We start from the raw sequence: 57,671 nt of genomic DNA, 5'->3' as shown, positions 1-57,671 counted from the left end.
TTGCCGCTGGCTTACAATCTTTGGGGATTCCTGCCAGTGCTCCATCGGATGAACCCTCTAGCGTGCCGCCTCGGGTGGCGCTGATTTCAGACAACTGTCCTCGGTGGCTCGTGGCAGATCAAGGGGTCATGCTGGCGGGTGCAGTCAATGTAGTCCGGAGTTCGCAGGCAGAAGGGGAGGAACTGCGGTTTATTTTGAATAACAGCGGGGCGATCGCGCTCATTGTTGAAAACCTTGCCACCTTTAAAAGACTTCGTCCCAGTCTCACCGATTTACCGCTCCAGTTCGTGATCTTTTTGACTGACGAAACTTTCTCCGAAGAATCCTTCAAGATCCTGAAGTTCTCGGAAGTCCTGGCATTGGGAGAAACCACGGCTCTTCAACCCGTCACCCAGACCCGCAATACCCTGGCAACCCTGATGTACACCTCTGGCACATCGGGAACCCCCAAAGGCGTGATGTTAAGCCATGGAAACTTGGTGACGCAAGTAACTTCTGCTGCCACTGTTGTTTTGCCTCAACCCGGCGATCGCGTCCTCAGCATTCTCCCCATTTGGCATTGCTACGAGCGGACGTTTGAATACTTTATCTTTGCCCACGGCTGCACTCAGATTTACACCAACATTCGCCACGTTAAGAAAGATATCAAAGAATTCAAACCTCACTACATGGTGGGTGTGCCGCGTCTGTGGGAGTCAATTTACGAAGGCATTCAAAAACAGTTCCGCGATCAGCCCGCCAAAAAGCAAAAGTTGGTGGAGTTTTTCCTCAAAAACAGTTTGCAGTACATCAAAGCCCGACGGTTGCTGCAAGGACTTGACCTTGAAAACATGAATCCCTCGTTGGCAGACAGACTAACGGCAATGGCGAAACTACCTGCTCTGTGGGCAATTCATCAGGGGGGCGATCGCCTTGTTTACCAGAAAATTCGGGCTGGCACAGGCGGAGAGGTGAAATTTCTGGTCAGCGGCGGCGGCTCGATCGCTGAATTTCTTGAAGACTTCTTTGAAATCGTTGGCATTAACATTTTGGGAGGCTACGGACTCACCGAAACCTCGCCCATTACTAATGTCCGCCGCCCCTCGGCAAACCTGCGAGGTGCCGATGGTCAGCCCTTCCCCGATACCGAAATTCGGATTGTTGATCTGGAGAGCCGCAAAACGCTTTCTCCAGGCAAGCAAGGCTTAGTGCTAATTCGGGGCCCGCAGGTGATGCAGGGCTACTACAACAACCCAGAGGCAACGGCAAAAGCGATCGACCCTGAAGGCTGGTTTAACACTGGAGACTTAGGCATGGTGCTGGGTGCGGGGCATTTGGTCATTACCGGACGGGCAAAAGACACGATCGTGCTGACCAATGGCGAAAACATTGAGCCGCAGCCGATTGAAGATGCTTGCCTGCGGAGTGCCTACGTCGATCAACTCATGCTGGTGGGACAAGATCAGCGATCGCTCGGCGCACTGATCGTTCCTAACCTAGAAGCCTTGCAAAAATGGGCAGAAGCCAATCATCCTAGTGCTCTTACTGCCGATGGCTCGGTGGATATTAAGAACAAGGCGATCGAAGATTTGTTTCGTCAAGAATTAACCCGCGAAATCAAAGATCGCCCTGGCTATCGTCCTGACGATCGGGTAGGGCCTTTCCGGCTGCTGACAGAAGCCTTTTCCATTGACAATGGACTGCTGACCCAAACCCTCAAAATCCGCCGCCCCGTTGTGGCGGAACGCTATCGCGGTATGATTGACGAGATGTTTGCTTAAGCGACTTGCCCAGACTATTGCCCAAATTATTTACCTAGGTTGTTTGTTCAAAATTGGGTGCATTCCATTAGCGCTTTATTTAAGTAAGCAATGACTTTTGCCCTCCTCTGACCCCTTGTTCACTTTTTTAGCCGAGTATTCATGGAAGTTTCTCAGTCTCACCTCCTCCTCAAAAGAGCCGTCAACATTAAGGTTATTGTCACTCCTCGCTGGAAAGAGGAAGTGCAAGAACAATTGCAAACCCAGATTAATCAGCTTGACGGTCAACTTCAGCAACTCGATGGTCAGGGTCAGCGCATGGTTGCTGAAATGCAAAAACAAGGCGGTCAATCTTCTGACCCTATGGTGATGCAGCAGGTTTCTAACATTCAGGTGCAAGTTAACCAAAAGAAAAGCGAAATCCTGGAAAAGAAAAATCAGATTCTTCAGCAGCTTCAGCAAGTACAGCTTCTTGAGATGGATCAAGAAGTCGGACAAGGACAAATTGAAGGGCTTTTCCGAGTAGAAACTGGCGATAACCTGATCAGCAAAATGCAGGTTGAAGTCTTGTTGCGGGATGGGGTTGTCCAAGAAATTCGTGGAGATCTATAGTCATGATTAGTGAAGTGTTCATGCCTGCCCTTAGTTCTACGATGACTGAAGGCAAAATTGTTTCGTGGGTCAAGGCACCTGGAGACAAAATTGAGAAGGGCGAAACGGTGGTGGTGGTTGAGTCTGACAAGGCAGATATGGATGTGGAGTCCTTTTACGAAGGCTACTTAGCGACCATTATGATTCCTGCCGGAGAGTCGGCAGCCGTTGGAGCGGCGATCGCCCTAATTGCTGAAACTGAAGCCGAAATTGACACTGCTATTCAACAAGCTAGCCAAGCCTCAGCACCCGCCGCCGCTTCTGCTCCGATCGCTGCTCCAGTTGCCGTTGCTGCCGTAGCCGACGCCCCCGTCGTTCAAAACGGTAGAACGGTTGCTTCTCCCCGTGCCCGTAAGTTGGCAAAAGATCTCCGAGTTGACTTGAACACGTTAAAGGGAAGTGGCCCACACGGACGAGTTGTGGCAGAAGATGTGGAAGCTGCTGTCGGAAAGACGGCTCCTCCTGTAGCTGTTCCGACTGTTGCTCCAACGAGCGCTCCAACGATCGCTCCTGCTCCAGTTGCGGCGGCGATCGCCTCTTCTGCTAGATCTGTGGCTCCTGCTTCTACCCAACCGGGACAAATCATCCCCTTCAACACTCTGCAAAATGCAGTTGTGCGGAACATGATGGCAAGCTTGCAGGTTCCCACTTACCGCGTGGGCTACACCATTAGCACCGATGGCTTAGACAAGCTCTACAAGCAAATTAAGTCTAAGGGCGTTACTATGACTGCCCTCTTGGCAAAAGCAGTGGCTATGACGCTGCAAAAGCATCCTCTGCTTCACGCCTACTACACCGAGCAAGGCGCGGCTCATCGCACAGCAATCAATGTTGCAGTGGCGGTGGCAATGGACGATGGTGGATTGATTACGCCAGTCTTGCAAAACGCCGACCAAGTCGATATTTATACCCTGTCGCGCACTTGGCGAGATTTGGTCGAACGATCGCGCTCTAAGCAACTTCAGCCGGATGAATATAGCTCTGGAGGCTTCACACTCTCTAATTTAGGAATGTTTGGGGTCGATCGCTTTGATGCTATTCTGCCTCCTGGTCAAGGTTCTATTCTGGCGATCGGGGCATCGCGTCCTCAAGTGGTGGCAATGCCCGATGGCATGATGGGCATCAAGCAGCAAATGCAGGTCAACATTACCTGCGATCATCGCATTATCTACGGTGCCGATGCTGCTGCATTCCTCCAAGATCTCGCTAAATTGATTGAAACGAATGCCCAATCATTAACCCTGTAGACTGCTGGCTTAAAAGCTTTGTGGAATGAGTCAGATGCTTGTTCCACGAGACTTTAAACTTTTTCTTTTGGTGATGGCGAGATTCTCCATCGCGTCAGTCCTCGATCTATTTCTTGTAACAACTCAAAGTCTTCAGGCAAAAGGGGATGGGTCGGATTAGATCGCCTCTCTAAAAAAGTGAACGCTTGCCGAAATTCTTGAGGACTTGCCATGATAGGCGAGTCAAAATGGCAGGGAATAATTCGCTGAAAGTTCCACTGGCTAACCCGATCAGCCCACTCTAAGGTTTCTTTGGGCGATCGGTTCAAAATCAAGGTCTGCAAAATTGGGGCAACCAATAAGCGCCCCTTGCCTCGCAATGCCTCAAACGATCGCTGCCAATCTTCTCGCCACCGAAAGGGAAATATCCCAAAATAAGCTTTCCTAGAGCGATCGTACGCCTTACTGGCATCTTTGAACGCCTGACTTAGGGCGATCGGTTCCAACACACTGGGGCGGAAGTAAAAAGCGAAGAGTGAAATGCGCTGCCATCCCTTACGGAAAGTTGCTTCATTCGCTTCAACCCGGTCGAATGCCTGATCCTTAGCATGAAACATCAGGGCATCTGGGTTAAGCCGGACGATCGCGGGGGGAACTTCAGGCACCACTAAAACGGTGTCGGTGACGAGCAGGGTTTGCGATCGGCGATCAAAAAAAGCGACCTCTCCAAACGTCCCTAGCCCTAAGTCGATCGTCAAAATGGCATAGTCAAACTGCGTCCCAAAGGGTGCTTCATGGCTCTGCTCAGGCAAAACATGAGTTCGTCCGATTGGAAAACCCAACCAACTCAGCGGCAAACTAATGGGAAAACTCCACTGATTTGGAGCAACATACACCTGAGCCTGGGGAAATTTCCTGGCAAACGGCCCTACAAAGACTTTGTGTTCCAACCCCGAAACTGTAGGCAAAATGATATATTTTACTCCTCCATGCTGCACCACCAACTCTTGTAGTAGGCGAATGCATTCAGGTGTCGGGGCAACTGGGGCATAGATTAATAGACCGCCCTCATCAAGCCGCACTGCGGTCATGCGAATGGGTACCGCTACATACAAAATGCCCTGAAGCTGGTCAAACGTCCAAATTCTATCTTTGACAACTTCGGTGCAGAGGGTACGCCGTTGACTATAAGGATACAGGGGAACCGTGAACCAAAATCGCCATGACCAATCTCGGTGGTTGTTCACCCGATCGCTTAGTTCTGTCATGGGCGTTGCTCCTCAGTCCTGTCCTGTCATCCTAGCAAAGTTGCTCGTAGGCATCCTTCTAGTGTCTCATGGCAATCGCCCTTATTCTTCTGTGCCCAATGTTGAAGCCGGAGCGGAGGTAGGAGCTAGTGCAAACTCATTTTCAGAATAAACAGCCTGCGTCACAAATGGCAAACTTGCGCCCCGTAGCCCCCGCTTGATTCGCTCTGGCGTTTCTGGAAAAATGACAAACAAAGGATAGGTTTCCTCTGCCGCCTCGCTAAGAATATGTTGGTACTGCTCGGGCATCTGCCATTCATAGCCTTTGTTCAGATAAATTTGGGTTTGCCGCCAACGTCCTAAAAAATCTGAAAAGTCTTCTGATGGGCGATGAATGAATACTAAAATATCGCCCCCAGTTTTAATTTTCCATTCTGGGTCGCACATTAAAATCGCCACATCACAAGGAAGACGAAACATTTCGCCGGTTTCCCCTGTCGTTGCCGACTTAGCCCTGCGAATCCGCACGAGCGGTAAGGGCACCGTAATCACGCTCTCCTCAGGACGGCGCATACTAGGAATCATTTCTAGGTAAGGACGAAACTCTTTAAGGAGAGCGATCGCCCCTAAATAATCGCTGTATTCAGCTAGTAACTCTTCGTAATCCGCTTGTTTAACAGTCATATTTTAGAGTCAGCCAGGCTTTAGCCTTTAATCGCATCCATAATTCCAAAAATGGGCAAATACATTGCCACCAGAATCGAACCTACCATTCCCCCCAACACCACGATCATGATCGGTTCAATCAGGCTGGTAATGCCTTTAACGGCTTGCTCCACTTCGTCTTCATAGAAGTCAGCCACCTTCATCAGCATGGTATCAATTTCTCCCGTTTCTTCCCCAATGCTAATCATTTGAATCGCCATGATTGGGAAAACGTGCTCTCGTTGTAACGCCAGACTAATCATGCCCCCGGTTTGCACTTCCTTTCGGGCTTCGTCAACGGCATTAGAAATCACCTGATTCCCCGCTGTATCTCGCACAATTTCTAGTGCCGTCAAAATTGGTACGCCCGATCGGGACAAGGCACCAAACGTACGACAGAAACGAGCCGTAGCAGTTTTCTGAATTAGGTCACCAAATAAAGGCATTTTGAGGAAGAAGCCATCCATTGTGACCCGCCCGATATCTGTGCTGTAGTAGCGCTGGTAAGCAAAGACGAGAAAAACGATCGCGGCAATTAGAATCGCCATGTAAAGCGGCGTTCTCAAAAAGTCGCTAATCCCAATCATGAACGCTGTAAAAGGCGGCAACTTTGCATCCAACTCCTTAAAGATATTGGCGAAAATCGGCAATAAGAAAATACACATTCCTAAAAAGATGGTGACCGCAATGAAACCCACAGCAACCGGATATGTGAGTGCCGACTTAATTTGATTTTGCAGGCGGGCAACATCTTCTAACAATTTTGCTAGACGATTCATCACTTCATCTAGAACCCCCCCCACTTCTCCAGCTTCCACCATGCTGACGTATAGATTGTCAAAGCACTGGGGATGCTTACGCATAGAATCAGATAAGTTAACCCCCTGCTGCACATCAGCACTAATACCCTGAAGGGCTTTTTTAAGCTTGGGATTAGGGCACTGGTCAGACAAAATTCCTAACCCTCTCACCATTGCCACACCAGCGTTAATTAACACTGCAAACTGGCGGGAGAAAACGGCTTTATCCTTAACCGTCACACTGACCATTGAGTTCTGGATCTCTTGAAAGTCCAGAGAGCTTAGTTTTTTTACCAGCCCTTGATCTTCCTTAAGCTCTTGAACAAACAAGCCCCTTTCTCGCAGAGCAGTCCGAGCTTCACCCGGTGACTCTGCACTAATTTTCTCTTTTCTAGGGTTTCCTTTCGTATCTCTGGCTGTAACAACATAGGTAGGCATGACTTAAAACCGCTGAAGAGATTGATTACTTAGCTGCAACTCCGGGCTTAGACCCAACCGGGGGGCCAATCAGACGCTGTAATTCATCAGGTCTAGAAGTCCTTGACATTGCCGATTCAAAGGAGATAGTGCCTGCCTTGTATTGGTCAGCCAGGACTTTTTCAAGCGTGACCATGCCCAATTTACCCCCAGTTTGAATGGCTGAGTAAATCTGCGAAGTCTTTCCTTCTCGAATTAGGTTAGAGATGGCGGGGGTAATGATCATGATTTCTTGAGCCATGACCCGACCAAACTCACCAGGTTTAGGATTTTTCTTAGGAACGAGTGTTTGGCTGAAGACAGCAACCAGGGAGTTGGAAAGCTGCACCCTAACCTGAGTTTGCCGCTCGGAGGGAAATACATCGATCATCCGGTCTACAGTCTGCGATGCGGAACTGGTGTGCAGTGTGCCAAAAACTAGGTGTCCCGTTTCTGCGGCAGAAATTGCCAGGGAGATAGTTTCTAAGTCTCGCATTTCACCCACCAGAATGATGTCTGGATCTTCCCGAAGGGCAGCTTTGAGCGCGTTCGCAAAACTTTTGGTATCTTCGCCCAGTTGCCGTTGGTGAATCAGGCTCTTGATCGGTTCGTAGACAAACTCGATCGGGTCTTCAACCGTTAGAATATGCTCGGCTCTGGTGCGGTTGATCAGGTCAATCATTGCTGCGAGGGTAGTGGTTTTGCCGGAACCTGTTGGCCCTGTGACTAGAATCAGCCCTCTCGGTTTTTCAGACATTTCTCGGACAATATCGGGGAGTCCTAACTTGTCGAAGTTGGGAATTTTGGAACTGAGTGCCCGCAGACAGGCGGCATAGGTGCCTCGGTCTTTGTAAACGTTAACTCGGAAGCGGGCGAGACCTTTAACTCCATAGGAGCAGTCTAGTTCCCAGTTTTGCTCTAGGGCTTTGCGCTGGTTGTTGTTGAGCATACTGAAGATTAGGCGCTGGCACTCTTCGGAGGTCATGGGTTCGTCGCCAATGGGTTTTAGGTGCCCGCTGACCCGGAAGTAGGGAGGCAGTCCTGCTGAGAGGTGCAAGTCGGAGCCACCCATTTCAACCAGTTGCTCCATCAAGTCTTCGATCATTAATTCCATGTCAGTTTCTCCTGCAAAATAAGGCGGCTAAAATCAGGTCGCTATTGAGTGGTGTACGTTCTAGAAGTCTTGATAGATTTAGTCTTGGAACCGGGACGTAGTGCAGTAAGGGCATTCCAGCCACTCTTGTTTGAGTTCGGCGGTGCAACAGCGACAGGTGAGGGAGCTTTTGCGCTTAGCTTTGAGTTCGGCTTGTAATCCGGTGTCGGTGAAAGTGACGCGATCGACTTCTTCTAAGGTCGTAGAGCCTTGGCGAACCAGATCGAGGCTATAGGCGAGAAGAGTTTTCATGCCTTCTTCAACGGCTGCTTCTTTGATATGTTCGGTGGGTGCGCCTTGAGTAATCAGGGCTTGTACTCTCTCGGTGACTCGCATCACTTCGTAAACGCCGCAGCGTCCTTTATAGCCCACGCCTTTGCAGGTGGTGCAAAGAGTGTTGCTGGCGATCGCCTGCTGTGTCGCTTCAGGCGTTAGAGAATTGGCTTTATAAAGCATCATTCCAGCATCAGAAGAACTGGAAAGCCCGTATCGCCCTAGCTCTTCGGCGGTTGGAGTGTAGGGAACGCGGCATTCTGAACACACCTTTCGCACTAGCCGCTGTGCCAGTACGCCAATGAGTGAGCTAGAAACCATGAAGGACTCTACGCCCATTTCATCTAAACGAGCGACAGCACTGGCTGCGTCGTTGGTGTGTAGAGTGGTTAAGACCAGGTGCCCTGTCAGTGCAGCTTCGATCGCCGTTTTGGCAGTTTCTTTATCTCGCGTTTCACCCACTAGAATCACGTCTGGATCTTGCCGCAAGAACGCCCGCAGAATGGAAGCAAAATCCATGCCTTTTTCTCGAATGACCTGGACTTGGGTTAAACCGGGCAAGGAATACTCGATCGGATCTTCGGCAGTGCTGATGTTAACACCAGGGTCGTTGCGTTCTGCAAGCGCCGAGTAAAGCGTGGTGGTTTTGCCCGATCCGGTAGGTCCTGTGACCAGAATAAGACCAAACGGACGAGACACCATTTCTTGAACGATGTGGAGCGTGTCCATATCGGTAATGAGCTTGTCGAGTCCAAGTTGGGTGGTAGAGTTGTCGAGAATTCGGAGTACAACTTTTTCGCCGTAGCGACTGGGTAGTGTGTTGACTCGGAAGTCCACCTTTCGTCCGTCAAAGATCCGCCGAATCCGACCGTCTTGGGGCATCCGACGTTCGGCAATATCCAGATTAGAAATGATTTTGAAGCGGGCAGTCACTGCCTGGATGATTTTCTTAGGCAGTGGGTCGAATGCCTCGCGGAGAACGCCATCTTTGCGGAAGCGGATGCGCAGGTATTCTTCTTGAGGTTCAATGTGAATATCTGAAACGCCTTCTTGGAGAGCTTTGACTAGAATCTTGTTGGCAAGGGCAATGACAGGGGCAGCATCGGCATCAGCAAGAGCGGCATCGAGGTTGGATTCTGCATCGTCAGCAGGTTCTTCCAGATCCATGTAGTCGAGGCTTTCGAGATCTGACTTGACATCGACCTTGGCATGAAACTCGATTTCTCTTTGTTTCTCGTCTCGTTCATCTAAAAACTGAGAAATTAGGCGCTGATAGTCTTCTGCAGTGATGACCATGCGCTGTAAGCTCAACCCTTGAGGGCGAAGGATGCGGTTGAGGTCGTCTTGGGCTGCAAGGTCGTCGGGGTTAACCATTGCCACCAGCACAGAGGGCGGCTCGTCGTCGTTGCGGGAGAGAGGAATGAGGCGGTAGCGACGACATACATCTACGGGGATGAGCCCATCGATCAACTGGGTCAGTTGATTGGAGCTAATCTGGCTAATTTCGGGGTCGAGGGATTCAACGCCGTAGAGAATTTTGAGTTCAAAGAGCTGTTGCTTTTTGTATTGGCGCAGCAGATCGGGGGGCAGTTGTTGCCCTGTAATCATTGCTAGTACGTCAGTCAGGGGTCTTCCTGTTTTGCGGCTATCGACCAAGGCTTGTTGCATCTGTTCCTTGCTGGCATAGCCAGATTGGATCAGCTTGTTATTGAACGGCGAAAAGTTGTGTTGTACGACCAGGGCACGCCGCTGAGACGAGGAATTAGTCATAGCTGAGGCAAGTGTTTGATTACAGTTAGGTTGATTGTTCCCAGAATGCTTTGCCAAACTCACCTGGGAAAATCAGCAATCTATTCTGGTAGCACAATTGCCAGAATCCAGGCTTTCGCTATCCTAATGTGTAGATTGAACTTACTCTTACACCCCCACGATGCCTCTATGTTGTCGCAACTTGTGAGTCCAATGGTTCGTACTCAAATTCGTCTACTTGCTAACAGTCAGGCGACTCGTTCAACGCTGATGACGACGATCGCCCAGTGGCTTGGCTTCTTGGGCGTTCAGGCGCATGTGACGCATTTGGACACGGCAACGAATCAGATTCAGGTTTGTTTGACGGTGGGGAAGCCGATCGCTTGTGAGGCACAGGACTGGCAGAAGATTTTGACAAATTTAGATCAGGGAAAGGCGATCGCTTCGAGTGATCCGCAAGGGGTCGCCCCATCTTCAGCTTCGATGATGACTGAACAGCAAGAGCGCAAGCTTCAACGACTGTTAGCGTACATGATTCAGGCGGGAGAACCGGATGCGAATTGGGAGGGGCTGGCTCCGCAGTTGCAAAGGCTAGGATTTGAGGAAGGAATGCTGCTGGGAATTAGGGCAGCATTAAAAGTACCGCAGTCGTTGGAGATTTTGATAGAGGGATTAGACCCAGATGTGGCGGCGATCGCTCTTTCCAAAGCGGTTGGCATTGCGCTGTTAGATCGGCAGGTGAATTCCCACGAAGATAAAGCATTAACAGCATTATTAGAAGCAATGAAAGGATAATCTCTTGTAACTTGCTTACCTCTTTATTACGGGTTACTGGGCGCGCAATCCTTCAAGGATGCCGCTGTAAAGAGTCAGGAAACTGGTTTCGTCTAGAACTGCATCTGGGTTATTCCAAGTTGCAGAAACGCAGTAAGTTTTTCCACTGAGAGAAACTAACGAGGTGGTGAGATTGATCACCCCAGGTTCAGAGCCGCCTTTAAAGGAAACGCGCTGCCAGTGAGCAGGATTCACTAAGCCACCTCCTGGATTGACGCTCATGAGTGGCAAGTCTGCAACCTTTTGCATTAACTCACAGAGTTCGCGGGGAGAGAAAAACCACTCTACGTCTAGGAGAATGGGCTGACCTTCAAATACGCTGGCATCTGGGAGGGGCGCGGACGCAAGTTCAGTTAAAACTTGGTTTTTTTGCTGAATGTTGCCCGTTTGATAGCGCTTGAGCAACGCCTCATTATCAGGATTTTTAAGGGCGAAGAATTCTCGTGTGGTTAGGAAGGGACGGTTACGGGCAGCGAAAGGAGCGACCCCTTGCGGGTAACTCGAAGAGATCGCCTCTCTTCCCAGTGAATGAATTAAGGTATCAGTGGCAGTATTATCGCTTTGAGAAATCATGAGCGTTGCTAAAGTTTGCACCGTCAGAAGCGCACCATCGAACCAGGTTTGTAGAATGCCGCTCGGTAGGCTTTTGTCTTCAGGTCGGAGTTCTACAACGTCACGCCAAGAGCGATCGCCTCTCTCGATCTGTTCCCGTAAGGCAGCGAGGACGGCAAGTTTGAAGGCGGAACCTACGGCAAGGGGTTGATCGGCATTATGGGCGGCGAGTTCGGTATCGCCTTCGACGATCAGCAGATTGGTTTGACCGGGGAGGGCTTGGAGTTGTTTAATGGCTTCAGTTGGGGCGATCGCATCTGAACGAGGCTGCAATAACAGTCCAGTAATTTGCCCTGCCTCGTTAAGCGAGACTTGAGCTAATAACTTTCCCTTATCAAACTGAACTAAATACCCCTCATTGTCAGGTTGAACCGACTTATAAGCCCCCAGCAAGGTCTGAAACTCTGTAACAATCTGCTCGACTTGAGTCAACGGCACCTGACTGAGGAAGGAGTCTGCGAACCATTCAGCTTTTGGTGACGGAGAGGTAAAGAGACGTTCTAAAGCCGCGACTGGAGTAATCTTCATAGAATTGACTAAAGCAGGCTGGGTTTGAGCAAACAGAATGGGGATGAACACCATGTGAACCTTCTCTACTCTCTAAACTGCAAATTCTCTAAAATCACCGCCGATCGCGGCTCAAAGCCATCTGCATATTCTGCCGGATAGTGGGTTAGAACGTAGAACGCCTTGCCTTTATCTTCCCCAATATAGATTGCGCCGATCGCCATTTCTGCGGCAGTGCCTTGAGATGGCTGCTGATAAGTGAGCTTCTCTTTTGCCCACGAGTAGCTGATGACATCCGTGCGATCGACTAGCTCCCACTGGTTGTTTGCCATGATACCTTTATCTCCCAGAATTAACTGTCGAATGTCTTCAACGCTATTCAGTGAACTCGGTAGAAACATTTGGACGTAAGCATTCTCATCCTTCCTGCCCGTAGGACTGTAGTAAAACTGAATGCCCTGTCCTTCAACTGAGCCACCCTTCAATTCACCCTCCAATTTACTAACATTGCTCTGAAAGTCTTTTTCTGGCACATAGGTTGTAAATGGTAGAGCGGCTAGGTCAAATAGCTTGAGTTGAACTTCTACTGGCTGTCCTTCAATGCTCAAAGGAATGACTCGACTTTCAGGCTGGAATGGTTCTGAACCTGGGTTCGCGGCACTGGCTGCACCAGATGGCAGCAGAGATGCACTGGGGCTTTGAGTCGGGGAGCTAGGTGGATTAAGGCTCTCGAAAAAGGGCAAGGTACAAGCGGTCAGGGCTGAAGCGATCGCAGTTGATAACACAGCCTTAACCCATAAATAATTGGTATTTCGCGGTTTCATGCCAATGTTTCCTGGTGTTATCCGAGCACAAAGTTCACCAGTTTTCCAGGTACAACAATCACTTTTTTAATCTCTTTTTCAGCAAGATGACGCTGAGCGAGTTCAGAGTCGCGGGCATATTGTTCTAAGGCTTCTTTGTCGGCTTGGGCAGGTACCTGGATGGTTCCCCGTGTTTTGCCCATAACCTGGATCACTAGCGAAATCTCATCTACGACTAATGCAGCGGGATCAAAGATGCACCAAGGTTGATGATGGACTGAATCAGCATATCCTAAACTCTGCCAAAGTTCTTCTGCCATATGAGGAGCAAAGGGGGCAAGGAGTTTGAGTAAGGTTTGAATGCCTTCGGTGTAAACAGGAGAGTCTTTGCAAGGAGCATCGGTCAGGGCATTGCTGAGTTTCATTAACTCGGAAACAGCGGTGTTGAACTGATAGTCATTTGCTAAGTCTTCGGTGATTTGTTGAATCGCGTTATGGATGGCGTAACGCAGTTCTTTCTCAGGCTTGGTGAGGTCTGCGATCGCCTTCTTCGTACTTGCTCCTCGTTCAGAAAAATCTGCGACCAACCGCCAAACTCGGTTAAGGAACCGCGATTGCCCTTCTACATCGGCTTCATCCCACTCTAGATCTTTTTCGGGCGGCGCTTTGAAGAGAATAAACATCCGGGCGGTGTCTGCGCCATATTTGTTGATCACATCATCGGGTGAAACGCCGTTGTATTTGGATTTAGACATGGTTTTGAAAGACCCGACTAATGGCTCCCCCGTTTCAGGATCTTTAGGGTCTTTAGGGTCAACCAAGGCGGAAGGAATCCATTGGGCGTTGCCGCTTTTGTTGGGATTCATATAAGTCCAGCCTTGAACCATGCCTTGAGTTAGCAGACGCTGGAAGGGTTCATCGAAATTGAGGAAGCCGCGATCGCGCAGGAACTTGGTAAAAAACCGCGAATACAGCAAGTGTAAAATGGCGTGTTCAATGCCACCAACATATTGATCCACAGGCATCCAATCATTCACCACTGCCGGATTGCCCAACTGTTGCGCGTTCCTAGCATCGGGGTAGCGTAGGAAATACCAGGACGAGTCAATAAAGGTATCCATCGTATCGGTTTCCCGCTTTGCCGGAGTGCCACAGGTAGGGCAAGACACGTTAACCCAAGACTCTAGCTGAGCCAAGGGGGAAGCCCCTTTCCCAGAAAAATCAACTTCTTCGGGTAAAACAATCGGCAACTCTGCTTCAGGAACTGCCACAATGCCGCAATTGGGACAATGGACGACTGGAATTGGCACGCCCCAATAGCGCTGCCGAGAAATCAGCCAGTCCCGCAACCGATAAGTTGAGGTGCCTTTGCCTTTGCCTTGGGCTTCTAGCCAAGCGATCGCCACTTCAACACTTTGACCCGCTGCCTTACCGGCTGCAACGCCATCCAGTGCCGCTGAATTAACCATCATACCGTCACCTGGATAGGCTTCAGTCATAGTTGCGCCGTCTAGCGCTTGGTCAGCGGGCTGCACCACTGCTCGAATGGGGAGGTTAAACTTTCTGGCGAACTCAAAATCGCGCTGGTCATGAGCGGGGACTGCCATAATGGCTCCGGTGCCATAGCCCATCAACACGTAGTCGGCAATCCAAATAGGAATCCTCTCGTTGTTAACCGGATTGATCGCATAACTGCCCGTCCAAACCCCTGTTTTTTCGCGGTTCTCAGCCGTGCGTTCAATGTCGGTTTCTGCCGCAGTTGCGGTTTTGTAAGCTTGGATGGCAGTAGCCTGTTCATCCGTAGTTAGCTTTTCCACCAAGGGATGCTCAGGCGACAGCACCATAAACGTTGCCCCCCAAAGCGTATCGGGGCGAGTGGTGAAAATGGGCAACTCATCCCCCGCCTCGGTTGTAAAGACGACCTGTGCCCCAGTAGATTTGCCAATCCAATTTTCTTGCATGACCTTCACCCGATCGGGCCATCCATCCAATTGATCCAAGTCTTTGAGCAACTGCTCGGCGTAATCAGTGATTTTGAGAAACCACTGGCGAAGTAAACGCTTTTCGACCAAAGCGCCCGATCGCCAGGCTCGTCCTGCGCTATCGACCTGTTCATTAGCCAGCACAGTTTGATCAACCGGATCCCAATTAACCGCTGCCTCTTTTTGGTACGCCAAACCCGATTTGAAGAATTCCAAGAAAATCCACTGTGTCCAGCGATAGTAATCAGGAGAGCAAGTCGCCACCTCCCGATCCCAGTCGTAGGACAAACCCAGCCGCTTTAGCTCGGTTTTCATCTGAGCAATGTTTTGGTAAGTCCACTGTGCTGGATGACTGTTTTGCTTAATGGCAGCATTTTCGGCGGGTAAGCCAAAGGCATCCCAGCCCATTGGGTGCAATACCCGATAGCCCTGCATTCGGCGGGTGCGGGCAATTACGTCTGTAATAGTATAGTTCCGGACATGTCCCATGTGCAGATTGCCGGACGGGTAGGGAAACATGGACAGCGCGTAGAACTTAGGCTTGTCGATCGCTTCGGGAGTTTTGTCCATCCCTTGCTCTGCCCAAAATTGTTGCCACTTTTCCTCAATTTCTGCCGGATTGTAACGGGACTCCACGGAAAACGCTCCTCATTAACTTGCTGACGAGATTGGTCATAAACCATTCTAAGCGTTTAGCTTCAACAGTTCTCAGAAGGTTTTCGGTTGGGGGTAAGAAGTAAGCTCAATGATTGCTAGGGCAAATAGGCTGCGACAGTTGTTTCATAATGAATATTTTTGATGAATCCCTCACCCGATAAACTGGAAAGGCACTATTGCGATCGCCCATGCTCTTCCCCCGTTTGCGTCAACTTTTCACCACTTCTAGTAACAAAGCACTGGAACGATTTTGGCTAGGCTTAAGTCTTACCTTCGCTGCTTATTACGCCATTTTAGGAATGCGGCAAGCCTTTCAATCGGACTATGTGGTGCAGGATGACGCGCGTGAGTACGTGTTTTGGATGCAGCAGTTTGTTGATCCAGCTTTGTTTCCCAATGATTTAATCGCAGACTATTTCAAATCTATTACGCCATTGGGATATGCGACTGTCTATCAACTGATGGCGCAATTGGGAATAGAGCCACTGACCTTCAGCAAACTTTTGCCGATCGCCTTAGCCTTAGCGCTAACAGTTTATGGATTCAAAGTCAGTCTCCAGCTTTTCCCAATTCCGGCGGCTGGGTTTGTGGCGATGCAGTTGCTCAATCAAGGGCTATGGCTGCGGGAAGATTTGGCGGCGGCGGCTCCTCGCTCTTTTGCTACGCCTCTATTACTGGCGTTTTTGCATTACTTGCTGCGCGGCTCTTGGCGATCGCTCACTCTCGTCATTATCCTGCAAGCCCTCTTCTACCCACCCCTCCTGTTCATTTCCTTGGGCATTCTCTTCGTTCGCCTCGCCCGCTGGAAAGGTTGGCTGCCCAGCTTGACGCGGCGACCCTTGCGGTATCTGCGAAGCAGCGCGCTTTTCACATTTGCCATCATCACTGGGCTAGGATTTCTTGCCATGCTGCCCTACATGATTACCTCTTCGGAATTTACCCCCACTGTCACTGCTGCCCAAGCCCGTACCATGCCTGAACTCTATCCAGGCGGTAGGCATCCATTTTATGATCCTAATCCTTGGAAGTTTTGGCTAATTGGTTCCAATAGCGGCATTCTGCCTCGGTTTGTGCCGCCCTTGGTGTGGACAGGTTTTCTATTGCCGCTGCTGCTGAAAAAGCCGACTCGATTTCCGCTAGCGGCGCGGGTAAGTCCGGATATTAAAATTCTGCCCCAAATGGCTGCGGTGGCTTTTGGTTTGTATATTGCCGCCCATGCCGTTATTCTCAAATTATTTTTTCCGACGCGCTACACCGGACATACCTGGAGAATTGCGATCGCCCTTGCCGCTGGTATCACCCTCATCCTCGTTCTCGATATGACGTTACGTGCCTGTGAACAAATGGGCGATCGTCCTTTCAAAAGATTTGCAGTCCTCTCATTAGTGGCTGGAATATCTATTGCAGTAGTGTTCTATCCTGCGTTCTTTCGGCACTTTCCTAGAGCGGGCTACATTGTGTCTGGCGAAACTGCACTGTATGAGTTTTTTCAGCAGCAACCTAAAGATATTTTGATTGCAACCCTAGCAGATGAGGCGAGTAATATTCCAACGTTTGCAGGGCGATCGATCCTTGTCGGCAGAGAATATGCCCTGCCCTTCCATCTGGGCTACTACAACCCAATTCGCCAGCGCACCATTGATTTAATCGAGGCACAATACAGCGACGATTTGGGCAAAATCCAGCAGTTTATTCAAAAATATGGCCTCGATTTTTGGGTACTCCACCGAAACACATTTAAGCCCGAGTATCTGACTGCCGAGCCAAAAAGCTGGCTCAGGAGCTTTCAACCTGCCTTCACAGAAGCGCTGGCTGGATTAGAAAATGGAAAAGTCTCAGCCCTATCAAAACTAACTCGGAAGTGCCGTGTGCTAAAAACACCGCAATTAATTGTTCTTGAAGCAAATTGCTTGCTCAAAAATGGCGACTTGCGCGATCGGAAATAAAGCTCTTCTACACCCCTGAGCTAGGATTACTCTTACTCAAGCCTGGGCTAGTAGAAGGAGAGAAGATATGGCAGGTAATGAAATAGAAGTTTGCAAATTTCTATTCTCGAATATTGGCAAAATTTATTTGAGTCACATTGGTCATGTTGTGGAAGTCGCGGCTCCTATTTCGAGTAGCGATCGCTATGTGCCGATTCAGTGTCTAGAAGATTTCTCTCAGATCTCCACTTCCCACTCAGACAAGAAAGCAGATATTTATCTCAATGGTCAGGGTGTTTCCATTAAGCAAATGGGAGGAAGTTTTTCATTTAACCGTTTGCAAAGAAAGAATTTATTTACTTTATATACAAATTTGAGCCTGTCTTATCCCGAAACAATCATTACCACTATGGATGAAGAAGTCCACAAGTTTCATCAAGGGTTACTTCTCAGGAGAAATCAACCCTGGCAAAAATTTTTTGTAGAGCAAGATTTCAAAACGCTAATGCAGTTTTTAATGTTGGAGGCTAGCCCTAATCTCGGCTCGTCAAAGCATCCAGCAGAGTTTATCTTAGAGGCATCCCAACCAATTAAACATCAAGACGATCTAACACTCTACTCATTTGATGAATATTTTGAGCGATATAAACAAAAGCTTGAAATATCTATTAGAAGGCAATGGATCGGTCAAGAAAGCAATTCTGAACACAGCAGAGCCTTAGGGATATCTAGAAATCTGGATAATGCACCCTGGGTTTTTGACAATGTAGCTGGAGTGCCCCTCCCTCATAAGATCACTCAAAAAATATGGAGAGACGATTTTCCTGAATCTGATCGAAAAACAGTATATTTCTTAATGATCGAAAAGAAAAAATAATATTTAATTAAGTGATCTGAAGACTCAGTTGCTTTTGGATTAAATGATCTGAAGACTCAGTTGCTTTTGGGTTTTTGTAGGTTTGCGATCGCCTTGATGCTCTACGAACAAATCCTGATAAATCGCATCAGCTAGCGCATAGCCTAAATTCACAGGGACAGCATTTCCAATCATCTTATAAGCTGCACTAAGATCTTTATAGTGAAAAATAAAATCGTCAGGAAAAGTTTGTATCCTTGCACATTCTCTAACAGAGAGCCTTCTATAGGGAAAAGGTGAATTTTCATCAAAAACAAACTTATCTTTCTCAGTAAATAGCATCTTGTTTGCTTGAGGGTGTAGTGGTGCGTGTCTGCCTCCTGCCTGAATAGTGAACGAAGGTTCATCCCACGATCGCACTCGATTTCGTGACATATAAATGCTCGAAAAGCCTCCAATCATGTATTCATGATTAGGCAATAGACAGGCTTTGGCGTTGGTCTTATTGGTTGCGAGGGCGGGTATCGCCGTATTCCGCAAATCCCAGATAGCATCTTCAAGCGTGAGAATTGATGTGGAGACATCAACCCAGTCAAAATTAAATTGTTTCTTGAGATCAACATGGTAGCCAATGAAGATCACCCGTTTTCGTTCTTGTGGGACGTTGTGGTTCATGGCATTGAGCAATTTAAAGGAAACTGTGTAACCCGCTTCCTCAAACGCCGAGACAATATTTTGAATAGCTCGACTATGTTTTTCATGCAGCATTCCAGACACATTTTCAGCCAGGAAAAAGCGAGGCTGTTTATCTTTCAAAATCCGAACATACTCTAAAAATAATCTGCCCCGATCATCCTCGATCCCTCGCTGAGAACCTGCTTCGCTCCAGCTTTGGCAAGGAGGTCCGCCAATAATGCCAACACAATCAGGAATTTCCCCTGACTTGATTTTCCGAATGTCTCTTCTGTCTAAAAAGGTGTCGAGATGATTGGCTTCATAGGTCGCCCAAATATCTTTGTCATATTCATTAGCCCAGGTGAGATGAAAATCTGCTTTCAGGAACCCTAAATCGAGTCCACCGCAACCTGAAAATAGGGAAACAATATTTCGGTTCATAGAAGAAAATCGGTAGCAGGATGAAAGAAGCGATTATCGAGACAGATTGTCTTAGGAGCAATGCTCATTTTAGAAGCGTGAGAGAAATTTTACTCCAGCCCTTAAATTACTGACTCTGACAGTACTTTTATTTTAGTATCCTAAAAGCTTAATTGGCTAATTAGCTAATTGTCAATAGAGCTAATTAGATCTTTGAATTATGATGAGAAGCAAACTAGATATACAACGTATATGGCACAAACTCAAAGGAAGCCTGTTTATATTCAACCTGAACATCATGAAATGTTGAGGCAGCTTGCGTACGAACAGCACTGTAACCTGTCTGATGTTCTTGATGCGGTGTTGGAACAGGCAGAGTGGGAAAAGGTTGCAGCGATCGCCAGCACAAAACCTCGGCACAGAGCCGCAGAGAGAGCAGGTCAATACAAAGATAAAGCCTAGAATCTCACGAAGGTAAGCTTTGATAAATATATTTGTCTATGGAACTCTAAAGCCTGGAGAAGCAAACTTCGATCGCTACTGTCAGAAAGCTCTAGAACAAAAAGCCCTAGAAATCCAGGAAGCGATCGCCCACGGAACCCTTTACGCCTTGCCCATGGGCTATCCCGCTATGACTTCCGGCAATTCACTCGTTTATGGGTTCCTGCTCTCCTTCCATGAGCCACAAATCTTGGCAGCACTCGACGAACTAGAAGACTATTGCCCCGATCGCTCCTTTGAGGAAAATGAATACTACCGCCAAAAAATTCAGACGTTTAGCCTGGCTCATCAGCCCCTCGGCAATGCGTGGGTGTATCTGATGGAGCCTGAGAGGGCTAAACGTCTGGGTTTCTTGCTGCCAGAGGGTCGTTGGACGGGGCACGAATGAGCGGAGACGTGTCCCAATCGAGAACAGCTAACTCGTCTACTGAGTTACTCGAAAGGTCGAGGTGAATTGGGAGTTGAAATGGTGGCTTTGGGAATATCAATAATAGGACGATCGAGGGCAATCATTAAGCCGTCGCTAGGGATCACCTGCTGACTGTAAGGGGAAGTTGCAAGCTGCGGGGCAAATTCGCCACGGGGAAGGTTGCTAACAACGGCTCCCACAAATATAGCCGCGATCGCGATACCACCGCTCAAAAAAGCTACTCGCTTGGGCTTGCGCTCAATCCGAGAAACCACTTGTTGAACCGTTTGCTCAACCGTTTGGGCAGGTACTGGAGTGGGTAGCCGACGGACACCTTGCTGCATTTTCAACATGCGGGCGTAAAGCCCCTGCATTTTGGAGTCAGTTTTGAGCCACTCCTCCACTTGACGGCGTTCAGGGGCGGTAACTTCGCCATCTAAGTAGGCACTCAACATTTCAAAGCGATCCCTAGCGGGTAGCCCTTCGGGAGTGCACTTCAAAGAATTGGGTATCTCTGAGAAGGTTTCATTACCGTCTTGCCCACCATGGGAAGAATGCTGTTTAGGTTCGTACTGGTCAAAGTTGGAGGTCATTTTTCAGATTCTCTGTGTTCTGAATCGGGGATGGCTACTTTATGTGAGGTAACACCAATTGATGCGAAGCCTGGTTCAAATCTATATGGATCTGAATCATAGCAAATTGAATTGTCTATCACGGTCTATGACAACACAGTTGGCTAAGAATTAATCCTCTAGATAGCCTTGGAGTTGCTGCTGTAGGCGCAGACGGGCGCGAGCAATGCGAGACTTAACGGTTCCTAAGGAAACGCCAGTAATTTCGGCAATTTCTTCGTAAGCCAGCCCTTCAATTTCGCGCAATACAATGGTAGTGCGGAAGGCTTCGGGGAGGTCAGCGATCGCAGATCTCAACTGCTCGTAGAATTCCTGAGTCGCCAGTTCTTCTGCGGGACCTGCATCATCAGAAGCAATATCCCAACCCATTTCGCCGTCTTCTAAGGTCAGGGGTGCATCTAAGGAAAGAGGAGGCGCGACTCGCTTACGTTTGCGTAACTCGTCGTAAAACAAGTTAGTGGCAATGCGGCTCAGCCATCCGCGAAACTTTTCGGGTTCCTGCAAACGGGTGATATTACGATAGACGCGAATCCAAACTTCTTGTGCTAAGTCTGCGCGATCAGTCCAATCGGGGGCAAGGTGATAAAGCACCTTCTCGATATGGGGATGGTAGCGCCGGATTAGCTCGGCAAAGATGTTTTTGTTAGGACGTAACCCAACCTGACATTGCAAAATCAAATCGTAGTTAGAGAGTTGGTTGACGGGTATCGCAGCCGGGGGGGCGGCGATCGCTTCAACGGCTGACCAAGATGTTGGAAGAGATTGACTACTCATGGACAAAACTGGACTATGAGGGACTCCATTGCTGGTATTGAATGACGCTGGCATGGCTAGGTTGTTCCCTGAGTTGTTACAAAGGTTTGTAGGGGGATTAGAGAATGACTGCTTTAGCCCTGGATCATGCCAGCGTTAATAACAGCAGCATTGCACTGGGGCTTATCCCACATCGATAAAGGTAACGAATAAGCATGTACCTCACACTATGATTGTGCTACGGCGAGCCTGGAGAAGCATTGACCATAGGACGGTTTTATATCTGCCCTCACAGTCGTCTCAAAATCGTCCCTAAACTTTAGCGATTTTGCCGATTCTTCCTGTTCAGTTCTAAAATTGGTTGAGAACAATCCCAGAACTGTCCCTCTGTCTAAATTACTTAAATTTATGACGCTTGGCTAACTGCCTGTTGTTCCCTGGCGGGGTTTTTGCTTTTGAGCGATCGCTTCACTCATCGATCTTATCCCGTTTCCAACAGAGGGCGCTATGGGGCAAGACTCGCCGAACTTCTTCCACAGTGGTGATGCCACTTTGTACTTTTTCGATCGCTGCAACCAAAAATGAATCGAACTGAATTTTCCGCAAATATTGACGCAGATCAATTACGGTTCCGTCGTAGATAATTGAACGCATGGTGTCATCAATATTTAATAGCTCAATGACCGCTTCTCGCCCTAGATAGCCGGAGTTAAAGCAATAGGTGCAGCCCTTTCCTTGTCGCCAGCTATGCGCCTCGGTTTCTGCTAGTTTCAGCCCTAACAGATCACAGTCCGCTTGCGTTGGTTGATACGGCTCTGCACAGTGTGAGCAAACTTTTCGCACTAACCGCTGTGCCACAATTCCCAGAACTGCATCGCTAATCAAGCCGGGGTCGGGCCCAATATCCTTCAGACGAGGAATTGCGCCGATCGCATCATTGGTATGGAGTGTGGTTAGCACCAAGTGTCCTGTTAATGCTGCACGGACTGCTGTTTCTGCCGTTTCGTGATCGCGGATTTCACCAACCATAATAATGTCAGGATCTTGCCGCAAAATTGCCCGTAGACCCGCAGCAAAGGTCATGCCAGCAGGTTCATGAACTTGGGTTTGAGTAATGCCAGACAGGACGTACTCAACCGGATCCTCGACGGTGACAATGTTGACCGATTCGGTGGCGATCGCCTGCAAGCTGGTGTACAACGTGCTGGTTTTTCCTGAGCCAGTCGGCCCCGTAAAAATGATCATGCCCTGCGGTTCACGTAACCAACCCTCATAAATTTTACGAGTGCGATCGACAAAGCCCAATTCTTCGATCGTGCTAAATGAGTTCTTTTGTCGCAGTAGCCGCACCACGGCTTTTTCACCCGGTTCCCGCTTCTTGCCGCTCATGCAGGGCAGCACACTCACCCGCAGGTCTAAGCCTTGCTCTTGCTGATCGTGCATATACTTTTCGCTGACTCTGCCATCTTGAGGACGACGACTTTCGGCAATATCCATGTCGCTCATGACCTTAAGCGACACGATCACTTTACGGCTAATGGCAGGCGGCAGCGTGGTGATATGCCGCAAAATGCCATCAATCCGAAATCGAATTCGTAGTCCATCGGGAGCGGGGGCAAGGTGAATATCGCTGGCACGGTTACGTAGGGCGCTAGAAATGAGGGCGCGAATTCGCTCTACCTGGTTATCGGCTTGGGACAGATGAAGCTCTGCCATTTCGACAATATCTTCGTCGTGCTCGGCTTGCCCAGTGAGCGGGTTGAAGGAATTGCCGCTAATGCGATCGGTTTCTAAAATTTGCAGACGATACCAGTAGCGATAGCTTTTTTCGGTGACAGGAATAATTTTAATCGTATTGTTGAGGCGATCGCGCAATTGCTGCAACGTTTCATCAGAAATGATTCCAGGGCTACCCAAATAAAAACAGTTTTGCCACAGCAATAAGGGAATTAGGGGCGGTAATTGCTCTTTGTCTGGAAAGTATCGCCAAAAACGGTTATTTAATTCCCAATCCAGTAATTCAATCTGTACCTTTCCCTGTTCATCTACCAAAGATTTTAGGGCTTGTCCACAGGTTGTTTGCTGTTGTCGAAGCTGTTGCCAAATTGATAAATTTGAGGGCGGATCAATTTGCTGAACCATAAATTCTATTCCTGTGTAGTAACTGGCGAGAATGGACAAGCCCGACCCTGAGCATCTACTCCAAAGCAGAGCGGTGAGCCGTCCTGTCCGCCCACATCAAGTCCCCCTAAATTTGTCTCTGGGCTAAGGACAGAGGACGCTCTGCCGCGAGACGCAGGCAGTGGTGCGGCTGGAACGCTTGGTGCGGCTGGAGCGCTGGGAGTAATGACTCGACTTGCCCCACAGACGCTTGTCAAATTAATAACTTGCCCACTTGCAGTTTCCATATAACAAACTAAATCGATTGGCTCAGATGAATACTGAGCGGCTTCTTGAGAGAGCGATTGGCTACTGGCAGATCCAGCGAACAGCCCGGAAAGGCACAAAACAGATCCTAAACATTTCAGCATATTAACCTCCATTGATTCCTAAAACTTGCATGAATGCTTGAGTTGATATTCCTGTTCCAATTAATGTAATGCCGATCGCGCTTAAGGCGGGTAGGGCTTTAACAAAACGAGGCGAAATTTTGATAAAGCGGGTTGAAGATGGCACCCGCTTAAACCAGCTTTTGGCATAGACTAACAACAATCCTAATCCGGTCAGGACTGCTGACAAACCCAGGCTAAAGCAGATCACTAGAATTAATCCTAATGCAGTTTTATTAACGGCGATCGCTCCCAACAATAGTACCAGCGCAGCCGGACAAGGCAAAAGTCCTCCTGAAATTCCCAAAGCCAAGAGAGATGAGATACTGACTCCTTTGTCGATGTGAGGGTTGTGATCAGGGTGGTGATGGGAATGATCGTGATGATGGTGATCGTGATGGTGGTGATCGTGATGGTGGTAGTTATGATCGTGAGTGTGATCATGAGCGTGATCATCAGCATGAACGTGAGAATGATTAGAAGGAGCCATGCGATTTCGGAAAAGACTTAGCCCGATCGCCACTACCATTACCCCAGAAGTTAAACTGAACCATGGATAAAGCTGCTCAGGCAAAATATATTTAGCGGCAAATAGCGCCACTAACCCCAGCGCAAATACTCCTAACGTATGGGTAATTGTCGTGGTCATTGCCAAAATGAGTGCGTGCTTGGGAGTCGCCCGTTCGCCCATGAGATAAGCTCCCACCAGTGTTTTGCCATGTCCTGGGGTGAGGGAATGCATCGCGCCCCATAGAAAAGCACCTGCGATCGCCAACACCACTTCTCCGCTAAAAGCACCACCCGGCGTTAGCGAAAATGTTTGATTGTTGGGCGTAAACATGAAAGTTTTAAGCTGCCCTGCTTGCAAAATAGTAGCAAGACAATGAGCAGTTTGAATGCCGGGAAGGAACAGTCCATAATTGAGGGTTACCCCCTCAATGGGTTTAGACCAGGCATAGCTCAGTTGCACTGTAGAGTGTGTACTAGGAGCTACTTGCACGTTGGTTGGCAACGTTCCAGCAGCTAGGGGGCTAACAGATAGTTGACCGTTAGTATTTTCGGTATTTGTCAGATGAATTTGTTGATCAAAAAACTGTCTTAAATCAGCGTTATGGGAATTAATTTCATCGACTGAAAGCTGTTGATTGCGATCGCCATCTGCAAAGGGTACTAGCCCCGTTGGAAAGGTCAGCATCATTTCCACAGATGCATCTTTAACCGTTACCTCTGCCGCCGACATATCTGACCAATGGGCTTGGCTGGGTGTTGCGGTTAATAGCCAGATCACAATTGCACCTAAACAAGATAGAGTTCCCATTAGCCATCCTGTCCACCGTTTTGCTCTTCTTGGATGGAAGAACCGAAAATCCCTTTTGTGCTGCATCATGTTTATCCTCCCAGTCCTGCATTTAACCCGATCGCCTGACGTGCCTGCTCATCAAATTGCGGATCGCTCTTGATCACCTGTTGCTGATATTCGTTCGCTTTGACCGAGTTACCCAAAGCTTGCTCAATAGCACTGGCGCGATGGAGAATGCCAGGGTTGCGTGTGCCAGAAGCGATCGCTTCCTGAATGGCTGTTTGAGCCTGGGAAATTTTCCCCGCTTGCATTAATGCCCAGGCGTAAATATCTAGTGTCTCAGCATCCCGACGATTTTTAAGTTCGGTTTGCATCAGTGATACGGCTTCTGGCACATCTTGAGCGCGTCCCCGTTCCAACAGCAGCCAAGCGAGGTCACGCCGATGCCCAAAGTCGTCCACGCCGATAAAGCTCTGGCGCAGCAGGGTTTCGCTTTGTGCCCAGAGCGTTTCAGCAGCTTGGCGATCGCCCTGCAAAGCTTTGACTCGTGCCTTACCCCTCAAAACCAGCGGATTGTAAACTGTGGGTATCCCTGAAGGAATCTGCTCATAGCGCTGAAGAGCACTATCGTAACGCCCTTGCCGAACATCTAACTGAGCCAGATTGATCAATGCCAGGGGGTATTCTGGCAGAATGGTCAGCGCCTCTTCGTAAAGATCCCGCGCCATCTTCATCTGTCCACGCTCATAATAAAATCGACCGAGTAAGGTTCGGACTCTTGCGGAGGTACTGACCTCACCTGCTTCTTCAACCTCCAGTGCATAGTTAAAACTTTCAAGAGCCTGCTCTTTTCCTTGAGCGTTACGAACTAGCGCTTGCAACAAAAAGGCGCTGGTATTCAAGCTGAGGTCAACGAGTTGATCTGCTGCCTGACTGGCTTCGGTAAGTTTGCCAGTTGCCAAGTTAGATGTTGTCTTAATTGACAAAACATCCCGCTCATCGGTAATTTGTTGCGTTAGCTGGAGCGCAACTGCAAAATCATGCCTGGCTTCAGCAACTCTGGCTAGCGTAGAAATGGCGCTAGGATTATCTATTGATAGCCTTGCCAAAGACTCCTTTGCCGTTTGTTCTGCCAGTAGATACCAACTGCCCTCACCTGTGGTTTTCGCCATTCCTAAATACGCTGACGCTAGATAAGCGCGATCGAGTCCGCCTTGAGGATTTTTACGAATCTTTTCTTGGTAAAAGCCAATTTCTCGTTCCCTTAGTGATGCCGGATTACGATAATCTGACAGATCATAGGAATAGCGATAGGGTGCTTTTAAGGAGCTAAACGTCTGGTGCTGAAATTGTTCAAGCCGAGCCGGAAAATCAGATTGAGTCAGCCAGACGGTAGCGCTTGTCAAAGGTAGTCCTACCAAGAGTAAAATCCATAGCCATCTTTGCCGATCGGGTTTAAGCTGCTCGGGTTTAAGCTGCTCGGAATTGGGGAGATGGCGAGGTTCACTAGTCTGTTCCATAGGAAAAATGATTAAGTGAATGAAATAATAAAACTGTCTCTTTATCCCTTGTTCCTCGTTCCCAGGCTAAAGCCTGGGAACGAGAGGATTAGTTTGCGGGAGCCAGATAAGGGAACGAGGTAGCTAACGGTTGATGACCCTGAGCCGGATTACCTGGCACGCCATCATAGGACACGTTGTCAGTCGTTACTGCACCATTCGTCAGAACGCTTAGAGCAATATCAATCACATCATCTTTAAGCATCCGTCCGCGCACCGGAGCACCCAGAGTGTTCAAGGCGTTGGCAAATCCACTCGGCCCTGTCGTGTCAATTCGCATGACATCGGGTATAAACGCCCCGATCAATGCGGTTGTACGTTCAGGGCTGTTACCCAACGCTGTCAGCACCGTAGTGACTTCTCTAGCCACCACAGGCGGAACGCTACGACTGGGCTGACTGCGGTTGTAAGCAGCTAGGTTGCCCTGGGTGAACAGCAGCGCTTCGTTAATTCCGGGTCGCGCTATTTGCTCGGTTTGCATAAACTGTTTCGTTCGAGGATCTTGAACTGAAATCGTCAACCAAGTGTCAAATGTGGTTGTGTTGGTTCCAGATTGCAATAGCTTTCGAGGAACACGCATGACAATAGTGTTGACGTTGTAGCCCTTGGTGAAGTCTAGCGCCTGATCAGGCGATCGAAATCCAACCGCAGGACCCCGCCCCAAAAGCCCCGATCGCACCCTAAAAAATTGCTCGACATCAAAGAAAAACGGGTCTTCCCGTAGCCCTGCAAACACCGAGACATTCCGCCCCTTGATGGCGACTTGATTAATCGCCGGAGTATCTGCATTAACAAGGGAAGTTGTCACAATAGGACGATTATCCTGAGTGCGGTTAATCACCATAGGCTGTTTCCCTCTTTCCAGAAGGGTCAGGGTCATCCGTTGCTGTCTGTTAGCACCTTGAGGCGGACTGAAGGTGACCCGCAGCGTCATATCAGGATTGCCTGTGGGCACGCCGTTAATATTGGCTGTCCGGGACATTTTGAATTCGTAGCGGGCTTCGGAACTGAAGAAATACTGTTGTCTAGCGAGCGATCGCGGATTAGTATTCATGACCAGAATTAGATCATCTTCCGCTGCCGCAGGATTTTGATCTTTTTCACGAAACACATATAAATCAGTCAGACTTAGCGCCCGACTTCTAACATCAATATCACCATCGTCGTGATCCGATGCTTGAATTTTGTTTGGGCTAACGGCAGTTGTTAAGCCCAAAGCCATAAACGCAACACCACAGGCAAATGCTGTTTTTGTGAGGATAGACCTCAGCCGAGTCACCATGAGCAGGTCTCCTTAAAGCGATTGCAGAATTAATCTCCATTGATGAGGTATCCCCCATGCAGGGATATACGTCAATCTCTAGAAACTGGATTGCTGCTAAATGTCACCTCATTTAAAGCACCATTCCCTCCATCAAGTTCCTCAGTAGCTGCAAGCCCTTTTTAAGTCTGCGAGACACGGTTATAATGCTGATTCCTAGCTTTTCGGCAGTTTCTCGCTGAGTTAAGTCGTGTACAAAAACGAACTCCAAAACGTTCCGTGTTTGAGTTTCTATTTGTGATAAAACGTGATGTAAACAGAGTCGTTCTTCCTGTACCCATTGACTTTCTAAACTGTTGCATAATGAATCTTGCAGAGAACAATCGCCTTCTTCCATCGGTCGATCTAAGCTTAAGGGCACACGATTCTGCTTTGCTAGTTTGATCGATCGCCATTCGCCTAGAGAAATACCGAGTGCCCTCGAAACTTCAGTATCTGTTGGCGGGCGGTGCTGCTGAATTTGGAACTGTTGAGTTATTTGATTAGATTGAAATTGCAGTGATTGCCAACGTCGAGGAATTCGCACTAGGCTTTGGCGATCGCGCAAGTGATGCCGAATGTCTCCCTGAATATAGGGAACGGCAAACGTCGTTAGGGCGTAGCCTTGGGATAAATCAAATCGCTCGATCGCCCGAATTAAGCCCAAGCAACCGACCTGAACCAAATCCTCATAGCTCTCTGTGGATCGACCTGCCCAGTGATAAGCCTCTTTACGAACGCAGCCCAAATTCAGCATCACTAACCGATTCCGAATTTCAACAGAGCGGCTCTGCTGATAATCCTTGAACAACTGCAAACTGGTATCTTTTAGCTCTGTAGAAAAAGTAACCATATCTCAATGGAGCGCAACAATCAGATATACGACGCTGTGCTCCAAATGGACGTGAAGATAGGCGCTTCTTTCTAAAGAACTTCACTATTTTTTCCTGCTTCCCTTGGATTTGCATCACTATAAAAGGAGTGGCAATTTGCAGGCACGAGCGGCTGAACTATGATTGAGCATGACGTAATGATTGTGGGTGGCGGGTTGGCAGGATCGAGGGCGGCGTTGGAAATTGCTAAAAGTAACCCTCAGTTCAGTGTGGCGATCGTCGCTAAAACCCATCCCATCCGCTCCCACTCGGTTGCGGCTCAGGGCGGTATGGCAGCCACACTAAAAAATGTTGATGCGACCGATACTTGGGAAGCCCATGCTTTTGATACAGTGAAAGGCTCAGATTATCTTGCCGACCAAGATGCAGTCGCCATCCTGACGCAGGAAGCCCCCGATGTGGTGATTGAGCTAGAGCACATGGGCGTGTTGTTCTCGCGGTTGCCCGATGGACGCATTGCGCAGCGAGCTTTTGGAGGGCATTCTCACAATCGCACCTGTTACGCTGCTGATAAAACAGGTCATGCCATTTTGCACGAGTTGGTCAGTAATCTCAGGCGCTATGGAGTCAAGATTTACGACGAGTGGTATGTCATGCGCTTGATCCTAGAAGAAGGACAGGCAAAGGGCTTGGTGATGTTCCACATTTTGGATCAGCGGGTGGAAGTGGTGCGGGCAAAGGCGGTGATGTTTGCCACGGGTGGATACGGGCGGGTCTACAACACGACATCGAATGACTATGCCTCTACGGGCGATGGGTTGGCAATGACCGCGATCGCCGGATTGCCGCTGGAAGATATGGAGTTTGTCCAGTTTCATCCTACTGGGTTATATCCTGTCGGCGTATTAATTTCCGAAGCAGTGCGCGGCGAGGGCGCATATTTAATTAACAGCGAGGGCGATCGCTTTATGGCAACCTACGCCCCTAGCCGCATGGAACTTGCCCCGCGTGACATCACTTCCCGCGCCATCACCCGCGAAATTCGCGCCGGACGCGGAGTCAATCTAGATGGCAGCGCCGGAGGTCCTTTCATTTACCTCGACTTACGGCACATGGGTAAAGAAAAAATCATGAGCCGCGTGCCCTTCTGTTGGGAAGAAGCCCATCGCTTAGTTGGCATTGATGCCGTGACCCAGCCAATGCCCGTCCGCCCCACCATTCACTATTCCATGGGCGGCATTCCCACCAATACGGATGGACGAGTGCGCAGCAGTGCCGACGGATTTGTGGAAGGATTCTTTGCAGCAGGCGAGGCGGCTTGTGTGTCGGTGCATGGCGCGAATCGGTTGGGCAGTAATTCGCTGTTGGAATGCGTGGTGTATGGCAGAAGAACGGGACGGGCGATCGCCCAGTACATCCAAACCCGCAAGCTCCCCGAAATCAACGAGCAACGCTATCTCACCGAAGCCCAGCAGCAAATTCAAGGCTTAATTAACCAACCCGGACAATACCGCATTGCCCAGATCCGCCAAACGTTCCAAGACTGCATGACAGAGTATTGTGGCGTATTCCGTAATGAAAGCCTCATGCAGGAAGGCTTAGCCAAACTTCAAGAAATTCGGCAGCAGGCACAGCAAATTTATCTGGATGATAAAGCTAAAAGCTGGAACACCGAATTGATTGAAGCGCTAGAACTGCAAAGTCTACTGATTGTGGGCGAGATGATCCTTACTGGAGCGCTGAACCGTAAGGAAAGCCGAGGTGCCCATTGCCGTGAAGACTACACCGAGCGAGACGATGTTAATTGCCTCAAACATACCCTGGCTTACTACTCGTCTGCTGGCGTTGATATTCGTCATATGCCCGTGACGATTAATATGTTTGAGCCGCAGGAGCGAAAGTACTGAGCAAATAACTTCTCTTATCCAGCGTAATGCCAATTCGATAGTCGCCAAGACGAATTTTGTATTTATCAGGATAGCCCTTCATTTTCTCTAGGCAGCCTAATTCAAAAGGATTTGCTGACTCAAGAGTCTCAAAAACAATAGGCTCAACTCGGGTTTGAATATCAGGAGGTAAGGCTGCGAGTTCCTTCAAAAATTTCCGAGTATACTCAACTGTCCACATGAGCCTCTTTGATCGATTGGTAGTAAGCTAGGGCTTCAGTTTTGGGGAGCCTTTCGCTCTCGTCGTTTTCCGAAATCAAACTGACCAAACCATGATTTTCTAGGATCTCCTCAATCTGTTCAAATTCTTCAATGGGAATTTGGACGGCGATCGCCTTATGATTTTCATCTAAAACATAGCTTTTGCGAAGGTTAAGCACAGAGGGCAACTCCTAATAAATCCTGACTTGTTTCTATACTCTACGAGATTAATCATTTTGAGCATCATTCTGCCCAACCTTTTAGCAACCACCCAATCACTACACCCAGTCCGCCAAACCGAACTGCTTGCCAAAACACTTCTCTCAAACCGCCCCAAGAAAATAGCTGACTTTCCAATGCCAACTCTGTTTCTTCTAGGCGCGCCTTAAGTTGTTTTAATTCGCGCTTGAGTTCAATTTGTCTTTTTTTAGAGCGACTCTGCAAGACGTGTTGCTGGACTTGGGTTAGTTCTTGTTTGAGGTCTTGCTGAATTTGCTGGTCAGATTGAACTTGAGCATATCGAGCCTTGAGCAGCAGGAGCGATCGCTCAAATTCTTGCAGGGTTTGCTCAAAATCCATTCCCTCTAGGTCGTGGGAAGAGGCATCGTCGGAACCAGGAGAGGACGTTTGGGGTGACATTGGGATGATTAAGGATGGGCAGTGTAGAGTAGAGAAGCGGGCAGCCAGGGCGGCTGTAGCGAATCACCAGTAGCGCAATTGATAATCGATTATGGCTGACTTTACCCAAAAAATTACCCCCGATCGCTCAGTAAACTTCCCTCTGGTGCCATCATTTATTCCAAAAGGGGTTGATGCATCGCAGCCCGTGGCAGAACTAAGCACGGTAGAACTGGCACAGGCATTGGCAGAACGGTTGGCGATCGCCCCTTCTGACTGGCATCAACTGAAGGCGAACCGCAAAGCTAGAGCGGCAGAACAGACTGCAATGGCGCTCCTCTATCTGCTCAAGGATCAACCGCCAGAGGCTTTGGAACGACTTCAGCAATCGGTGGGCTGGCTCGATCGCTCTATTTCTGCTCCGCCTTGTCCTACTCATGGTCATTAGGGTTCAAGTGGCGATCGCTTTCCTATGACAAGCTTAAGTTAAACTGACCTGTAAGTGTCACTTCTCTAGCTTCCTATGATGACCCGCCGCATTCTCGACCTTCTTAGAAACGGACAACCTGACGAAACTGTGATGGTTCAGGCTTGGGTGCGCACCAAGCGCGAGCAAAAAGAGTTTTCCTTTGTTGAGGTAAACGATGGCTCTTCGTTGGCAGGCTTGCAGGTGGTAGTGAATCAAGACTTGCCAAATTACAACAATGTCATTCGGCAGCTTAATACAGGTGCATCGGTCGAGATTTCTGGGGTATTGGCTCCGTCTTTGGGGAAGGGGCAGCGAGTGGAACTGAGAGCTACCTCAGTTACGGTTTATGGGGGCGCTGATCCGGAGACGTATCCACTGCAAAAGAAACGGCATTCGTTTGAGTTTTTAAGGACTATTGGGCATTTGCGATCGCGCACTAACTCTCTGGGAGCCGTTTTTAGGGTGCGTAATGCCTGCGCTACTGCCATTCACAACTTTTTTCAAGAGCAGGACTTTTTGTGGATACACACGCCCATTATTACTGCTAGCGATGCCGAAGGCGCAGGAGAACTGTTTGCAGTCACGACGCTAGATTTAAAAAAAGTCCCGCAAACTGGAAGCCAAGAGGTTGACTACGGTAAAGACTTTTTTGGCAAGCCTGCTTACCTGACGGTCAGTGGTCAGCTTGAGGCAGAAATTATGGCGTTGTCTTTCACCAATGTCTACACGTTTGGGCCCACCTTCCGTGCTGAAAATTCTAATACGTCTCGCCATCTAGCAGAGTTTTGGATGGTGGAACCTGAGATGGCGTTTTGTGCGTTAGAAGGCAATATGGAACTGGCAGAGGCGTTTCTAAAGTACGTATTTAAACACGTGATGGAAACTTGCCCAGAAGACATGGAATTTTTTAATCAACGCATTGATGATTCGGTGTTGCAAACCGCAGAGAATATTATTAGTAGTGAGTTTGGACGGATTACCTATACTGAGGCGATCGCCCTACTGGAGAAGAGCGATCGGACGTTTGAATATCCTGTTTCCTGGGGTTTAGATCTGCAGTCAGAACACGAGCGTTACCTAGCTGAAGAACTCTTTAAGAAGCCAGTCATTGTCACTGATTATCCTGCTGATATTAAAGCATTTTATATGCGCTTGAATGATGATCAAAGAACGGTGAGTGCAATGGATATTCTGGCACCTAAGATTGGCGAAATCGTAGGCGGTTCTCAGCGGGAAGAACGTTTAGATATGTTAGAACGTCGGATGCAAGAACGAAATATTCCACAGGAAGAACTATGGTGGTATATGGACTTGCGGCGTTATGGCACTGTGCCCCATGCAGGGTTTGGGCTAGGGTTTGAGCGACTGGTACAGTTTATGACGGGGATGCAGAATATCCGAGACGTAATTCCGTTTCCCCGGTTTCCTTTGAGCGCAGAATTCTAAAAATCTTTACTTCTCCGTCATTGTCCATACGCCCTCTTGCCACTGTTCGTCGGTGGGCGGATGGCTGAGCCAATGCTGACAGCGTTGCAGATGCATGACAGAGGGTTTGTCGTGATTGTCAATTTCTTCTAGTATTCTGCCAAACGAAGTCATGGCGCTGGTGAATTTGCGATTGAGATAATGCGATCGCCCTTCGTGATAGAGATCGATCGCCCATTTCTTTTGATCGGCGATCGGGTCTGGCTGTAGTCCTACTAATTCATAGACGCTGACGGGCTGATTTTTCCCCTTCACCCGAATCCAATCTAGCTCCCTTGCCCAAACGCGATCGGCACAAGGACGGTAAGTAGATTCGCTCAGCACAATGTCGCAGCCGTACTGTTTACTGGCGCTTTCTAAACGAGAGCCCAGGTTAACACCATCGCCAATTGCGGTAAACTCCATGCGCTTACTACAGCCAATGTTGCCACTAATCACGCTGTCAGAGTTAATTCCCATACCAATTTTGATTTGTTCTTTATTGGTGCGAGAGGCGTTAAAAATTGATAACCGGTGACGCATTTCTATCGAGGACTGCACTGCCATCCAAGCATGATCATCCAGTGCTAAGGGTGAACCAAACACCGCCATAATGGCATCGCCAATGTATTTATCTAGCGTTCCTTTAAAGTTGAAAACTGCCTCTACCATGGTTTCAAAATATTCGTTCAGCATGGCGACAACATCCTCGGCTGCCATGGTTTCAGTCAGCGTGGTATAGCTACGAATGTCAGAAAATAGGACGGTTACATCTTTGCGATCGCCCCCCAAATTCGTTTGTCCACTACTCAACAACTGCTCTGCTAGCTCTTGAGACATATAGCGATACATGGTACTTTTAAGCCGTTTGGCATCGCTAATATCGTCCATGACTACTAGCGCTCCAGACACTTTCTGCTCGTCGTTAGAATCGGCGATCGTGTTGATGGATAAGTGAATGCTGTGCTGTTCTATGCCCTTAACTGGAAGCAAGGTTTGGTCAGGATAATATTGGTTGCGGCTAATTGCGTCTTTAGCGGCGATCGCAGTTTGAAACCATTTATAGAACTCACCCTTTTCCAGGCGAATTAGATCTGTTACAGATTTTCCTTTAATAGGATCGTTGGCATTTAACCCCAACAGCTTTTTGGCGCTTTCGTTGGCAGCAATAATTTTGCCTTCTTTGTCCGTAGAAATTACACCGTTGGAAAGTGATCGTAAAATGTCTCGCTGCATTTGCTCTTGTTGCTTCACCATGGCAAACAATTTGGCGTTTTGCAGGGCTACCCCCGCCTGAATGTTAAACGCCTTCATGAATTCCTGATCGTTACGGTTAAAGCTGGCTCTCCAGCATTCCGGCGCTTCGGGGTAAGTGGCGGGGTCGTAGGGAGGAAATTCACCTTGGCGGCGCTTGTTAATGAGTTGGGTGACGGCGATCAGTTCGCCAGCCGCATTGAACACGGGCATACACAACATACTGCAAGTCCGATAGCCCGTTTTTTGATCGGTTTCTCTGGCGGTTTCGGCATTGACATGTTCATAAAGGTCGAAGGGAATCAGGACAGGTTCTCCAGTAGTGGCAACTTGTCCAGCAAATCCGGCATCCATGGGAATACGAATTTCTTGAAGGGTATTATTGATGGGCAGCTTTGTCCAAAGCTGGTGGCGATCGCAGTCTAATAGCCAGAGTGTGCTGCGATCGGCTTGCATTAATTCCTTCGCCTCATCCATGACTTTCCCTAAAGTTTCCTCTAGATCAAGTCCGCTCTGGCTCAGTGCCTTCGTTGCTTTCATCAAGGCTGAAGCGGCTCGCTGCTGCTGCGTTGCTTTGTAAAACGAGCGAGAAGATTCTAGAATCAGCCGAATTGAGGGCGCGAAGTCACAGAAAACCTGTTCATCGTGAGCGGTAAACCCAGCAAGATCAATTTTGTCTTCAAGGACGGCTTTAGAATGTGAGTTGAGCTTGAGTTTATTGATCAGTTGCACTACTGCGACTAAGCTGCCTGCTTCGTTGAGTAAGGGCATTGCCAGCATTGTGTAGGTGCGGTAATGATTTTTACGATCGAACTCCTGGGCTGCCTGCGATCGTGGATCGTCATAAAAGTCGTAGGGAATATTAACGACTTTGCGCTGGGTTGCTGCTTCGCCCGCAATGCCGACTGATAGGGGAAACCGCAGTTCCAGATGGCTGCCGTTGTCATCTTTAGCCACAATTGACCAGAGTTCATCTTTCTCTTCATCAACTAGAAAAATGGTGGTGCGATCGGCGTTGAGCAATTCTCCAGTTTTGAGAGTGATCGATCGCAACATCTCATTGAGAATGGCATCAAATCCCTGAGAGTCCAACACGCTGTCCAACATCGACAGCGTTTGATTCACCACTTGAAGCTTACTCTCAACATCTGTAACGACCTGTTTAAAGGTGTCTTGAGTGAGGGGTGCCAGGAAAGTTGAACAGGAGCCTTTGCGAGTCGTGAGAGTGCTGGAAGTAGGCGTACTTAAGGCCGATGAAGTCAGAATTGCAGGTGAGGGCGGGGTTGTATCGATCGTATTAGTCCAAGTCGAAGCTTCAACAATGCGAACAGATTCATAATCAAGAGGTTCACAATCAAGGGTAGCCGGCAGATGCGAAGAAGCTTCCATAGAAACACAGGGGAGAACGGCTAAGGACGCAGAAGCCAAAGAACTGTTCTATATTGCCCCGTGTAGCGCAGAGACTAGCACCTGGAAGATTCTTAACCTTTGCGATTCATCACTTGAATAAGCCAAAGCGTAGCAATTACACCTATAAAATGCGCCATGAGTGTATTGATGTTTGCTTGAACCAAGAACACATCTAAAGGCGTAACAAATTTTGAAAGATTTCCAGAGAAAATACCGCCAACCTGTGACAAAGATTTAACGAGCAAGGCACCGACGATCGCCTGAGCGCCCAGCAGCGTCAGCAGTGTTCCCAGCAAATTCACTAGCAGACCCAGGCGCAATATTCTAATTAAATCGCCGGGTTTAGGTCTAGCTTGAGCATCTGGGGTTTTCAGCTTACGGGCAAGGCGAGTATAGCTAAACGCAAAGTAGGCACCTATAAAGAGAGCCACTAAACCGCAGACTGCAAAAAAAATGCCTCCCCCCACGCCGGGATTGGTTGGCGTTCCGGTTTGCGACGCTCCGCCCCGGCTCAATCCAGCAAAAGCTAGAACGGCTCCCGAAATTGCTGCCAAAATAATTTGCGCCCAGAAACTGACCCAGCCTGCCATCCGAAATGAACTAGAGACTCGTTGAACCGCAGGGGGAAGGGAATTGGAAGCAATCTTGTTCGCCATGGGTCGGCACGGGTTGAGGATAATCTATGAGGGCTACGATAGCAGAAATAACGGGTTCTCTACCAGTGGGCAAGCAGCTTCCCAGGGGGAAAATTAGCTGGTTTGCGCTTGCAGGAAGCGTTGACGCATGTAGAGCGCGATCGCCCCCAGAAAAATCAATCCTGTCCCACCAGCTAAAGGGTTTCCGTTTAACCCTGTGACCCATTCTGGAACTCGTCCTGAATACGCTACCAGGTTGCCTACATTAACGACGTAATACCCAAATACCAAACCGCCATGCAGACCAATTGGCAGCCCTAACCGCCCCTGATGATGGCACAACGAGCTAACTGACCAGACTAAGGTTCGGGTCGATTGCTTTGCCCAAACTAGTGCCAAGCCCAACAGCACTAATCCAAAAAACTGGGGCGAAGTCCGAACCACTTCAGGCAGGGGCTTAATAAAATGTAAAGCTGCAAAAATGACGCTACTCGACCAAAGGGCAGTCCTGGGCGTAAAGTCCCTCTGAAGTTCGTCTAGCATCCAACCGCGAAACACAAGCTCCTCGGCAAAACCCGTCCCTAAACCCACCGCAATACCTGCTAAAACCAGCATGAGGAGAGAGTGAGTCGGAGGCTGCCACGCTAGCCAACCCAGCCAGCCCTGCACCGCAAACAGCAGCATTAAGCTAAAGAATCCTAGCCCCAACCCAATTAAACATTCCTTACCATTTTGCTGCGATAAGACCAATCCATAGTTTTTGAATACTCGAGCGTCTTGGTGTACCCACCTTCCCCAAAGCCGAATCAGAACTAAGAACTCGACAAAAAGCAAGGGCATCGTTAGCAGGGTAAGGGCATTTGCATCCCGCACAACTAAGGCGATCGGGGCAGCAACAGGCAGCCATAGGAACACCAACACTAACAAAAACGTCAGAATTCTAACGGGTGCTGGATACTTGGCTAAAGCCGCAAATTGAGATTTCAAGTTTCTAACCTATTCGTCCGGCTCGATCGTACTGATTAGCCCATTATTGTTCAATGTCTCGCTATAAAATTCAGCATGCTCTTGCACACAGGTAATGACGAGCGCAATTCCATTCGTATGCGCTTCCATCATGATGCTGACGGCTTGAGGTTGGGTAATGCTTGCTACCGTTTGCATCAAGACCTGCACCACGTACTCCATAGAGTTGAAATCGTCGTTGTGTAACAAGACCTTATACCGAGGAGCTATTTTACGAGCTGTTGAACGCTGTTCAATCGTCTCGACTGCCACTGTTAATACTCTCCGTAAGTTGCAATAAATTGTTGAGATGTTGTTACAGAAGTCTATTCTACCTGGATTAACCAAATTTGAGAGGGGAATGGAAACTTTCTGTCTCTCTCTACAGTCTATGGGTCTATTACAGCAAAATGCAACTTCATTGAGAACTTTAGGAGGCTTCTACCCATGGCTAAGATTCGGGGCACAGTTGGTAACGACATTTTAAGGGGCACGGTAGGCGATGACGAGATTTTGGGACTAGTCGGTGATGACCGCTTATTGGGGTTGTCGGGTAACGATCGCCTGGACGGTGGCGATGGCGTTGACCTGGTGAAGGGCGGGTTTGGCAATGATGTTATCGATGGTGGCAAGGGCGACGACACCCTCAGCGGTGGCGAGGGCAGTGACCTACTGAGGGGCGGCGAGGGCAATGATTTATTAGACGGGGGTAAGGGTGCAGATCAGTTGGTTGGCGGTTTGGGCGATGATACTTATGTTGTGGACAATGTAGGCGATGTGATCCGCGAACGCCGTGACCAGGGCATTGATACGGTTCAATCTTCTGTCAGCTACAAGCTCACTGCTAATCTAGAAAACCTGACCCTAACTGGCACCGATATCCTCAATGCCACAGGCAATCGGTTCAATAACACCCTCACAGGGAACGGGGCGAATAATCTCTTGCGGGGGTTATCAGGGGGCGATCGCCTTTTTGGAGGGGCAGGCGATGATACGCTGGATGGCGGTTTAGATGGCGACATTATGAGTGGCGGATTAGGGAACGATCGCTACATCGTTGATAACCAGGGCGATACTCTCATTGAGTCTGCTAGCCAAGGAATAGATACGGTAGAGGCATCTGTAGACTTCACTTTGGGAGCAAATTTTGAAAACCTGATGCTAACTGGCATCGCCACTTCTGGCACAGGCAATGAACTGGCAAACCAACTGATTGGCAATGCCAGCAATAATATCCTCAACGGGGGTGCAGGTGCAGATGAACTGATTGGTGGTAATGGCAACGACATACTGACTGGCGGCGCTGACTCTGATCGCTTTACCTATGGAGGACAATCGTCTACGCCTGAAACAGGCACAGATACCATTACTGACTTTGTACGGGGCACCGATTTAATTGTCCTCTCCCGTCAAACCTTTGGAATCAGCAGCCCTAGCGGCACGCTACTGGGTGCTACAGAATTTCAAACAGTTGCCAATGATGGTCAAGCCTCTACCAGTGCTGCTCGCATCGTTTTCAGCAGAAGCTCTGGCAATCTGTACTATAACCCTAACGGTGCTACTGCTGGCTTTGGTACTGCTGACGGTAACGGCGCTCTCGCTAATTTGATAAACGTGACGAATTTAGCAAACACAGACATCTTAATTGCATAAGGGCTCTCGACAGAAAGACTCAGGGAGTTATCATGTTAAGAACTTGATATTTCTTAATGAATTAAACCCGAATGGCTATCACTTCCTCAGGCTCAAAGTTCAAAACGTTTCTAACGGAAAAAGTTTTCTTCGGAAATGAACCCAACCCAGAACTGATTGCCATTCTAATGGTTTATTTTGTTCAAGGAATTTTGGGCTTGGCACGTTTGGCGGTCAGCTTCTTTCTAAAAGATGAGTTGCACCTGAGTCCGGCAGAGGTATCTGCCTTGATGGGCATTGCGGCTTTGCCTTGGATGGTGAAACCCCTGTTTGGTTTCATATCTGATGGTCTACCCATTTTCGGCTACCGTCGTCGTCCTTACTTAATTTTGTCAGGTTTACTGGGCACTGCTGCCTGGCTCATGATGGCAACAGTCGTGCATACGGCTTGGGCTGCTACTTTGGCGATCGCTCTTAGCTCTTTATCTGTCGCTGTTAGCGATGTCATTGTAGATTCTTTAGTAGTCGAACGGGCTCGCTCTGAATCTGTTCGGGACGCTGGCTCGCTTCAGTCCCTAACTTGGGGTGCCTCGGCGATCGGGGGATTGACAACTGCCTACTTTAGCGGGTTCCTGCTCCAGCACTTCACTAGCCAGGTCGTCTTTGAAATTACAGCGACCTTTCCCTTAATTGTTTCGCTGATCGCCTGGCTCATTGTCGAGGCAAAAGTTACTGAACCTTACGATTGGTCGGCAATTAAACATCAGGTGAAGCAACTGCGCGGAGCCATTACCCAAAAGTCTATTTGGATGCCCACTGCATTCATGTTTCTATGGCAAGCAACCCCCACTGCCGACTCTGCTTTCTTCTTCTTCTCTACCAACGAACTTGGCTTTCAGCCAGAGTTTTTAGGTCGAATTCGGCTGGTTACTAGTGTTGCTGCTTTGCTAGGAATTTGGGTGTTCCAGCGCTTTCTCAAAGCTGTACCCTTCCGCGTTATTTTTGGTTGGAGTACGATTATCTCAGCAGTGTTAGGCATGACGACACTGTTATTGGTTACTCATGCTAACCGGGCGATCGGTATTGACGACCAGTGGTTTAGTCTGGGCGATAGCTTGATTTTGACAGTTATGGGGCAAATCGCGTTCATGCCTGTGTTAGTTCTGGCGGCTCGGCTTTGTCCGCCTGGTGTAGAAGCAACGTTGTTTGCGTTATTAATGTCAATTTATAATCTGGCAGGATTTTTGTCCTATGAGTCAGGTGCATTGCTGATGCATTGGCTGGGTGTGGATGAGACAAACTTCACGAATCTTTGGATAGTAGTGGTGATTACTAATCTAACAACCCTGTTACCGTTGCCCTTGATTGGGTGGTTACCTGGTGCCGATGAAGCACAGAACGACGGAGCGTTGCCTCAGGCTTCTATCCCTATTTTAGAAACAAAGCTGGTGACGGCTGAGAAGGAACTGGTGACGGAAGTGTAGGGATGAACATCATTGATTTCTTCACAGCTTCTTCACAGATTTAGGCAGGCAACTAGGAGGACAAACGCCGATCGCCTGAAGAATAATCAAAGTTCTGAAAGCGATCGGCAGACATGTGAGCTCCATAGACTAAGTTCAAGACTAGGGACAAAATTTATGTAGTGACAATTCTAGTCACTACTTTATTTGTTTCCGTCTCGACAATTGCTAAACTATGACCTTTATCCTTTTCTCCTTGAGCTATTCCGTACAGAGCTAACCCTGTACGAAGCACCTCTGCCATATTCTTTCCAGATTCGTCGGATAACTTCTGAAGCAACTCATAGGCTTCAGGAGTCAGGTCAAGATTAAGACGTTTCTTGGATTTAGGAATTTGCGGACTAGACATCAGACATGACACTCCTTGAGTTCAACACCACCCGATGCACAGATTCGCTGGGGCAGCTAATTTACAAAATGAACAGCCATAAAGATTCACCCTAGATAGATTGCCATCCCAATTGGATACATTGCTGTCAGCTAGAGCACCTTATGTATATCGATTATGCCCTTTTTATATACAATTTGTGCATATCCCAACAAAGCTTTTTCTAATTAACACACAAAGATTAAGTTCTCGATCGATTGAAGCCTAGCTAGATCAGACCTTTTGCCCCACACCTCAAATTTTGGGGTGTGGGGCAAAGGCTTATTAGCTGAGATTGCCAGAATTAGAAGCTTCTATTTTGAAAATCTTTGCTAACCATTATTTGTTAACTATCAACATAAGGTCTGGGCTGAGCAGTGAACTTGAAAGACGAAACAGAACGAGACGGTTCCACGACAAGCGTGAGATTCTTGCGATCGAGCACTCGCACCAGCATCCCAGGCTCAAGACTAATTGACTGAGAACACCGTGCACGCCACAAAGTGCCTTGAAATTTGATATAGCCTGTGCAGTTGGCAGGAATAAGCTCAAAGACAACAGCCTGAACATCACGCTGGTCTCCCTCCTGTCCCGTAGGTAAAATTTGCATCAGTGCTCTCGTAACCCCTCGGAAGGCTTTAGTTTGCATGGCAGGAACCTCCTAAACTTGAATTACGGTGTTTTTACGGAAGCTATAAGTCTGTTTGGCTTTAGTTTAGCTTCAGTAGTATCTACGTTACACACATTTTTTGTGTATGTCAACCTCATAAATTAAATAAAAACAGATAAAATTTTGCGTAATAAATGAGTTAAAAGCACGTAATCTGCTTGTTGCTTCATTCAATTTTTCAACCCTTGAGGCTTTGACTTTTGACCAAAGTCATGTGATTATGGGCGATCAAAGCAACTTAAGTAAAGAATTGACAATTTCATGCCCTTATCCTCTAAAATCTTGCCGCTAGCTTCCCAATTGCCTGATTAAAATACTTAAATCTGGGGTGACTTCTAACAAAAAGATATGTGCGAAAAGATTCAGCGCTTTGTGCAACTTGTTTCAGAAGCTAATCATCTGAACGAGTTAGTCATTGCTGCAGGGTTAGATCCCTCCGAAGACTTAGTGAATGCCGATCTCAGACGGATAAGCTTCATGGGTGGTGATCTGAGTGGCTACAACCTCAGTGGCGCAGACTTGAGTGGGGCAGATCTGCGAGGCGCTTCCCTCAACAGAGCGAATTTAAGTCAGGCTAACCTCACTGATGCCAGGTTGGATAGAGCCAGCCTTCGAGGAACCATTTTGATTGGGGCAAGGCTCAATCGTGCCAAGCTAACGAACGCTAGCATTCGTATTGCCAAATTGAATGACGCTGAGCTGGAGTCTGCGTACCTAGAAGGAGCGGATTTACGCGGTGCTAACCTAACCGGTGCAAAGTTGTGTCACGCGCATCTTGGACGGGTTGATTTAAGGGGTGCTCAATTAAGTGGAGCAAATCTTGCAGATACCAATTTACGTTGCGCTGATATGAGAGGTGCTTACGCGCGCGGAGCCAACTTTACCCAAGCCAAGTTAGACGGGGCAGATTTAGGGAATGCCAACCTGACTGAAGTCAATCTGAGCCATGCTTCCCTTCAACGAGTTCATGGGGATGGCTGCGATCTCAATGGAGCACAAATGCAGGGTGCAGATTTGCGTAATGCCAACTTTAGTGCCACTGACTTTAGTCGTACTCAGTTACACAGCACTCAATTTGAGAATGCCTTAATAGTGGGATCTGTGTTCATGGAATGCCAAGGTCTCTCTGAATCTTTACAGACGGCTTTAGAGTTAAGAGGGGCAATTTTTTCGGAAAACTCTTCGAGTGAAGTGAGCTTTACCCAAAGCGATATTGAAAATCGGATTGCTGACTTAGAGCATTCGGTTAATCGGTTAGGGGAATGGGCAGAGAATCTTAGAAGAAAAGTGAGTGAGGAGCGAGTGAGTCTGTTGAGACGTAACCCTCTCGATCGCTCTGCGATCGCCCAAACTGAGGTACTTAGAGATCTGGCTAATGAAGTTCAAACCAGTTGCCTTGAATCTCGACACGCCATCTTTGCCTACCGAGTCAGTTCCTTATCAGAAACATGGACCGCCAAGGAGTTTATAGCCGAGTACAACGATATCAACGAGCAACTAGTTAAGGTTAGCTTTTTTATTCAAATTGTTCAAATAATACTGGTAGATGTTCCGGGATTTATTGACCGGAGCGCCTAGCTCTGAATCTAAAAAGCTCTGAATCTAAAAAGTACGATCGCCCACTATGCAAATTCCTCAACTGGGCACTCGTCCCACAACCGAAGTTTCCGACAGCCCTTCCTATACCCTCCAAGACTGGCGCAAAGGCTACCGATCGCTTCCTCAAGAATATGACTATTGGATTGATGAAACTGAGGGCGAAATTCCACCCGATCTGAGCGGAACCCTCTTTCGGAATGGCCCTGGTTTACTGGAGATGGACGGACAACCTGTGCATCACCCGTTTGATGGCGATGGCATGGTTTGCGCGATCGCCTTCAAAGACGGTCGTGCCCACTTTCGCAACCGCTACGTGCAGACACAGCATTATCAAGAAGAACAAAAAGCTGGAAAATTTCTTTATCGGGGAGTCTTCGGAACTGCCAAGCCTGGAGGCTGGCTAGCCAACACATTTGATCTTCGCCTCAAAAACATTGCTAATACCAACATTTTGCCCTGGGGCGATAAGCTCTGGGCACTCTGGGAAGCCGCCGAGCCTCACAGCCTTGATCCCTACACCTTAGAAACATTAGGACTCGACAATTTAAGTGGTGTGCTAAACCCAGGCGATGCCTTTGCCGCCCACCCTCGGATTGATGTGGCTTGCGAGTTAGACAACGGCGAACCTTGCCTCGTCAATTTTTCCATCAAGCCTGGACTTTCTACAAGCATCACTATTTACGAGCTAAATCTGGCAGGTCAGGTTATCCGGCAGCACGCCCATTCTGTGCCAGGGTTTGCCTTCATTCATGACTTTGCCATTACGCCCAACTACTGCATCTTTTTCCAAAACCCCATGGTCTTTAATCCCGTTCCCTTCTTGCTAGGGTTCCGGGGGGCGGCGCAATGCCTCAAGTTCCAGCCCAATCAAGCGACGCAAGTGCTAGTTATTCCCCGTCGGCAACCCGGAGCGGTGCAAACCTTATCAGTTAAATCGGGCTTTATCTTTCACCATGCCAACGCCTTTGAGCAAGAGGGTAAGATTTACGTAGACTCAGTGTGCTACCCCAATTTTCCAGCCGTTGACCCAGATCAGGACTACCGAGAAGTTCGGTTTTCTGAGTTATCACCGGGTCAGCTTTGGCGCTTTCAATTGAACCTAAAGACAAACGAAATTGAACGCCAGCTTTTGGAAAGTCGCTGCTGTGAATTCCCTGTTATTCATCCCCAGCTAATGGGTCGTCCTTACCGATATGCTTACTTGGGTGCCGCCCATGATTCTACGGGAAATGCGCCATTGCAAGGAGTTATGAAAATAGACTTGCAACCGGGCGACTCTGGGGGTATCTGCGAAGCAGCGCGCCAACTCTGGAGCTTTGCACCGCGCGGCTTTACGGGTGAACCGATTTTTGTGCCGCGATCGGCTGCTGCGGTTAATTCTGAAAATGAAGATGATGGCTGGGTGTTGATTTTGGCATTCAACGGCGAGTCAGAGCGATCGGAGTTAGTGATTTTGAATGGAAAAGATTTGAGCGAGGTCGCGCGGCTGAAGCTGAAGCACCATGTGCCTTATGGGTTGCACGGGCAGTTTACGCCCCGCTGCTACCTGAAGTAAGCCCCTAGTAGAACGAGTCGGAATTAGCGACAGGAAACTGAAATCTATGCTTCAATCTTCTCCACGAATTGTTTCGTTAATTCCGAGTGCAACCGAGATTGTGGCATTCCTGGGCATGACCGATCGCTTGGTCGGGCGATCGCATGAATGCGACTATCCCGAATCGGTCAAAGCTCTGCCCATCTGCACCGAACCCAAATTCAATCCCACAGGCAGCAGCGCCGAAATTCATGGGCGCGTTACTGATTTACTGCAATCTGCGCTCAGCGTTTACCGCATTAAAACCGAGGTGCTAGAGCCATTACAACCTACCCATATTCTGACCCAGGCTCAGTGCGAAGTTTGTGCGGTGAGCCTGGGCGATGTGGAGCAAGCAGTGGCACAACTGACAGGGATTCAGCCCCAAATCATCTCCCTTCAGCCTAATATTTTAGCGGACGTGTGGGCAGATATTGAGCGGGTAGCGGTGGCGCTGGGCGTGAGTGCAGTCGATCAACTGGCGGCACTTCAGCAACGAGTCAAAGCTTGTACGCAGGTAACGCAGAGCTTAAAGCATCGACCTACAGTAGCTTGCATTGAGTGGAGCGACCCGCTGATGGCGGCGGGTAACTGGATACCAGAGCTAGTGGAATTGGCAGGAGGGCGATCGCTGTTCGGGGTTGTTGGGCAGCACTCGCCCTGGCTGCAATGGGAGCAGATGATGGAAGCTAACCCAGAGGTAATCGTTTTTATGCCCTGTGGCTACGACTTGCAGCGCACTCGCCAGGATGCTGAATTGTTAAGCCGCCATCACCAATGGTCAAGTTTAAGGGCAGTACAAACTGGGCAGGTTTACATTACTGACGGCAATCAGTACTTTAATCGACCCGGATACCGACTCGTGGACTCTTTAGAAATTTTGGCTGAAATCCTTCATCCTCATAGCTTTCCCTCTAACTACCAGGGAACCGGATGGGAACCATTGAAAAATTGAGGCGCATAGCTCACGCATTGTTGCAACAAATTGAAATTTTGTGTTACATTTATTCACATACAGGTTGATGTCAAATAGAGGTTATTCAGTCATGCAAACTCAAGAAACTCCCAAAGTTGGTTTTACAAATTTCGCTGAAACTTGGAACGGTCGTCTTGCGATGATGGGCTTCGTGATTGGTGTAGCTACTGAGTTCTTAACAGGTCAAGGTATCCTATCTCAGATTGGCTTGATGTAATTTTTGATTCGCTCTTCGTCTGTTATAAAAGGTATAGAAGGGGTTGCGGCATAACGCGATCCCTTTTTTGTCTCAATCTCTCAGGTTTTGATAGCGATAAAAAGTATAAGCATCAAATAGAATGCCAACGACGCTACAGGCAATCCCGATCGTGACCAGCCCTCGTAGTGCGCTGGTGCTACCAAATACTTTTAAGAACTGTGCTACTTGTTCTAACCCTGCCTTGCCAAAAACCTCTAACCCTGGAACATATCCGAGCAGTGCCAGACTTGCTAAGATTGTCCCAATTAACAGGACAGGAGCCAAGAAGCTAAAAATGCTAGTTAATAAAAGGGAACGCAGTAAATTAGGCAGAATGCTCATAGGTCAATGCGATCGCTGTCTGGCGAATGATCGAGTGGGATAATCATCTTATAAGCATAAAAGGTGATCGCTTGACTAGGAAAAACATGACAGGAATCTTAAATTAAGATAAAAAACAATTTTCTCAGACCTATGAAACCAGAGGTACGGAGCGATTGAGCGAACAGACTCGGAGTTTTGGTTTAAAGGCATGGAGCCGCAGACTAGTTGCAGCTATTTTGCTGGCTGGGCAAGTGATTGTTCATTTAATACGCGGCAAGATTCATTGGCGCAATACGATGGAACAAATGGTGGCGGTGGGCCCTGAGTCTCTGCTGGTGGCATTGTTAATGTCAGCTTCAGTGGGCATGGTTTTTACAATTCAAGTGTCGCGGGAGTTTATTAATTTGGGCGCAGGTTCTGCTGTGGGGGGCGTGTTGGCGATCGCTCTTGCCCGTGAGTTGGCTCCAATTTTGACTGCTGTAGTGCTGGCAGGTCGCGTTGGCTCGGCATTCGCCGCCGAAATTGGCACAATGCAAGTGACTGAGCAAGTTGATGCTCTGTATATGCTGAAGACTGATCCAATTGATTACTTAGTTATCCCTCGGGTCATTGCCTGTTGCCTAATGCAGCCTCTACTAACGGTCTTGTCCTTTACCACTGGGATGATTGGCGGCGTTTTTATTGCCGATAGCCTGTACGACATTTCCAATAACGTATTTCTTGACTCTGCACGGAACTTTCTGACCCCTTGGGATATGGCAAGCGCTATGATTAAGGGCGCTGTTTTTGGGATTCTTATTGCCATCATTGGCACTAGCTGGGGTTTAACCACAACGGGTGGGGCTAAGGGCGTGGGGCAATCGACAACAACGGCTGTGGTGACTGCCCTGCTATCTATTTTTATTACCAATTTTTTTCTTTCCTGGTTAATGTTCCAAGGCACAGGAGGTTCTTCTCTGAATATGTAGTGCCCTCCGCGCGTTAGCCCCTTAAAATACAAGCAGCCCTTATCCATTTTTGTGGACACCGATCGCCCATGACTACTACTCCCAGCAGCCTTTCTAGCGACGTGCAGCTAGCGCCGAGTTACGCAATTCCTATCACGTTAATATTGGTAGCTCTACCGCTCTTTTTCCTAAATGCTTGGGTGGGTGGAGCGATCGCTCTTTTTGCGTTGTTTCTGCTGATTCAAGCCGTTACTTTACGCCTTTGCTTCACCGAAACAGCGCTCGACATTTACCGGGGCGAATCTTTACTGCGTCAATTTCCTTACCAGGATTGGCAAAACTGGCAAATCTTTTGGTTCAATGTCCCCGTTCTCTTCTACTTTAAGGAAGTGAAAAGCATTCATTTTCTGCCCATTTTGTTTGATGCAAAAATGTTGAGAACCTGCTTAGAACAGCGTTGCCCTGTTTCCCGTTAGTGCTGCACCCATGAATGATGAAGTAAATGAGTTAGAAACCCGTATTGCTGAACTGCGGCAGCAGGAGAAAAAACTGCAACAGGATATTGCCTCGCTGCAAGCTTCGTACAATGCCATGCTGCAAAAGCAAGTTGCCGAGACACAAATGGCGTTAGGGCGAGTTGTCCAAGAAAGCCTGAGTGAGCTAGAGCAACGCAAGCAGAAGCTACAGATCGCTGTTGAGCAACTAGAACGACGGCAAGAGCGAGTTCGCAACGAAATGAAAACTAGCTTCGCAGGTGTATCTCAAGACCTCGCCATTCGAGTGCAAGGATTTAAAGATTACTTGGTGGGCAGCTTACAAGATTTGGCGACCTCTGCCGAGCAGTTGCAACTGACTTCTGCCCCAGAGCCAGAACTTCGTAGAGGAGCGCGATCGGGGAGCCGGGAAGAGATTCGATCGGATGCGCGATCGGATGCGCGATCTGAGTCTAGGGCAGGGGCGCGATCGGATGCCAAAGCTGGAATGGGGGAAGCGCTAGTTCCTAAATTTGCTGAAAGTAATCTCCAAGAGCAAACTAAGCAGATTAATAAACTATTAGATCAATATCGGATGATGCCTGATTACTATGGGCAGCCCTGGCAGTTGCGGCGTACGTTTGAACCGATTCATGCCGATCGCGTTTCAAATTGGTTTTTTACCCAAGGAGGACGAGGCTCCTTAAAGTCTTTGGGTTCTCGGTTGCAAAATATTTTAGTCGCCTCAGCCGTGATTTCGGTGCTGCGGGATTTGTATGGCGATCGCGTCCGGGTTTTAGTCTTAGGCGATTCTCCCGAACGCTTGGGAGAATGGCGACGAGGACTTCAAGATTGCCTGGGCGTTTCTCGTACCGACTTTGGTTCTGAACAGGGTATTGTGCTATTTGAAGCGCCCGAACCTTTGGTACAACGGGCAGAACGGTTGTTGAAGCAGAAGCAACTCCCCATTATCATCATTGACGAGTCAGAGGGATTCATTAATTTAGCGCTATTACAATTTCCACTGTGGCTGGCGTTTGCTTCCGACCCCATGAGTCCAATGGTGTACTAGAAAAGAATGGGTGTACTAGAAAAGGATATATTCAGTATGGCGGTTTGGCTTGGCTTTTGTGTGATGGTTGGATTGGGTGCCTATCTCCTGGGCTCACTGCCGACGGGCTATCTGGCAGGTCGCATTGTTAAAGGTATCGATATTCGAGAGCATGGCTCAAAATCCACAGGCGCAACCAACGTATTAAGAACGGTGGGCAAAATTCCGGCAATTGTAGTACTGCTAATTGATGTATTGAAAGGGGCGGCAGCGATCGCTTTGACCAGGCTGGCGTATGAACTCCCAATGATTGCTTCCATAATTCCTGCCGAGGTCAACTTGCAATCATGGCTTCCCTATGCCGTTACCCTTTCTGGTCTAGCTGTTCTTTTAGGACACAGCCGCTCCATTTGGCTCAACTTTTCTGGCGGTAAATCGGTGGCGACTGGCTTAGGACTATTATTGGCAATGGCTCTGCCCGTTGGCTTAGGCTCTCTCGCTGCGTTCGCTGTGACGCTGGCAATTTCGAGGATTGTTTCGCTCAGTTCAATTGCAGCAGCGTTGGCGGCAATAGGGCTAATGGTCGGACTGCAACAGCCGCTGCCTTTTCAAGGACTGGCGATCGCAGGAGGACTATTTGTTATTTGGCGACATCAAGCTAACCTACAGCGCCTTATTGCTGGTACCGAGCCTCGCTTAGGGCAGAAGGTTCAAGGATCAGAGCCTTAATATTTAGGTCTTATTGTACTTAGGACTGACGCACTGGCAACTACAACTTGATATTCTCCCTAACCCTCCTCAAGAAAGAGGCAATCTCAAAAGCCTCTTTTTAAGAGGTTGGAGATCTCTTTTGCGTCAGTCCTATAACTGTAGAAATTACAGACTTCGTGATTAAAAACTTGTGATACCGTTACACGTGTGAAACTGAACCTGACCCTCAAAGAGTAATGCTGTGCAAACGTACACTATTTGAATAATCTTTAAGCTTCAGGGAAATCGCGGTTATTGGCTGAATCTCTAATTGGTGACCTACAAATTGCCTTTTCTTTAGAAAATCAGCACAACAGACACCTGTCAATGAACAACACGAGGAAAACTTATGTCGAAACTCCACATTTTTAGCGCTGCTGCTGTGACAGCTAGCCTGTGGATGGTTGGAATGGCTCAAGCATCGGCTGGCGTTCCTCAAACTTCTGAGGTAGCCCCTAGCCAACAAATTGCTCAAGCCTTTACTTTACCGGCTGGCGTAACCGCTGTTGGGTCGGGCTTAGCTACTGCACCTGCTGACGTGGCTGTGATGTACTTGAACTACTACAGTAACTACTATCCTCAGCCTTCTGAAAACCCCAACATGCCTCCCCCTCCTCCTCCCACTGCAACAGCCGCTGATATGAAGCCTGTGGTTGATGCCCTGCTTGCTGCTGGAGCGATCGCCGAGAATATTGAAGCAACTGCCGACCCTAATGCCTCAGGTGGCTTTAGAGTTCGAGTAAAACTCGATAAGCCTACGCAAGATAACGTGCAAGCTCTAGTCGCAGCCGCTAATACGGCTGCTTCAAAAAACAGTAAGTTCTCGACGGGCGGTGCACAAGTTGGCTACTTTACCAATAATTGCTCTGCCCTAGAAACTGAAGCCCGCAGGCTAGCCATGGCAGATGCTCGCAGCCGTTCTAATGCCCTAGCTGCAACCGCAGGTATTACCCTCGGCAGTCTAACTGCTGTTACCGAATCGGCAACTTTTGGCTATTACGGTGGCGCAGGTTGTCCTTCGGCGGCTGATAGTCAAAGTCTACAAGATCCCTATGCTTTGCAAGGGGTTGATCTGCTCAGCCCTCCTGTCGTGCGCGTTAATTCCTCAGTGTCTGTAACTTATAAAATGAAGTAGGCGATCGACTAACTCCTACTTATTTTTGTTAAACGTTAAACTCCCCGATTTCCTAATACTGAGGAACGGGGAGATTTTTTTGGCAGATTTCTAACAGATATCTTTTATCCTTATCAGCCTGTCTGCAGTTCTATTATTTCTATTGTAAAGATTCTGCGCCATTTTCTCACAATGCCACTTCACGGGATCTGTTTACCTTTAGTTAGAGGTTCGCGATCGAACATTTTTACTTTTTTTATATGAGTCATGCTCCGGCACAACTTTATAGACAGGTAATGCCCCATTCCTCAATTCCGGTGGCAGAATGAGAATACTGGCGAGGCGTAGCAAACTAGAATCCCATGTCAAGATGCTAGTTAAATGAGCTACATTAATAAATATTAAGAAAATATGACCTCGCGTCAAGAATCTAGGAGGAACAGCCTCAGTGAATAAGCGGTGGAAAAATGCAGGGCTGTATGCCCTTTTGGTTGTAGTTGTCATCTTTCTGGCAACGGCACTTTGGGACAACAGACAACCCCCCATCAAGACGTGGCGGTACAGCGAATTTATTAATCAAGTCAGTTCAGGTCAAGTTGAGAAAGTGGCGATTCGCTCTGATCGGCAATTTGCTCAAGCTAAGGCAAATGACGGTGAAACCTACGGCATTAACCTTCCTAATGATCCTGAATTGTTAGACATTTTGCAAAAGAATAACGTTGACATCTCCGTCACTCAACAAGGAGAGGACAACGGTATAGCCAGGATTCTCAGCACGCTGCTGATTCCGTTCTTGCTCTTGGTCGTGCTATTTTTTGTGCTGCGTCGGGCGCAGAGTGGTCCAGGCAGCCAAGCCATGAACTTTGGTAAGTCAAAAGCCCGCGTTCAGATGGAGCCTCAAACCCAGGTGACTTTTGGCGATGTGGCAGGGATTGAACAGGCAAAGTTAGAACTTTCTGAAGTCGTAGACTTTCTGAAGAATGCCGATCGCTTCACCGCAGTCGGGGCAAAAATTCCTAAAGGCGTTTTGTTAGTTGGACCTCCTGGAACTGGTAAAACTCTCTTGGCGAAAGCTGTAGCAGGTGAAGCTGGCGTTCCTTTCTTCTCTATCTCTGGCTCAGAGTTTGTAGAAATGTTTGTGGGTGTAGGTGCTTCCCGCGTCCGCGATTTGTTCGAGCAAGCCAAAGCCAATGCGCCTTGTATCGTCTTTATTGATGAAATTGATGCAGTCGGTCGTCAGCGGGGCGCAGGTCTTGGCGGCGGCAACGATGAGCGGGAACAAACCCTGAACCAGTTGCTGACCGAAATGGACGGCTTCGAGGGCAATACAGGCATTATCTTGATTGCTGCTACTAACCGTCCTGATGTATTGGATGCAGCCTTGCTTCGTCCAGGTCGTTTCGATCGCCAGGTGGTGGTCGATCGCCCCGACTTTGCTGGACGTTTGGAAATCCTCAACGTTCATGCTCGTGGCAAGACCCTCTCGAAAGACGTTGACCTTGATAAGATTTCTCGACGCACGCCTGGGTTTACGGGTGCTGATTTGGCAAACCTGCTGAACGAAGCAGCTATTCTTGCCGCTCGTCGTAACCTAACTGAAATCTCAATGGATGAAGTCAATGATGCGATCGATCGCGTGATGGCTGGTCCTGAGAAGAAAGATCGGGTGATGAGCGAAAAGCGGAAAACACTGGTGGCATATCATGAAGCGGGTCATGCTCTGGTTGGTGCGCTGATGCCTGACTATGATCCGGTTCAAAAGGTCAGCATTATTCCTCGGGGTCGTGCAGGCGGTTTAACCTGGTTTGTGCCCCGTGAAGATCAAATGTCTTCTCGCTCTTACTTGCAAAACCAAATGGCGGTGGCGCTAGGCGGTCGAATTGCCGAGGAAATCGTCTTTGGTGAGGAAGAAGTGACAACGGGTGCTTCCAGTGACCTTCAGCAGGTGGCGCGGGTGGCACGGCAGATGGTAACCCGGTTTGGCATGAGCGATCGCCTCGGCCCGATCGCACTGGGTCGTTCTCAGGGCGGGATGTTCTTGGGGCGCGATATTATGGCAGAGCGTGACTTTTCTGAAGAAACGGCTGCAACGATCGATGATGAAGTCCGCAATTTGGTGGAGCAGGCGTATCGCCGGGCAAAGGTAGTTTTGACGGAAAACCGTTCAGTGCTAAATGCTTTGGCTGATATGTTGATTGAGCGGGAAACTGTCGATTCTGAAGAGCTTCAGGAATTGCTAGCAACTAGTGATGTGAAAATGGCTTCGGTTGCTTAGGTTGTTCAAGTAAATTTAATTAGTTTAGAAGGGTGGTTTTATGCCACCCTTTTTTGTGGGCTTTTTTCTTCTTTTCTTATGGCAATTACTGGAATAACTAAACTGCTTGGGGTAATTGGCTATCCGGTGGCGCATTCGCTTTCTCCAGTGATGCATAATGCGGCGATCGCCCAACTTAACGCCAATTACATTTATCTACCTCTACCTGTTAAACCTGAAGAGTTGCGAGTGGCGATCGAGGGATTTCGGGCGATCGACCTCCAAGGCTTCAGCATTACGATTCCCCATAAGCAAGCCATTATGCCAATGCTGGCAGAGGTCAGCGATATTGCTCGAGCTATTGGGGCTGTCAATACGGTTTATCCCACAACCCAAGGCTGGGGCGGCACCAATACCGATATCACCGGATTTCTTGCGCCATTGCTAAACCGTCAAGATTGGAGCCAAACGACAGCTGTCGTGCTAGGTAATGGGGGAGCCGCGAGAGCCGTAGTGATGGGATGTCGGCAGTTAGGATGCACTCAAATTCAGGTAGTGGGACGCAATTGGCAAAAGCTGCAAGATTTTCGAGCGAGTTGGATCGATTCGCCCTTGGCAGTCAACAATCTATCAGTACATGTCTGGGAGGAGTTGCCGAAACTGATTCCACAGGCAGGTTTGCTGGTGAATACAACTCCGATCGGGATGCATCCGCAGATCGAAAGTTCGCCATTGAGTGCAGAAGAGAGACAAAAAATTCAGCAGGGGGCGATCGCCTATGACTTGATCTATACACCGCGTCCGACTCAGTTTTTGCGGCAGGCGCAGGCAGGGGGAGCGATCGCCATTGACGGCTTAGAAATGCTGGTTCAGCAAGGCGCAGTTGCCCTAGAACTTTGGCTGAACCAACCTGCCCCAGTTGAGGTCATGCGTCAGGCACTTTTGAATCATCTGGCGATCGAGTAAAAGTATCAGCAAATTCCTCAATTTTGTTGCCCTAACTGATTCACCAAGGGCTAACAAACCGTTATGCTAATTTTTATGAAGCCTTAGTAGAGAACCCTTATGTTTGAGATCCCAGAATCAGTCAAAGTTTGGAGTCAATTTATTCACCCACTTCTCATGTGGGCATTGTTGGCGCTTTCAATTTACGCACTTTACCTGGGAGTGCAAATTCGTCGCACCCGTAGCGCTGAAGGCGATGTTAAAAAAGAGCTAATTAAAGGAAAGTACAATATTAAGCATTACCAAATGGGTTCGCTCCTGCTAGCACTCATGGTCTTAGGTAGCATTGGTGGTATGGGAATCACATACCTCAATAATGGCAAGTTGTTTTTTGGTTCTCACCTGCTTGCAGGCTTGGGCATGATGGGACTCATTGCTACGTCTGCTGCCCTTTCACCCTATATGCAAAAGGGTCAAGATTGGGCACGCACCACACACATTGCCTTAAACGTTGTCCTTCTGGGGCTATTTAGCTGGCAAGCAGTCACTGGAGTACAAATTGTTCAGCGAATTTGGGAAAAAATGGCAGTTGGTGCCGGTTAGTTTTTTGGGGGCAGTATCATGCCCCCGACATCCCCTCAACAAGCTATAGTGTTTAACCAAGCCTTTTAGCTTGTTAACCCGCTCCAAAATTTTCGCGCACCATGCAAGACGAAATTCTCAAAAAAGAACAGGAATTTCATGATCAGTGGGCTGCTGCCATTGATATTGAAGGCATCAAGGCCAAAGACTACTTTGAAGCTTGCACGGCTCCAGAAAATCGTTTTATCCTCAAGCGATTAGGTGATGTTAGAGGAAAATATTTACTGGATTTAGGTTGTGGTGCTGGTGAAAACAGCGTTTATTTTGCTAGTCGGGGCGCTCAATGCGTTGCCGCAGATTACTCTCCAGGCATGGTTGAAGTGGCGCTGAAGTTAGCAGCCGCGAACCAGGTGCAGGTCGAGGGCAAAGTGATTAATGCGATGAATATTGACTTTCCTGATAACACCTTTGATATTGTCTATGCCTCTAATCTTCTCCATCATATTCCTGAGCCAGAGTTAACCATTAAAGAAATGTACCGCGTGCTTAAACCAGGGGGCGTTGCCTGCTTCTGGGACCCGTTGAAGCACAATCCTGTGATTAATGTGTATCGTAGAATTGCTACTAAAGTTCGGACTGAAGACGAAACGCCGCTAGATATCAGTATCGTCAAAACGGTGCAGAGATTATTTACAAAAACGACCTATGATACTTTTTGGATCGCTACACTTTGGATATTTCTGCGCTTTTATTTAATTGAGAAAGTTAATCCTAATGAAGAGCGTTACTGGAAAAAAATTATTCTTGAACAAGTTCGCTTAGAGCCAGAATATCAGCGCCTAGAGAAACTAGATACTGTTCTAAAAAAAATTCCTTTTGTTAAACGCTTTGCTTGGAACCTTGCTGTTGTGGCAATGAAGTAAAGCTATGGTTGTCCAATTTTCCTTTATTGTGCCGATTTACAATGAGGAAGCGAATATTCCTGAACTTTTCCGTCGGCTTACGATCGTCATGGAACAGTTAGGGGGTGAAGTTGAGGTGATTTTGGTGAATGATGGTAGCCGCGATCGCTCTCTTCATTTTCTGCGCCAACTCCATGCCCACGATCCACGCTTCTGCTACCTCAGCTTCTCCCGCAACTTTGGGCACCAAATTGCGGTAACGGCTGGGCTTAACTTTTGCCGAGGACAGGCGATCGTGGTGATGGATGCAGATTTGCAAGATCCGCCAGAGTTGGTGCTGGAGATGGCGAAGCGGTGGCGAGAAGGCTATGCGGTCGTTTATGCCCAGCGCACCCAAAGACTGAAGGAAAACTGGTTTAAGCGGCTGATGGCTTACGGCTTCTACCGAGTGCTGCGTAACCTGGCAGATGTGGAGATTCCTACCGATACAGGCGACTTTTGCCTGATGGATCGGCAAGTGGTAGATTTGCTCAACGCCATGCCAGAGCGCAATCGCTACATTCGGGGGCTGCGGGCATGGGTTGGGTTTCGACAAACTGCTGTGTTGTTTGAGCGCGATCCTCGCTTTGCAGGCGAAGAAAAGTACACGTTCCGTAAGTCTTTTGCGCTAGCGGTCAATGGGCTAGTTTCCTTTTCGAGAGTGCCGCTACGAATCTCTACTTATATTGGACTGACGGCGGCGGCGATCGCTCTGTTCATGGCGGTTCTCGTTCTTTACTGGCGGTTCTTCGCGCCCAACTCGCCCCTGACCGGATATACGACCATTATCATTGCTGTCTTCTTTCTGGGTGCAGTGCAACTTATCAGCATCGGCATTCTAGGCGAATACATTGGGCGAATTTACGAAGAAGTTAAGGGTAGACCACTTTACACTCTCTCAGAAGTCTGTGGCTTTCAGCCTAAACCCGCGCCTCCAAAGATTTAAGGTATTCGGTATTAACGCCCGATTCGCGGACGAGGGAAATTTTCCCAGTGCGGGCAATTTCTCGAAGCCCAAAGCGGCTCAGCATCTGAACGATCGCCACCATTTTACCCGGATCACCTACCACCTCAAGCGTCAGAGCATCTTCGCCCAAATCCACCACCCGCGCCCGGAAGATTTGCGCCAGCTCAATAATTTCTGAGCGATTAGAGCTAGTCGCATTGACCTTCAGCAGCATTAGCTCTCGTTCAATGCAGGGCACTTCGGTAATGTCTTGCACCTTCAGCACATTGATGAGCTTGTAAAGCTGCTTGGTGACCTGCTCGATCGCCAAATCGTCGCCAAACACTACCATAATGATGCGTGAAATCCCGACCTGTTCAGCCGGACCTACCGCCAAGCTCTCAATATTAAAACCTCGACGGGCAAAAAGCCCTGCGATCCGGGTGAGGACTCCTGCCTCATCTTCAACCAGAACCGAAAGCGTATGTTTCATGATGCATTACTAGAAGCACAGCAATTAATCATATCTTGACTACTGCTAATTTTTGAGGCTTGTTGAACAATATTCAGAGCAAAACAGTACTGATATGAAAATAACACCCTCCTAAGATTCATCTCGCTAACTTCAGAGCAAACACTGAGGCGAAGTCAGTCAGGA

General features: G+C 48.4%; 55 protein-coding genes (1 of these 55 only partly in view). 27 read left to right on the top strand and 28 right to left on the bottom strand.

The window, feature by feature from the left end; translation table 11 throughout:
* The 3 genes from KME11_16335 to KME11_16325 form a co-directional block, all read left to right on the top strand.
* On the top strand, positions 1-1,760 hold the 3' portion of the coding sequence (locus KME11_16335) for an AMP-binding protein (GenBank protein ID MBW4516779.1). The gene continues 193 nt to the left of window position 1, outside the view; the window shows 1,760 of its 1,953 coding nt (coding positions 194-1,953); its start codon lies beyond the left edge, outside the window; it ends in the stop codon at positions 1,758-1,760.
* Positions 1,761-1,901: 141 nt separating this feature from the next.
* On the top strand, positions 1,902-2,351 hold the full coding sequence (locus tag KME11_16330; protein ID MBW4516778.1) for a YlqD family protein: 450 nt from the start codon (positions 1,902-1,904) through the stop codon (positions 2,349-2,351).
* Between the two features lie 2 nt (positions 2,352-2,353).
* The gene (locus KME11_16325; GenBank protein ID MBW4516777.1) at positions 2,354-3,637 is read left to right on the top strand and encodes a 2-oxo acid dehydrogenase subunit E2; all 1,284 of its coding nucleotides are present in this window, start codon (positions 2,354-2,356) and stop codon (positions 3,635-3,637) included.
* A 53-nt stretch (positions 3,638-3,690) separates the two neighbouring features.
* Here the strand turns inward: KME11_16325 and KME11_16320 are convergent, their stop codons facing one another.
* The 5 genes from KME11_16320 to KME11_16300 form a co-directional block, all read right to left on the bottom strand.
* Positions 3,691-4,884, bottom strand: coding sequence for a DUF4336 domain-containing protein (locus KME11_16320; GenBank protein MBW4516776.1), 1,194 nt, complete (start codon positions 4,882-4,884; stop codon positions 3,691-3,693).
* 81 nt (positions 4,885-4,965) lie between these two features.
* On the bottom strand, positions 4,966-5,547 hold the full coding sequence (locus KME11_16315; GenBank protein ID MBW4516775.1) for a hypothetical protein: 582 nt from the start codon (positions 5,545-5,547) through the stop codon (positions 4,966-4,968).
* 20 nt (positions 5,548-5,567) lie between these two features.
* A complete protein-coding gene (locus tag KME11_16310) occupies positions 5,568-6,806 on the bottom strand; it encodes a type II secretion system F family protein (GenBank protein ID MBW4516774.1) in 1,239 nt (412 codons plus the stop codon).
* Between the two features lie 25 nt (positions 6,807-6,831).
* The gene (locus tag KME11_16305; protein ID MBW4516773.1) at positions 6,832-7,938 is read right to left on the bottom strand and encodes a type IV pilus twitching motility protein PilT; all 1,107 of its coding nucleotides are present in this window, start codon (positions 7,936-7,938) and stop codon (positions 6,832-6,834) included.
* 78 nt (positions 7,939-8,016) lie between these two features.
* Positions 8,017-10,020 (bottom strand): GspE/PulE family protein, encoded by a 2,004-nt coding sequence (locus KME11_16300; protein ID MBW4516772.1) that lies wholly within the window; start codon positions 10,018-10,020, stop codon positions 8,017-8,019.
* 168 nt (positions 10,021-10,188) lie between these two features.
* Between KME11_16300 and KME11_16295 the strand changes: the two genes are divergently transcribed.
* A complete protein-coding gene (locus tag KME11_16295; protein MBW4516771.1) occupies positions 10,189-10,794 on the top strand; it encodes a hypothetical protein in 606 nt (201 codons plus the stop codon).
* Between the two features lie 33 nt (positions 10,795-10,827).
* Here KME11_16295 and KME11_16290 read toward each other — a convergent pair whose 3' ends face one another.
* The 3 genes from KME11_16290 to leuS all read right to left on the bottom strand — a co-directional run bounded on the left by KME11_16290 (position 10,828) and on the right by leuS (position 15,373).
* Entirely contained in the window at positions 10,828-11,973 is a 1,146-nt protein-coding gene (locus KME11_16290) for a serine hydrolase (protein ID MBW4516770.1), read from the bottom strand.
* A 65-nt stretch (positions 11,974-12,038) separates the two neighbouring features.
* Positions 12,039-12,776, bottom strand: coding sequence for a hypothetical protein (locus KME11_16285; GenBank protein MBW4516769.1), 738 nt, complete (start codon positions 12,774-12,776; stop codon positions 12,039-12,041).
* Between the two features lie 17 nt (positions 12,777-12,793).
* Entirely contained in the window at positions 12,794-15,373 is a 2,580-nt protein-coding gene (gene leuS, locus KME11_16280; protein MBW4516768.1) for a leucine--tRNA ligase, read from the bottom strand.
* A 209-nt stretch (positions 15,374-15,582) separates the two neighbouring features.
* Between leuS and KME11_16275 the strand changes: the two genes are divergently transcribed.
* Together KME11_16275 and KME11_16270 are read left to right on the top strand one after the other, a co-directional pair.
* The gene (locus KME11_16275) at positions 15,583-17,340 is read left to right on the top strand and encodes a hypothetical protein (GenBank protein ID MBW4516767.1); all 1,758 of its coding nucleotides are present in this window, start codon (positions 15,583-15,585) and stop codon (positions 17,338-17,340) included.
* A 67-nt stretch (positions 17,341-17,407) separates the two neighbouring features.
* The gene (locus tag KME11_16270; GenBank protein MBW4516766.1) at positions 17,408-18,196 is read left to right on the top strand and encodes a hypothetical protein; all 789 of its coding nucleotides are present in this window, start codon (positions 17,408-17,410) and stop codon (positions 18,194-18,196) included.
* Between the two features lie 39 nt (positions 18,197-18,235).
* Here KME11_16270 and KME11_16265 read toward each other — a convergent pair whose 3' ends face one another.
* Positions 18,236-19,291, bottom strand: coding sequence for a DNA cytosine methyltransferase (locus KME11_16265; protein ID MBW4516765.1), 1,056 nt, complete (start codon positions 19,289-19,291; stop codon positions 18,236-18,238).
* A 231-nt stretch (positions 19,292-19,522) separates the two neighbouring features.
* On the opposite strand from KME11_16265, the gene KME11_16260 reads away from it, so the two are divergent.
* Entirely contained in the window at positions 19,523-19,732 is a 210-nt protein-coding gene (locus KME11_16260) for a hypothetical protein (GenBank protein MBW4516764.1), read from the top strand.
* A 19-nt stretch (positions 19,733-19,751) separates the two neighbouring features.
* Complete coding sequence (locus KME11_16255) at positions 19,752-20,159, top strand: gamma-glutamylcyclotransferase (protein MBW4516763.1); 408 nt, start codon at positions 19,752-19,754, stop codon at positions 20,157-20,159.
* A gap of 44 nt (positions 20,160-20,203) precedes the next feature.
* On the opposite strand, the gene KME11_16250 is transcribed toward KME11_16255, so the two are convergent.
* The 8 genes from KME11_16250 to KME11_16215 form a co-directional block, all read right to left on the bottom strand.
* A complete protein-coding gene (locus KME11_16250; GenBank protein MBW4516762.1) occupies positions 20,204-20,773 on the bottom strand; it encodes a zf-HC2 domain-containing protein in 570 nt (189 codons plus the stop codon).
* 150 nt (positions 20,774-20,923) lie between these two features.
* Positions 20,924-21,586 carry a sigma-70 family RNA polymerase sigma factor gene (locus KME11_16245; protein ID MBW4516761.1) on the bottom strand — a complete coding sequence of 221 codons (663 nt, stop codon included), beginning with the start codon at positions 21,584-21,586 and terminating at the stop codon, positions 20,924-20,926.
* Positions 21,587-22,033: 447 nt separating this feature from the next.
* Positions 22,034-23,707, bottom strand: coding sequence for a GspE/PulE family protein (locus KME11_16240; protein ID MBW4516760.1), 1,674 nt, complete (start codon positions 23,705-23,707; stop codon positions 22,034-22,036).
* 5 nt (positions 23,708-23,712) lie between these two features.
* Positions 23,713-24,096: a hypothetical protein gene (locus tag KME11_16235; GenBank protein ID MBW4516759.1), complete on the bottom strand. Its 384-nt coding sequence runs from the start codon at positions 24,094-24,096 to the stop codon at positions 23,713-23,715.
* Position 24,097: 1 nt separating this feature from the next.
* Positions 24,098-25,432, bottom strand: coding sequence for an ABC transporter permease (locus KME11_16230; GenBank protein MBW4516758.1), 1,335 nt, complete (start codon positions 25,430-25,432; stop codon positions 24,098-24,100).
* Positions 25,433-25,503: 71 nt separating this feature from the next.
* Positions 25,504-26,934 carry a tetratricopeptide repeat protein gene (locus KME11_16225; GenBank protein ID MBW4516757.1) on the bottom strand — a complete coding sequence of 477 codons (1,431 nt, stop codon included), beginning with the start codon at positions 26,932-26,934 and terminating at the stop codon, positions 25,504-25,506.
* Between the two features lie 88 nt (positions 26,935-27,022).
* A complete protein-coding gene (locus KME11_16220; protein ID MBW4516756.1) occupies positions 27,023-28,255 on the bottom strand; it encodes a DUF4331 domain-containing protein in 1,233 nt (410 codons plus the stop codon).
* A 112-nt stretch (positions 28,256-28,367) separates the two neighbouring features.
* Positions 28,368-29,126, bottom strand: coding sequence for a sigma-70 family RNA polymerase sigma factor (locus KME11_16215; protein MBW4516755.1), 759 nt, complete (start codon positions 29,124-29,126; stop codon positions 28,368-28,370).
* A gap of 159 nt (positions 29,127-29,285) precedes the next feature.
* On the opposite strand from KME11_16215, the gene KME11_16210 reads away from it, so the two are divergent.
* The gene (locus KME11_16210) at positions 29,286-31,013 is read left to right on the top strand and encodes a succinate dehydrogenase/fumarate reductase flavoprotein subunit (GenBank protein ID MBW4516754.1); all 1,728 of its coding nucleotides are present in this window, start codon (positions 29,286-29,288) and stop codon (positions 31,011-31,013) included.
* Here the strand turns inward: KME11_16210 and KME11_16205 are convergent.
* The 3 genes from KME11_16205 to KME11_16195 form a co-directional block, all read right to left on the bottom strand.
* The gene (locus tag KME11_16205; GenBank protein MBW4516753.1) at positions 30,979-31,233 is read right to left on the bottom strand and encodes a type II toxin-antitoxin system RelE/ParE family toxin; all 255 of its coding nucleotides are present in this window, start codon (positions 31,231-31,233) and stop codon (positions 30,979-30,981) included. The two genes, KME11_16210 and KME11_16205, sit on opposite strands and share 35 nt — an antisense overlap.
* Entirely contained in the window at positions 31,220-31,432 is a 213-nt protein-coding gene (locus tag KME11_16200; GenBank protein MBW4516752.1) for a hypothetical protein, read from the bottom strand. Before KME11_16200 ends, KME11_16205 begins: the two co-directional genes overlap by 14 nt.
* 64 nt (positions 31,433-31,496) lie before the next feature.
* On the bottom strand, positions 31,497-31,832 hold the full coding sequence (locus tag KME11_16195; protein ID MBW4516751.1) for a hypothetical protein: 336 nt from the start codon (positions 31,830-31,832) through the stop codon (positions 31,497-31,499).
* Between the two features lie 217 nt (positions 31,833-32,049).
* On the opposite strand from KME11_16195, the gene KME11_16190 reads away from it, so the two are divergent.
* Both KME11_16190 and asnS read left to right on the top strand, forming a co-directional pair.
* Positions 32,050-32,319 carry a hypothetical protein gene (locus KME11_16190; protein ID MBW4516750.1) on the top strand — a complete coding sequence of 90 codons (270 nt, stop codon included), beginning with the start codon at positions 32,050-32,052 and terminating at the stop codon, positions 32,317-32,319.
* 75 nt (positions 32,320-32,394) lie between these two features.
* Positions 32,395-33,786, top strand: coding sequence for an asparagine--tRNA ligase (asnS, locus tag KME11_16185; protein MBW4516749.1), 1,392 nt, complete (start codon positions 32,395-32,397; stop codon positions 33,784-33,786).
* Between the two features lie 6 nt (positions 33,787-33,792).
* On the opposite strand, the gene KME11_16180 is transcribed toward asnS, so the two are convergent.
* From KME11_16180 to clpS, 4 genes are all read right to left on the bottom strand, one after another.
* Positions 33,793-36,447 (bottom strand): GAF domain-containing protein, encoded by a 2,655-nt coding sequence (locus KME11_16180; GenBank protein ID MBW4516748.1) that lies wholly within the window; start codon positions 36,445-36,447, stop codon positions 33,793-33,795.
* Positions 36,448-36,539: 92 nt separating this feature from the next.
* Positions 36,540-37,124: a DUF3611 family protein gene (locus tag KME11_16175; protein ID MBW4516747.1), complete on the bottom strand. Its 585-nt coding sequence runs from the start codon at positions 37,122-37,124 to the stop codon at positions 36,540-36,542.
* 93 nt (positions 37,125-37,217) lie between these two features.
* On the bottom strand, positions 37,218-38,090 hold the full coding sequence (locus KME11_16170; protein MBW4516746.1) for a CPBP family intramembrane metalloprotease: 873 nt from the start codon (positions 38,088-38,090) through the stop codon (positions 37,218-37,220).
* Positions 38,091-38,099: 9 nt separating this feature from the next.
* Positions 38,100-38,381, bottom strand: a complete 282-nt coding sequence (gene clpS / locus KME11_16165; protein MBW4516745.1) for an ATP-dependent Clp protease adapter ClpS — start codon at positions 38,379-38,381, stop codon at positions 38,100-38,102.
* A gap of 174 nt (positions 38,382-38,555) precedes the next feature.
* On the opposite strand from clpS, the gene KME11_16160 reads away from it, so the two are divergent.
* Together KME11_16160 and KME11_16155 are read left to right on the top strand one after the other, a co-directional pair.
* Positions 38,556-39,761: a calcium-binding protein gene (locus KME11_16160; GenBank protein ID MBW4516744.1), complete on the top strand. Its 1,206-nt coding sequence runs from the start codon at positions 38,556-38,558 to the stop codon at positions 39,759-39,761.
* 71 nt (positions 39,762-39,832) lie between these two features.
* Positions 39,833-41,224 (top strand): folate/biopterin family MFS transporter, encoded by a 1,392-nt coding sequence (locus KME11_16155; protein MBW4516743.1) that lies wholly within the window; start codon positions 39,833-39,835, stop codon positions 41,222-41,224.
* 154 nt (positions 41,225-41,378) lie between these two features.
* Here the strand turns inward: KME11_16155 and KME11_16150 are convergent, their stop codons facing one another.
* A complete protein-coding gene (locus tag KME11_16150) occupies positions 41,379-41,612 on the bottom strand; it encodes a hypothetical protein (protein ID MBW4516742.1) in 234 nt (77 codons plus the stop codon).
* A 364-nt stretch (positions 41,613-41,976) separates the two neighbouring features.
* A complete protein-coding gene (locus tag KME11_16145) occupies positions 41,977-42,279 on the bottom strand; it encodes an NfeD family protein (GenBank protein ID MBW4516741.1) in 303 nt (100 codons plus the stop codon).
* 369 nt (positions 42,280-42,648) lie between these two features.
* Here KME11_16145 and KME11_16140 point away from each other — a divergent pair, with 369 nt between their 5' ends.
* The 4 genes from KME11_16140 (at position 42,649) to KME11_16125 (ending at position 46,665) form a co-directional block, all read left to right on the top strand.
* Positions 42,649-43,878: a pentapeptide repeat-containing protein gene (locus KME11_16140; protein MBW4516740.1), complete on the top strand. Its 1,230-nt coding sequence runs from the start codon at positions 42,649-42,651 to the stop codon at positions 43,876-43,878.
* Positions 43,879-43,924: 46 nt separating this feature from the next.
* Complete coding sequence (locus KME11_16135; GenBank protein MBW4516739.1) at positions 43,925-45,454, top strand: carotenoid oxygenase family protein; 1,530 nt, start codon at positions 43,925-43,927, stop codon at positions 45,452-45,454.
* Between the two features lie 46 nt (positions 45,455-45,500).
* A complete protein-coding gene (locus KME11_16130) occupies positions 45,501-46,427 on the top strand; it encodes a cobalamin-binding protein (protein ID MBW4516738.1) in 927 nt (308 codons plus the stop codon).
* A gap of 91 nt (positions 46,428-46,518) precedes the next feature.
* Complete coding sequence (locus KME11_16125) at positions 46,519-46,665, top strand: high light inducible protein (GenBank protein ID MBW4516737.1); 147 nt, start codon at positions 46,519-46,521, stop codon at positions 46,663-46,665.
* 72 nt (positions 46,666-46,737) lie between these two features.
* Here KME11_16125 and KME11_16120 read toward each other — a convergent pair whose 3' ends face one another.
* Positions 46,738-47,028 (bottom strand): hypothetical protein, encoded by a 291-nt coding sequence (locus KME11_16120; GenBank protein MBW4516736.1) that lies wholly within the window; start codon positions 47,026-47,028, stop codon positions 46,738-46,740.
* 155 nt (positions 47,029-47,183) lie between these two features.
* Between KME11_16120 and KME11_16115 the strand changes: the two genes are divergently transcribed.
* The 10 genes from KME11_16115 (at position 47,184) to KME11_16070 (ending at position 57,013) form a co-directional block, all read left to right on the top strand.
* The gene (locus KME11_16115) at positions 47,184-47,978 is read left to right on the top strand and encodes an MlaE family lipid ABC transporter permease subunit (GenBank protein ID MBW4516735.1); all 795 of its coding nucleotides are present in this window, start codon (positions 47,184-47,186) and stop codon (positions 47,976-47,978) included.
* A 68-nt stretch (positions 47,979-48,046) separates the two neighbouring features.
* On the top strand, positions 48,047-48,433 hold the full coding sequence (locus tag KME11_16110; GenBank protein MBW4516734.1) for a DUF3119 family protein: 387 nt from the start codon (positions 48,047-48,049) through the stop codon (positions 48,431-48,433).
* A gap of 10 nt (positions 48,434-48,443) precedes the next feature.
* Positions 48,444-49,502, top strand: coding sequence for a DUF3086 domain-containing protein (locus KME11_16105; GenBank protein ID MBW4516733.1), 1,059 nt, complete (start codon positions 48,444-48,446; stop codon positions 49,500-49,502).
* 36 nt (positions 49,503-49,538) lie between these two features.
* Positions 49,539-50,210 (top strand): glycerol-3-phosphate 1-O-acyltransferase PlsY, encoded by a 672-nt coding sequence (gene plsY, locus KME11_16100; GenBank protein MBW4516732.1) that lies wholly within the window; start codon positions 49,539-49,541, stop codon positions 50,208-50,210.
* A gap of 370 nt (positions 50,211-50,580) precedes the next feature.
* Entirely contained in the window at positions 50,581-51,366 is a 786-nt protein-coding gene (locus KME11_16095) for an SIMPL domain-containing protein (protein ID MBW4516731.1), read from the top strand.
* A 427-nt stretch (positions 51,367-51,793) separates the two neighbouring features.
* A complete protein-coding gene (ftsH3, locus tag KME11_16090; GenBank protein ID MBW4516730.1) occupies positions 51,794-53,620 on the top strand; it encodes an ATP-dependent zinc metalloprotease FtsH3 in 1,827 nt (608 codons plus the stop codon).
* Between the two features lie 78 nt (positions 53,621-53,698).
* On the top strand, positions 53,699-54,565 hold the full coding sequence (locus KME11_16085) for a shikimate dehydrogenase (protein MBW4516729.1): 867 nt from the start codon (positions 53,699-53,701) through the stop codon (positions 54,563-54,565).
* Positions 54,566-54,664: 99 nt separating this feature from the next.
* On the top strand, positions 54,665-55,147 hold the full coding sequence (locus KME11_16080; GenBank protein ID MBW4516728.1) for a DUF4079 domain-containing protein: 483 nt from the start codon (positions 54,665-54,667) through the stop codon (positions 55,145-55,147).
* Positions 55,148-55,248: 101 nt separating this feature from the next.
* Positions 55,249-56,049 carry a class I SAM-dependent methyltransferase gene (locus tag KME11_16075; protein MBW4516727.1) on the top strand — a complete coding sequence of 267 codons (801 nt, stop codon included), beginning with the start codon at positions 55,249-55,251 and terminating at the stop codon, positions 56,047-56,049.
* A gap of 4 nt (positions 56,050-56,053) precedes the next feature.
* The gene (locus tag KME11_16070) at positions 56,054-57,013 is read left to right on the top strand and encodes a glycosyltransferase family 2 protein (protein MBW4516726.1); all 960 of its coding nucleotides are present in this window, start codon (positions 56,054-56,056) and stop codon (positions 57,011-57,013) included.
* Here KME11_16070 and ilvN read toward each other — a convergent pair.
* On the bottom strand, positions 56,988-57,506 hold the full coding sequence (gene ilvN, locus KME11_16065) for an acetolactate synthase small subunit (protein ID MBW4516725.1): 519 nt from the start codon (positions 57,504-57,506) through the stop codon (positions 56,988-56,990). The two genes, KME11_16070 and ilvN, sit on opposite strands and share 26 nt — an antisense overlap.
* Between the last annotated feature and the right edge of the window lie 165 nt (positions 57,507-57,671).

The sequence above is a fragment of the Timaviella obliquedivisa GSE-PSE-MK23-08B genome, assembly GCA_019358855.1.
Taxonomy (GTDB): Bacteria; Cyanobacteriota; Cyanobacteriia; order Elainellales; family Elainellaceae; genus Timaviella; species Timaviella obliquedivisa.
The sequence above is the reverse complement of the archived record's forward strand: the minus strand, read 5'-3'. Positions and strand labels throughout refer to the sequence as shown.

Coding starts and splice junctions, on each gene's coding strand:
- KME11_16080 (MBW4516728.1), top strand. CDS start 54,665: ATGTTTGAGATCCCAGAATCAGTCAAAGTTTGGAGTCAATTTATTCAC.
- KME11_16130 (MBW4516738.1), top strand. CDS start 45,501: ATGCTTCAATCTTCTCCACGAATTGTTTCGTTAATTCCGAGTGCAACC.
- KME11_16175 (MBW4516747.1), bottom strand. CDS start 37,124: ATGGCGAACAAGATTGCTTCCAATTCCCTTCCCCCTGCGGTTCAACGA.
- KME11_16140 (MBW4516740.1), top strand. CDS start 42,649: ATGTGCGAAAAGATTCAGCGCTTTGTGCAACTTGTTTCAGAAGCTAAT.
- KME11_16310 (MBW4516774.1), bottom strand. CDS start 6,806: ATGCCTACCTATGTTGTTACAGCCAGAGATACGAAAGGAAACCCTAGA.
- KME11_16230 (MBW4516758.1), bottom strand. CDS start 25,432: ATGGGAACTCTATCTTGTTTAGGTGCAATTGTGATCTGGCTATTAACC.
- KME11_16260 (MBW4516764.1), top strand. CDS start 19,523: ATGGCACAAACTCAAAGGAAGCCTGTTTATATTCAACCTGAACATCAT.
- KME11_16265 (MBW4516765.1), bottom strand. CDS start 19,291: ATGAACCGAAATATTGTTTCCCTATTTTCAGGTTGCGGTGGACTCGAT.
- KME11_16155 (MBW4516743.1), top strand. CDS start 39,833: ATGGCTATCACTTCCTCAGGCTCAAAGTTCAAAACGTTTCTAACGGAA.
- KME11_16120 (MBW4516736.1), bottom strand. CDS start 47,028: ATGAGCATTCTGCCTAATTTACTGCGTTCCCTTTTATTAACTAGCATT.
- KME11_16195 (MBW4516751.1), bottom strand. CDS start 31,832: ATGGATTTTGAGCAAACCCTGCAAGAATTTGAGCGATCGCTCCTGCTG.
- KME11_16150 (MBW4516742.1), bottom strand. CDS start 41,612: ATGTCTAGTCCGCAAATTCCTAAATCCAAGAAACGTCTTAATCTTGAC.
- plsY (MBW4516732.1), top strand. CDS start 49,539: ATGGCGGTTTGGCTTGGCTTTTGTGTGATGGTTGGATTGGGTGCCTAT.
- KME11_16240 (MBW4516760.1), bottom strand. CDS start 23,707: ATGGTTCAGCAAATTGATCCGCCCTCAAATTTATCAATTTGGCAACAG.
- KME11_16110 (MBW4516734.1), top strand. CDS start 48,047: ATGACTACTACTCCCAGCAGCCTTTCTAGCGACGTGCAGCTAGCGCCG.
- KME11_16245 (MBW4516761.1), bottom strand. CDS start 21,586: ATGAGTAGTCAATCTCTTCCAACATCTTGGTCAGCCGTTGAAGCGATC.
- KME11_16285 (MBW4516769.1), bottom strand. CDS start 12,776: ATGAAACCGCGAAATACCAATTATTTATGGGTTAAGGCTGTGTTATCA.
- KME11_16305 (MBW4516773.1), bottom strand. CDS start 7,938: ATGGAATTAATGATCGAAGACTTGATGGAGCAACTGGTTGAAATGGGT.
- KME11_16220 (MBW4516756.1), bottom strand. CDS start 28,255: ATGGTGACTCGGCTGAGGTCTATCCTCACAAAAACAGCATTTGCCTGT.
- KME11_16300 (MBW4516772.1), bottom strand. CDS start 10,020: ATGACTAATTCCTCGTCTCAGCGGCGTGCCCTGGTCGTACAACACAAC.
- KME11_16180 (MBW4516748.1), bottom strand. CDS start 36,447: ATGGAAGCTTCTTCGCATCTGCCGGCTACCCTTGATTGTGAACCTCTT.
- KME11_16125 (MBW4516737.1), top strand. CDS start 46,519: ATGCAAACTCAAGAAACTCCCAAAGTTGGTTTTACAAATTTCGCTGAA.
- KME11_16330 (MBW4516778.1), top strand. CDS start 1,902: ATGGAAGTTTCTCAGTCTCACCTCCTCCTCAAAAGAGCCGTCAACATT.
- asnS (MBW4516749.1), top strand. CDS start 32,395: ATGATGACCCGCCGCATTCTCGACCTTCTTAGAAACGGACAACCTGAC.
- ilvN (MBW4516725.1), bottom strand. CDS start 57,506: ATGAAACATACGCTTTCGGTTCTGGTTGAAGATGAGGCAGGAGTCCTC.
- KME11_16275 (MBW4516767.1), top strand. CDS start 15,583: ATGCTCTTCCCCCGTTTGCGTCAACTTTTCACCACTTCTAGTAACAAA.
- KME11_16250 (MBW4516762.1), bottom strand. CDS start 20,773: ATGACCTCCAACTTTGACCAGTACGAACCTAAACAGCATTCTTCCCAT.
- KME11_16135 (MBW4516739.1), top strand. CDS start 43,925: ATGCAAATTCCTCAACTGGGCACTCGTCCCACAACCGAAGTTTCCGAC.
- KME11_16210 (MBW4516754.1), top strand. CDS start 29,286: ATGATTGAGCATGACGTAATGATTGTGGGTGGCGGGTTGGCAGGATCG.
- KME11_16095 (MBW4516731.1), top strand. CDS start 50,581: ATGTCGAAACTCCACATTTTTAGCGCTGCTGCTGTGACAGCTAGCCTG.
- KME11_16295 (MBW4516771.1), top strand. CDS start 10,189: ATGTTGTCGCAACTTGTGAGTCCAATGGTTCGTACTCAAATTCGTCTA.
- KME11_16070 (MBW4516726.1), top strand. CDS start 56,054: ATGGTTGTCCAATTTTCCTTTATTGTGCCGATTTACAATGAGGAAGCG.
- KME11_16290 (MBW4516770.1), bottom strand. CDS start 11,973: ATGAAGATTACTCCAGTCGCGGCTTTAGAACGTCTCTTTACCTCTCCG.
- KME11_16235 (MBW4516759.1), bottom strand. CDS start 24,096: ATGCTGAAATGTTTAGGATCTGTTTTGTGCCTTTCCGGGCTGTTCGCT.
- KME11_16215 (MBW4516755.1), bottom strand. CDS start 29,126: ATGGTTACTTTTTCTACAGAGCTAAAAGATACCAGTTTGCAGTTGTTC.
- KME11_16145 (MBW4516741.1), bottom strand. CDS start 42,279: ATGCAAACTAAAGCCTTCCGAGGGGTTACGAGAGCACTGATGCAAATT.
- KME11_16160 (MBW4516744.1), top strand. CDS start 38,556: ATGGCTAAGATTCGGGGCACAGTTGGTAACGACATTTTAAGGGGCACG.
- KME11_16325 (MBW4516777.1), top strand. CDS start 2,354: ATGATTAGTGAAGTGTTCATGCCTGCCCTTAGTTCTACGATGACTGAA.
- KME11_16075 (MBW4516727.1), top strand. CDS start 55,249: ATGCAAGACGAAATTCTCAAAAAAGAACAGGAATTTCATGATCAGTGG.
- KME11_16315 (MBW4516775.1), bottom strand. CDS start 5,547: ATGACTGTTAAACAAGCGGATTACGAAGAGTTACTAGCTGAATACAGC.
- KME11_16320 (MBW4516776.1), bottom strand. CDS start 4,884: ATGACAGAACTAAGCGATCGGGTGAACAACCACCGAGATTGGTCATGG.
- KME11_16205 (MBW4516753.1), bottom strand. CDS start 31,233: ATGTGGACAGTTGAGTATACTCGGAAATTTTTGAAGGAACTCGCAGCC.
- KME11_16270 (MBW4516766.1), top strand. CDS start 17,408: ATGGCAGGTAATGAAATAGAAGTTTGCAAATTTCTATTCTCGAATATT.
- KME11_16085 (MBW4516729.1), top strand. CDS start 53,699: ATGGCAATTACTGGAATAACTAAACTGCTTGGGGTAATTGGCTATCCG.
- KME11_16105 (MBW4516733.1), top strand. CDS start 48,444: ATGAATGATGAAGTAAATGAGTTAGAAACCCGTATTGCTGAACTGCGG.
- KME11_16225 (MBW4516757.1), bottom strand. CDS start 26,934: ATGGAACAGACTAGTGAACCTCGCCATCTCCCCAATTCCGAGCAGCTT.